Source organism: Pseudomonas sp. W15Feb9B (genome assembly GCF_000828175.1).
Classification (GTDB): Bacteria; Pseudomonadota; Gammaproteobacteria; order Pseudomonadales; family Pseudomonadaceae; genus Aquipseudomonas; species Aquipseudomonas parakoreensis.
In genome coordinates this window covers 1-57671 of sequence record NZ_JTKF01000049.1, presented here as the reverse complement: position 1 = coordinate 57671, position 57671 = coordinate 1, and the positions used below count along the sequence as shown (strand labels likewise).

The following is a 57671-nucleotide window of genomic DNA, read 5'->3' as shown; positions in this document are numbered from 1 at the left end:
GAGTTCACCGTGACTGGGGAAACCCGGCACAACGGCATCATCACCCAGTTTGGCGCGCACAGCGCTCAGATTGAACTGGCGCCCTACCCGGCGCCGTTCGACGACACGCCACCGGTGGTCGAAGTTACCCGCCCACGGGCCGAAGTGATCGAACTGAGCCAGTGGCGCCAAGAACACAATAAGTGGAAGCCGTAAGCTAATCCGCTTGAACTCGACATTGCGTCAGGCCTGACTGCAAAGCATCGATACTTCGCGCATCGGCAAAGATCAGCTCTATACGCGAATCCCGTCGCCACTCACTGGGCTGCCAATCCAGTTCAGCGTTATCCACGGCATTGGCCGAGACCCAGCCCTCGGCGCTATGGATAACCAGTTTCGCCCGCCGCCAGTTCAGGCTCTGCAGCCATTGGCTCAGACGTTGCGTATCGAACGTCTGCCCCGGGTGCCAACGCCAGCCGATGCTCCAACCGCCCTCCTGTGCCTGACTCAGGCAAATCGGCGATGCCGGGTCGCTCCAGAGCGCCGGAATCGGTCCCGCCCCCTGCGGCACAACAAGGTTATCCACACCCGCAATTGCTTGCGCCGTCACACCCGGCAACTCGCGTAAAGACAGTTGCGCCTGCTGCGTCCAGATCAATTTGACCGCCGGCAAACGCTCGGCGATGGTCTGCCGCACAGCCTCATCCAGGCCTTCGGCCTTGTTCAGCAACAGCAGACCGGCGCCGCCCAAAGCGTCCTGCTGAGCGGGCGGCAACGCTTTCCCGGCGGCCAGTGCCTGGGCATCCAGCACTGACACAGAAGGCTGCAGCGCCAGTACACCCAACCACGGCGCCTCACCTAACTGCTTGAGCAATTGCGCCGGATGGCCCAGCCCGGACGGCTCGATGAACAGCCGATCCGGTCTGGCCTTGCGCAGCAAACGGCCGAGACCGATTTGAAACGGCGCGCCGTTGACGCAACACAAACAGCCCCCGGCGACTTCGCCCAGTGCGATACCATCGCCATCGCGGGTCAGCAACGCAGCATCGAGGCCGATCTGACCGAACTCGTTGATCAGCACCGCCCAGCGCTCACCGGCCGGCCGTTGGGCCATGAGCTGGCGAATCAGACTGGTCTTGCCGGCGCCCAAAGGGCCGGCGATGACATGGGTAGGAATGTTCTGCAACATGACTGGGCGTTTTCTGAGGGGATTGGACATGCGTTGGATGGGATGGTCGTTGCTGTTGATGTCGCTGTCGAGCGAAGCCTTGGCTCAAGCCTGCGTTGTGCACAGTCAGGGCGAGCGACTCGACGTCAAGGTTTGCCAGCAAAACCGCAGTATTCCCGAGAAGCTGTTCAGCGACGGGTTCTGCCAACCGACCCTGGCCGGGCAGAAAGTCGAGGTGCAGTACGTCGATCAATGCCCGAGCGGCGCGTTCGGCGTGTGCAGCAACGCGCAAGTCGCCAATATGCCCTATCGCCAGGATATCCACTATTACGGCGTGGCTTCAGACATGGCGTATTTGAAGCCGTATTGCGAAGGCCAGAGCCAGGGTAAATGGCTCAAGCCTTGAGCCATCAACCGAGCCAGTCGAGCGTCAGCAGCAGCCGTCGTTCACCCGCTGGCAGTTGCGGAGAACGATGGATCAGACCGAAGCCTTCGTTGCCGTGCCATTTTTCGCCTTTCAATAGCGCCACGTCGCCACTGTGCAGTTGCTGGATGTTTGCCATGTCGTTTGGCTCAGCGTTCGCCTGACCCAATTGCTCGCGGTCCATTGCGCCCTCCTTGAGCCACTGACTGCCGATTCCGCCATACGTGGTGAGCAGGCGCACCGGCACATGATCGACGTGGAAACGCGGACACATGGCCTTGTCCAGCACCCGCAGGCGCAAGCCGATACGCCGTGCACCCAGCAGGCAGGCGAAGGCACTGACCAGCCATCCCAGATCAGCGACAAAGCCTTCATAGCCTTCCAGGTCACGGAACCCGGCGGCCAGTCCACTGAGATCAGGCTCGCCGTCTTCATCCGGCAATTCGAGGCAGAGCGACTGCGCCAGTGGCTCGTTGAGCGACAGCAACAATGCTGCGAAATCGGCAATGTGCAGCGGCAGTTGGCGCTGCCAGACCGCAAGATTGACGTCGTCTTCGAGGATTCGCGTCAGCGTTTTCGGCGTCGCCCCCTGATGCTGATGACGTACTCGGTTCTGCTGCAGTTTGAGCGCAAGCATCAGGCGGCCTCTTCGTGCCAAGGGCCGAACGGATCCGGCAGCGTGCGCCAACCGTCTACACCAGCAGCCATTTCTTCGTCAGTCAGCAGGCAGGCATCGAGCTCCGACTTGAGCTGTACGAAATCGATGTTCTGGCCAATGAATACCAGCTCCTGACGACAATCTCCGACACTCGGCGTCCAGTTTTCCATGATTGCTGCGGTACTGTCCTGATCCTGCGGCCATTGGTTTTTCGGCACGAAACGCCACCAGCGTCCAGCGAAACCGTGGCGCATCAGGCCGCCTGCCTGCGACCAGCTGCCCGCATCCGTGACCTTGCTGGCGAGCCAGAAAAAACCCTTGGAGCGCAGTAATTTACCGTTCATCCATGGACGATCAATGAAGCTGTAAAAGCGCTGCGGGTGGAACGGGCGGCGTGCGCGATAAGCCGTGGAAGCAATGCCATACTCGGTGGTTTCCGGCACATGCTCACCGCGCAATTCCTGCAGCCAGCCCGGGGCTTGGGCGGCTTTGTCAAAATCGAATCGGCGCGTGTTGAGGATCTTCTCCAGCGGCACCTCGCCCATCACCATCGGGATAATTTCCGCCTGGGCATTGAGGCGCTTGAGAATTGCCGTGAGTTCGTCGCGCGCCTGGCGGCTGATGAGGTCGATCTTGCTGATCAGCAGTACGTCGGCGAACTCGATTTGTTCGATCAACAGGTCGGTGATCGAGCGTTCATCTTCATCGCCCAAGGTCTCGCCGCGGGACGCGAGGCTCTCGGCAGCCTGGTAGTCGAGGAGAAAATTCACGCCGTCGACTACCGTGACCATGGTGTCGAGTCGAGCAACGTCGGCGAGGCTCTGACCCAGCTCATCGCGGAAGGTGAAGGTTTCGGCGACCGGCAGCGGCTCGGAAATACCAGTGGATTCGATGAGCAGATAATCGAAGCGGCCTTCGCGAGCAAGTTTGCTGACCTCTTCCAACAGGTCCTCGCGTAACGTACAGCAGATACAACCGTTGCTCATCTCTACCAGTTTTTCTTCAGCACGGTTCAGGCGGACATCACGCTGGACTTCGCTGCCATCAATGTTGATCTCGCTCATATCGTTAACGATGACTGCAACGCGCAAGCCTTCTCGATTACGTAGTACGTAATTCAAAACTGTACTTTTTCCAGCGCCGAGAAAGCCCGAAAGAACGGTCACGGGGAGCGGAGATGACATTGGATAATCCTCATCAGATGGTGGCCGATGGGCGTGTATGCCGGATTTGGCGTAACGCACCGCGTTCTCAGGCTTCAAAACAACGTGATGGCAGAAGCTGACGCTTTAAATCGGCGGGCTCAGGCTCAATTAAAATTCATGTTATAGTATAACAATACGAATTAGCCAGACCTGCTCTTGCCCAAACCGATAAAGAGCATGAAGCTGCATGCCATCTGCCCGCCGGGAACCGTGATGAAAAATGTCCTGAAATGCTCGCTAATGAGTCTGGCATTGCTGTCGGGTGCCAACGTATGGGGACAAGCGCCAATGCTCGCCAAGTGCACACACAGCGCTAACCTGCTGGCATGCGTCGATGCGCAAGGTAACGCCTACAGTGTGAATACAGTGGGCCGCACGATTTACCTGCGCGGCTTTGAAAAGGACAGCAATCGCTACTGGGCGCAGACCAACAGTCGGTTCGGCCAACTGACGTTCTTCACCGGCATCGCTTCTGACGGCGAAGCCTGGGTCGGCTACACCCGTCGCGTGGGCTGGACGACGATCAATCGCTTCTCCAGCTCAGGCGGCAGCAGCGCGAAGTTCACCTGCAGCCGGATCACCGGCTGCTAAACCTGCACCTTTTGCTGCGCCTGCTGCCAGGCGAGGTAACTGTCCATTGGCGGGTTCTGCTGGAAATAGCGCTGCAATCCTTCAAACAACCCGTTAGCGATAGCCTGTTGATGTCGAGTTGTCACCAGGCGCTGGCTGTCACGCGCGTTGGAAATAAAGCCGGTTTCTACCAGGATCGACGGCACATCCGGCGACTTCAGCACCGCAAATCCCGCCTGTTCCACGCGCTTTTGATGCAATGTGGTGATGCCTTGCAGACTGCCCAGTATGCTGCTGCCGAGTTGCAGACTGGCGGCGATGGTGGCGCTCATCGACATGTCGAGGATCACGCCGGCGAGCATCGGATCCTTGTCCTTGAGATTAAGCAGACTGGTCGCGCCGAGCAGATCCGCGCCGTTTTCGCGCTGTGCCATGAAGCGTGCAGTCGCTGACGTCGCACCACCTTCTGACAGGCAATACACCGAAGCTCCCGACGCCGTCAGTCGCGGCGCTGCATCGGCGTGCACGGAGATAAACATGTCGGCCTTGTGCTGACGGGCAATGTCTACACGCTTGCGAAGGGGCACGAAAAAATCGTCATTGCGCACCAACTTCACGTCGAAGCCCTTCTCCTTTTTAAGACGTTTGGCGAGCAATTGGGCGATGGACAACACCACGTCCTTTTCCCGCTCACCCTTGGCGCCGACGGCGCCAGGGTCTTTACCACCGTGTCCGGGATCAACCACAACAATGATGTCGCGTTTAAGGTGATGGTTATTTGTGGATGTTTCACGTGGAACCACTGCGGTGCTCAGGACTTTATCGGCGTTCACCAGGTCGAGCACCAAACGGTGTCCTTGACCATCCTGCGGTGCCAAAACAAAGCTGTTCAATAGAACGGGAGTGTTCAGATCGAGAACGATCCGGGTATCGCCTTGACCAAAATGCCCGGCGCGGATCGAGCGAATGGCCGTATCTGCTAACGGCAATTGACTGAAATCACCACTCAGACTCGCCCCGGACAGGTCAATGATCAAACGCTCTGGCGCGCTCAACGTGAACGTTTTGTAACGCACCGGGCCGCTTAAATCGAAGACCAGTCGCAGCTTTTCACGCGAACGCCAGAGCCGCGCATTTCGCACCTGGGTTGCCGAGACACTGAAGGGCAGAGCCAAGGCTGCGCTGGCCAAAAACAAACTGAGCAAGTGGCGTCTGTGCATATGAAAACCCGTTCATGAAAAAAGCATCGTGATTTGAATTGTTATAATGTAACATCCAATTCAGTCAACACGATGGTTCCGAACATGAATTCGCTGACACTTCCGGATATCGCCACTCAAGCCTCTCGACAAGCATTACCGCTTGAGTGGGTGGGAATGCGCGGCATTGCCTTGCCGGTTTTATTGGATGGCCAACGTCTGAGCGCGAAGGCAGATGCAGGCGTCAGTCTTGACGATGGTGAGGCGCGTGGCATTCACATGTCGCGGTTGTATGTGGCCTTGGCAACGCTTGAGCAACAGAACCTTTCTCCACGGGTTTTGCATCAGGTACTGGACGATTTTCTGGCGAGCCACGAGGGCTTATCCAGCAATGCTTACCTGAATATCCACAGCGAAGTGCTGCTGAAACGACCCGCGTTGGTCAGCCCACTGGCGGGGTGGAAAAGCTATCCAGTGAGCATTTCTGCCAGCCTCAAAAACAAAGTGTTCCACGTGGAACTCAAGATCGATGTGCCCTACTCCTCGACCTGCCCGTGCTCAGCCGCATTAGCGAGGCAACTGATCCAGCAGCAGTTCATCGATGATTTTGCCAATAAGCCACTGCAGCGCGCTGAAGTTCTGGCTTGGCTTGGATCAAGCCACGGCATCGTTGCCACTCCGCACAGCCAACGCAGCACCGCGCAATTGCACATGCATCTGGACGAGTTTATCGATGAGCTGCCCCTCAGCGTGATCATCAATGACGCTGAAGCCGCACTGGGCACCGCCGTGCAAACCGCCGTGAAACGCGCCGACGAACAAGCCTTCGCGCTGGCCAACGGGCAGAACCTGATGTTCTGCGAGGACGCCGCGCGACGACTCCATCTGGCCCTGCGTCGCTGCCCTGGTGTCAGCGGATTCCACCTGCAAGTGATCCACGCTGAAAGTCTGCACGCCCACGACGCCGTCGCCGAAAGCCACTGGCATCGAGAACACGCATGATCCGCTGCCATTCCTTGAGCTGGGGCGCGCCAGGGCAACCGATGACTTCACCACTGACGGTCACGCTGGAAAGTGGCAGTCTGAGCGCTATCGTCGGCGCCAACGGCTGCGGTAAAAGCAGCCTGCTGAAAGTCATCGCCGGACTGCAGAAACCCTTGACCGGAAAAGTTGCGCTAGGCGTCCCACGCCAAGGAGGATTGTCATTCCTGCCGCAACAGCAACACCTCGACCGACAGTTTCCCATCAGTCTGGAAGAACTGGTGGCTGCCGGGTTCTGGGGCCGTCGATTGTCGACGCAATTGCGCACACAGCGCCTCACTCACGCACTCGACAATTGGCACTTGAGCGGACTCGAGAAGCGCCCGCTGATGGCGCTCTCCGGTGGCGAACTGCAACGCGCATTGCTCGCCCGTTTGAGTCTGGCTGACGCGCCACTACTCCTTCTTGACGAACCCCACGCTGCGCTCGACGAACTGGGTCAGCAATTGCTTTGGCAACACATCCACGCCTGGCACGCCGAAGGTCGAACTTTATTGGTGGTCTGCCACGACCTGGCCGCCGTCCGCCAACACATCCCGCAGACACTGCTGATCAAAAACCACGAATGCGCGTTTGGCGCCAGCGTCGAACTGATCCAGCAAACACCCGGCACGCAGGTGGCTTGATGCTCACCGTCGCCCACCTTTGGCAACCGTTCAGCGAATTCTTGTTCATGCGCCGAGCGCTGCTCGGCGGATTGGTCTTGGCCTGCAGCACAGCACCGCTCGGCGTATTTCTGATCCTGCGGCGCATGAGCCTGATCGGCGACGCCGTCGCTCACGGCATTCTTCCCGGCGCCGCATTGGGCTTCTGGTTCGCCGGCCTGAGTCTGCCCGCGCTAACGCTCGGTGGTCTGGGTGCGGGCCTGAGCATGGCCGGGCTGGCTGCGTGGATTACCCGTCGCACCGGTTTGCGCGAAGATGCCAGCCTCGCCGCGATCTACCCGATCTCACTCGCCAGTGGCGTGCTGATTCTCGGCATCGCTGGCAAACGCCTCGACTTGCTGCACTTGCTGTTCGGCTCGGCGCTCGCCGTCGACGGACCGACCCTCAACGGCATGTTATGGGTCTCGGCCCTCAGCCTGATCGCCATGGCAGTCATCTACAAACCGCTGCTGCTCGACACCCTCGATCCTCTATTCCTGCAAACCGTCAGCCGCCTCGGCCCTCTCGCCCACGGCGTGTTCCTGACCTTGGTGGTGCTCAATCTGGTGATCGGCTTCCAGGCCATCGGTGCATTGATGGTGGTGGGTCTGATGATGCTGCCTGCCGCTGCCTCACGGTTCTGGAGTCGTCGTCTGCCGAGCCTGATTGCCATCTCCGCACTCATTGGCTGCCTGTCGGTGTGGCTCGGATTGTTGCTGTCGTTCGACTACTCGCTGCCCAGCGGGCCGGCCATCGTGCTGGTCGCGGGGTTCGCCTACTTGCTGTCCGTGGTGTTCGGACCGGTTCACGGGCTGCTGCGCCGCCCGCCTTTGCTCACATCCCAATGAGGTGTTTCCCGATGCGCGTTCTACTCGTGTTGTTCAGCTTGCTGCTGTCGATGTCGTTATCGGCGGCGGAAAAATTGCCGGTGGTCACCAGCTTCAGCATCCTCGCCGACATGGTGCATCAGGTCGGCGGCGAGCATATCCAGATCACCAACATGGTCGGCCCGGACGCCGATGCGCATAACTATGAGCCAACACCGGACGACGCCAAAGCGCTGCTCAAAGCCAAGCTGATCATCAAGAACGGCCTCGGTTTCGAACCATGGCTCGATCGACTGGTGACCAGCACCGGCACCCAAGCCCCGCTCATCAGTGCCAGCCACGGTGTGATTCCGCGCTCGCTCGATGAAGACGGTGAAACCATTCCCGACCCACACGCCTGGCACAACCTGGCCAACACTGAGCTGTACATCGCCAATATCACCAAGGCGCTGATCGCTGCCGATCCGGCGAACAAGGCCGATTATCAACGCAACAGCCAGACCTACCTGAAACAGATCTACGCCCTGCTCGCCGAAGCCAAGACCAAGCTCGGCTTGCTGCCACCGGGCAATCGCAAGATCGTCACCAGCCACGACGCCTTCGGTTATCTCGGGCAGGCCTACGGCATCGACTTCATGGCACCGCAAGGTCTTTCCACCGAACGCGAACCATCGGCCGCCGAAGTCGCCGCACTGATCACGCAGATACGTCAGGCCAAGGTCAAAGCGGTGTTCATGGAAAACATCAAGGACGCGCGCCTGCTCAAGCAAATCGCTGATGAAAGCGGCGCGCATATCGGCGGCACGTTGTACTCCGATGCCCTCGCCGCCAGTGGCCCGGCCAGCACCTTTACCGGACTGTTCGAATACAACCTCAACACCCTTTATGACGCACTGAGCCAACCATGATCCGCAAAAATCCCTCAGGCGATTTGCCGCAAATTGCCGAGTCGGCCTACGTCGACAAAACCGCGATCATCTGCGGCAAGGTGGTCATTGGCGAGAATGTGTTCGTCGGCCCCTACGCGGTGATCCGCGCCGACGAAGTAGACGCTTCGGGCACGATGGAGCCGATCACCATCGGCGCCAATTCGAACATCCAGGACGGCGTGGTGATCCATTCCAAATCCGGCGCTGCCGTGACCATCGGCGAATTCACCTCGATCGCTCACCGCTCGATCGTGCATGGCCCGTGCGTAGTCGGCGACCGGGTGTTCATCGGATTCAACAGCGTGCTGTTCAATTGCGTGGTCGGTGACGGCTGTGTGGTACGGCACAACTCGGTGGTCGATGGCCGTGATTTACCGGACGCGTTCTACGTGCCCTCCACCACCCGCATCGGCCCCAACACCGACCTCTCGCAGTTCCCGCCAGTGAGTGTCAGCGCCTCGGAGTTTTCCGAAGACGTGGCGCGCACCAATGTCGATCTGGTACGCGGCTACAAAGCCTTGCAGAACGAGTTCTGAGCCATGAGCAGCGTGCTGATTCGCAACGCCAGACTGGTCAATGAAGGGCGCGAGTTTGACGGTGATCTGTTGGTCAGCCATGGTCGCATCGTTAAGATCGCGGGCCGCATCGACGGTGAAAATGCCCGTGTGGAGATCGACGCCAATGGCCAATGGCTGTTGCCGGGGATGATTGATGATCAGGTGCATTTTCGCGAACCGGGAGCGCCGGCCAAGGGCAGTATTCACTCCGAGTCGCGCGCAGCGGTGGCGGGTGGCATCACCAGTTTCATGGACATGCCCAACACCCAACCGGCCACGCTTACCCTCGAAGCGCTGGCGGATAAAAAGCGTCGGGCGGCGATCAACTCCGTGGCCAACTACGGATTTCACTTCGGTGTCAGTCAGGACAACCTCGACACCGTGGCCGCGCTCAACCCCTGCGAAGTGGCCGGGGTCAAAGTGTTCATGGGCGCGTCCACTGGCAATATGCTGGTGGATGATCCTAAGATTCTCGAACGTTTATTCGCCGAAGTGCCGACGATTCTGCTGGCGCATTGCGAACACACACCAAGCATCGAGGCCAATGCAGCACGTCTGCGCGAACGCCTGCCGGCGAATATCCATGCACTGATCCGCAATGCCGAAGCTTGCTACCGATCCTCTTCGCTGGCGGTGGAACTGGCCAGACGTCACGGCACCCGCCTGCACGTTTTGCACCTGACTACCGCTCGCGAGCTGGAGCTGTTCGAAGACAAACCTCTCACTCAAAAGCACATCAGCGCTGAAGTCTGCCTGCACCACCTGCTGTTCGATGACCGCGACTATCCTGCACTCGGCAACCTGATCAAATGCAACCCGGCGATCAAGACCCAGGCCGACCGAGACGCCTTGCGCGCGGCGCTGCTGAGCAACCGGCTGGATGTGATCGGCAGCGATCATGCACCGCATACCTGGGCGGAAAAACAGCGTCCTTACACCGAAGCACCGTCCGGGTTACCGCTGGTGCAACACGCCTTGCCGGCACTGCTGGAACTGGTGGCCGATGGCGTGCTGCCGATCACCACGTTGGTGGCAAAGACCAGCCATCGCGTGGCGGATCTGTTTGCGATTCCGGATCGGGGTTATTTGCGTGAGGGGTATTGGGCGGATCTGGTGCTGGTTGAGCCAGCGGCTCTTGAAGTGTCGCGGCAACCGATTCTGTCACAGTGCGGCTGGACGCCGTTCGCTGACAAGACTTTTCGCTATCGGGTGAATACCACGTTGGTGTCGGGGCAGATTGCCTGGCGGAAGCAGCGCATCAACGAAAGCTGTCAGGGGCTGCCGCTGCGGTTTATGCGCTGAATGATCAGGTGTCTGACAGAACGTCTTCGCGAGCAGGCTCGCTCCCATCAGGAAACGCGCTGTCCCTGTGGGAGCGAGCTTGCTCGCGAAGCTTTTAAGCTCTTGGCTTCACAGTGCCGCAATCCTGACCCAACCACACCGCACGGGTTTCCAGACTGCCCTTCTGGTTGATCCCGATCGCATTGAACGTGCCGTTGGCCACGGTGGTGAACTCACGATCACTGAGGAACGTCGCGACACCCGTGCCTTGCGCTTTCGGGCAGCTGAAGCGGAATTTCCACTGGTTGCCGGTGCGCTCGGTGATCTGCTGTTTGCAGCCCGACTGCGGATCGGCCAGCGGAATATCGTTGGTCGCGACCTGCTGCGGCGTCAGGCAGGCACGAATGCCCTTGCCGCCGATGTTGATTCCGTTCTTTTCCAGCGCCGCACGCTGTTGCGGGGTCATCTGGCCTTGCAACTGGCCGAGGATCGATTGCACATCCATGGGCTGGTCATCGACCTTGACGTTGCTCGAGGTCATTTCCCACAACCCCGGCTGCAGCATTTGCGCCTGCGCAACCACCGGCATTGCCAAACCCAGGCCCAGCGCCAAACCCAGCAGACGAACGTTCATCGAAAAAACTCCTGATCAGTAGTGGCCGTTAGACGTCGGCCGATTGCTTCGGTTCATGCACCAATTAAATAGCGACATTCGCCTCGGAACATGGTCTGTTACGCATTGAGTCTTCAGGAGCAAGGCTGCCCCATGGATTATTTTGGACCGCACATTTTTGGCTATCTGATCGCCCTCATACATAGCCTCGGCTTGATCGCCGCGATCCACGCGGTGCTGACCGTTCGCACCGCCCAAGGCTCGATCGCCTGGGCATTGTCGCTGATTTTCATTCCTTACCTGACACTCATCCCTTATCTGGTTTTCGGCCGCAGCACATTCGACGGCTATATCAAGGCACGGCGCCAGGCCAACGAACAGATGCGTCAGGCAATTTCCGAGTTGAACTGGCGACCGTGGGTCGAAGAAGCCCTCACCGCCCGCGCCTCAAATGCCTATGCCTCGCTACGGGCCATGCCCAAACTGGGGCGGATGCCATGCCTGGCGAATAACGAAGTGCAACTGCTGGTGAATGGCCACGCGACCTTCGAGGCGATTTTCCAGGCCATCGATCAAGCGCGCGAAGCCGTACTGATCCAGTTCTTCATCATCCATGACGACCGCCTCGGACAGCGCCTGCGCGATCTGTTGCTGAAGAAAGCTGCCGAAGGCGTGGCGATTTATCTGCTCTACGACCGCATCGGCAGCCACGCCCTGCCCCACAGTTATGTACAGGCGTTGCGCGATGGCGGTGTCGAGGTCAAAGCCTTCGCCACACGTAGCGGCTGGCTCAATCGCTTCCAGGTGAATTTCCGCAACCACCGCAAAATCGTCGTGGTCGATGGCGTGCTCGGCTTTGTTGGCGGGCACAACGTTGGCGATGAATACATGGGCGAGAAGCCGCCGTTGGCGCCATGGCGCGATACCCATGTGCAAGTGCGCGGGCCGGTCGTGGCCTGCATGCAGGAGTCATTTGCCGAGGATTGGTTCTGGGCCGCGCGCACATTGCCGCCGCTGATCCTGCCGGACGTTTACCCGGACGACGGCGTGCTCTGTCAGTTGCTGGCCAGCGGCCCGGCCGACGCCTACGAAACCTGTTCGCTGTTCTTCGTCGAAGCGATCCACGCCGCAACCGAGCGGGTGTGGATCACCAGCCCGTACTTCATTCCCGATGAAGCCGTGTTCGCCGCGTTGCGTCTGGCGGTGCTGCGCGGCGTCGACGTGCGCCTGCTGCTGCCATCGCGCCCCGATCACCGCATCGTCTACGCCGCGTCCAGCCTGTATGCATTCGAAGCGGTGCGCGCCGGCGTGCGGGTGTTCCGCTACGAACCGGGGTTCCTGCATCAGAAAGTGGTGTTGATCGACAGCGAGATCAGCGCCGTCGGCAGCGCCAATCTGGACAACCGTTCGTTCCGGCTGAATTTCGAAGTGATGCTACTGACCGTCGACAGCGAATTCGCCGCCCGCGTGGAACGTATGCTCAACGATGATTTCGAGCAGGCTTACGAGGTTGCTAAAGAAGAAAGCCGGGAGATCCACCGCCTGCAACAGCTCGGCATGCGGATCGCCCGGCTTATTTCACCGATTCTCTAGCAGCCCATCACCCTCTCCAAGGGAGAGGGCATGGTTCAGGCATCAAGGATTGTAGATGTCGTCACGGGTCCAGGGCAGTTCATGGCTGCCGTCCGGATGAGCCTTCACTGCCAGAATCTGATGCAGATTGATCCAGCCCCGGGCAAACGCGTAGGCACACCCGGCCAGATACAGGCGCCAGATGCGCAGCGCCTGATCCGGCACCAGTTTCCCGGCGGCCTCGAGGTTATCCTCCAGCCGCTCGCTCCAGTGATCCAGCGTGCGCGCATAATGCAGGCGCAGGCTTTCGACATCGACAATCTCCAGCCCGGCTTCGCTGATCTCGGCCGAGATCATCGCCAGGTGTGGCAACTCGCCGTTGGGGAACACGTACTTCTCGATGAAGTCGCCGGCACCGCGTCCCACCGGGCGGCCGTCGGTGTGCTTGGCGGTGATGCCATGGTTCATCACCAGACCGCCCTCCTTCACCGCGCCAAACAGGACTTTGCAGTATTCGGCGAGGTTGGCGTGGCCGACGTGTTCGAACATACCGACGCTGACCACCTTGTCGAAACGCCCGTCCTGCGGCAGGTCGCGGTAGTCGAGCAATTGCAGTTCAATCTGGTCTTCCAGGCCTTCGGCCTTGACGCGCTCGCGGGCCAGTTCCAGCTGTTCCTTGCTCAGGGTGATGCCGAACACTTTGGCGCCGAATTCACGTGCGGCGTAACGCGCCAGACCACCCCAGCCGCAACCCACATCCAGCAGGTAATCGCCCGGCTGCAAACGCAGCTTGCGACACAGATGACGGAATTTGGCTTGCTGCGCCTGCTCCAGGGTTTCGCTGCCCGTTTCGAAATATGCGCAGGAATACGCCATGTCGCTGTCCAGCCACAGCTGATAGAACGCGTTGGACAGGTCATAGTGATAGGAAATGGCTTTGGCGTCGGTTTCCTTGTCATGCACTGCACGCACTGGCTGAGCGCCTTCATCTTCATCGAGCAAGGCGCTGCTCAATTCGTCGCAGACCCGGATGACCTCGCTGATCGAGCCCTCCAGTTCAAGCTTGCCTTCAACAAACGCCGCCCCCAGCGCGTCGAGGCTTGGATGGGTGAACTGGGTGACCATCGTCGGGTCCTTGACCACGATGGTGACGCTGGGCGTCGGCCCCAGATTGAACTCATGGCCGTCCCAGAGTCGCAGGCGAAGCGGAAGCTGCAGATTCTGTAAGGCCGGTGGAAGTTGCGCGAGCATGGAAAATCCCCCCTTGTTTCAGACGTCAGATCTGAGGGTAGACCATCCTTGAAAAATAGCAGGCTATCGATTTAATTAGCCGAGACTATCGTTTCAGACGCTCCACCAGGCCGGAATGCAACCCGTGTTTTCGACCCGGAAACCGGCAATGACGTGTGCGCCTTCTACATAGATGACTGCCTATTCGGCGCACAGTTCGCTGCCACTCATTTCAATGACCGTCCTTGAGCTTGAGCAATGGCTCCTGAAACCGCAGCAGCCGTCCGGCATTGCCCAACACCAGCAACGTGCTGAGGTTGTGCAGCAGCGCGGCGATCATCGCCCCGGCCGCGCCGAGCCAGCCAAATGCAGCAAAGATGACAATCGCCAAGGTCCAGCCCAGACCGATGATCACGTTAACCTGCAAGGTTCGTCGGCATTGGCGGCTGAGCCGCACACAAGTACCGAGGCGGCGCAGATCACTGCCGATCAAGACGATATCCGCCGAGGCCAGCGCGATGTCAGCGCCGCCCGCGCCCATTGCGACACCGACCACACCAGCCTTCAGCGCCAGCGAATCATTGATGCCGTCGCCCACCACCATCGGCCGAAATCCGTTGTCGATTTCCTTCAGTACGCGGTTGAGTTTGTCCTCGGGCAGCGCCTGCGCTTCCAGCTCGTGCAGACCGACCTCGCGGGCCAGGGTCTGCGCGACACTCAGGCGGTCACCGGTCAACAGCAACTGGCGACCCAGACCGAGCTCGCGCAATTCGCTGAGGGCAAAGCGAGCTTCCGGTTTGACGCTGTCGGCCAGCAACAGCCAGGCGACAAATTCGCCGTTCAGTGCCAATCCGGCAATCGGCCCGTCGTGCTCGGGAACGGTGGTGGTGACGATGCCCAGTTGCGCGAACAACTCGGGCCGGCCCAAAGCCGCCTCGCCTTGGGCGGTCGTGGCGACTACACCGAGACCCTGACGCTCATGAATATCAGTCAGCGGCAGGCTCTGTTCCTGACTGACCAACCCAGCCAACGCGCGGCTGACCGGGTGGCTGCTGGCCGCCCCGAGGCTGGCGGCCAGTGCCATTACCGAGGCCTGATCCAGTCTTGGGCTGCTGATCGATTGCAAACGCAAGGCGCCGTAAGTCAGCGTGCCGGTTTTGTCGACCACCAGTGAAGTGAGATCTGCCAACTCCTCAAGGAACGCCGAACTGCGAATCAGAATGCCGTGGCGCGCCGCCACCGCCACGCCGGCAATCGCCGTGGCCGGTGCCGACAGCACCAAAGCGCAGGGACATGCCGCCACCAGCACCGCGAGCATCGCCTGCGCGTCATGGGTGACAAACCAGGTCACCGCCGCCAGCAGCAACACCAGCACCATGTAGCTACCGGCATAGCGCTCAAGCAGGCGCGTGATGGGCGGCTTCGAGCGCTCGGCGTTCTGCATCAGCGCAATGACTTTGCCCAGCGTCGATTGATCGCCGGTACGGGTCACCTCGATGCGCAGCAAGCCGTCGAGGTTGATCGCGCCGCCAAACACCGTCATGCCTGCCGCCGTTTCCACCGGAACCGACTCACCGGTAATCGACGCTGTGTCGAGGCTGGCCTGGCCGAACAACACTCGACCATCCGCTGGCACCCGATCTCCGGCGCGCACCTCTACCGTGTCGCCAGGTTTAAGCGTGCCGTTATCGACCTCGATGATCGAGCCATCGGTCTGAATCTTGCGCGCGTGGCTGCGGGTCAACTGGCCGAGGGCGTGAATCGCTTCCTGCGAGCCGATCACGCTGCGCTCTTCCAGCACGTGGCCGAAGATCATGATGATCGGCAGCAACGCGGCGGTCAGCAGATCGCCGGTCGCCCACGCACCGAGCATCGCCAGGGCGATCAATTGATCGGTGATGCCGTGCAGGCTTGGGTAGCGCAGGCTGTACCACGCCGAGCGCATCACCGGCACCGCCACCAATAGAGAAGCGAAACCCAGCAGCAACTGACTGACACCGGTTTGCTCCGGTAACAGCCAGCGCCAGAGGAGACCGAGGCCGAGCAAGCCAAGGGCGAGCATCGCCAGGGTCAATTGCCGTGCGGCGCGGCGCTGTTCGGCCGAGGACAACAGGCTCGGTGCGGCAGTGGTCGCAGTCATTTGCTGGCTCCCTGAATGATCAGGCGGGAATCGTCTTTCGGATCGACCGTGGTCACTGAACCGGCCTGGCCGAGAATCTTCGGCATGCGTTCACGGTACAGCCGCAGGAGCATCTGCGGGTCGGTACCCTGTTGTTGCGCCTTGGCCAAGCTCAGTACCGTGGCGGTGTCTGCAGCGGCTTTTGCCAACCGTTCGCCGGCCTGCGCGTGGGCCACTTGCAGGGTGCGGTCGGCTTGTTCGTTGGCGGTCTGGGTGAGTTTTTCTGCTTCGGTGCGTGCGTTGGCGACGGCTTTGTCGGCTTGCTGGCTGGCGGTCAGAACCGCATTAAAAGCGCTGACCGCAGGGTCCGGCAGACTCGACTGCACGTCGACCCGCGCCACTTCAATGCCGATGCCCTGCCCGCTCGCCTTCAACTCAGCCAAGCGCTTGTTGATGCCTTGCACCAGATCACCGCGCAGACGCTCACGTCTTTCGGCTGCCTGATTATCGGCACCGATCAACTCCGGTCGGGCAACCAGAATCGTGTCTAGATCCCGCGCAGCGGTCAAAGCCACAGCGCTACGGGTGACCAGCCGATCCAGTGCCGGCAGCACATGATCACCCTGCAGGACGAAGTCGTAAGGGTCGGTCACTTTGTAAAACACCCGCACATCCAGTTGCACCACGCCGGCGTCCCCCGTCAGCAAGTAACCGGAACCGGCCAGTGCATCGCTCAGCGGTGTAGCGAAAGTCGCTACACGATCAGCCCTGATCGCTTCACTGCTGCGCAGCAGGTTTTCCACTCGACGCTCAATCACCCGATCCGCTGCCGGTAGTAAAACCACCTGCTCGAACGGCTGTGGCCAGGCCAGTAACAGCCCGGCATTCTGGATGCGTTCCAGTGCGCCAAAGTGCAGAACCACGGCGCGATTCTGCGGATCGATCTGCCGCACATTGGAAAACGCCCACGCCAACGCGGCCAACACCGTGACCGCGTACAAGGCAAAAAACGCCAAACGTCCAGCCTGAATCCACGGACTGCTCAGCGAATGTGTTCCACGTGGAACTTCATCACTCATGGCTGCGATCCGGATTTGTTTTCGACATTCGGCGGGCCGTCCACCAGCACGCGGAATGGCGCGGCGTCGGTACGCAGGATCAGCTTGGTGTCCGGCGTGACGATAGTGCCCAGGGTGTCCAGCGAACGCAGCAGGTTGTACAACTGCGGCGATCCAGCGTAGGCACGGCCATAAATTTGCGCCGCTTCGACTCGGGATTGCGCTTCGATTTCTGCGGCTTTAACTGTCGCGTCAGCCTGAACAATTCGCGCATCGCGCTCGGCAGCAGAACGAATTTGTGCAGCTTCCCGCTTGCCGATGGCGGTGCGTTCGGTGGCAATTGTTTCACGCTCGGCGCGCATCCGATCGACCGTGGCGGTGAGCGTGACCGAAGGCAAGGTCAGGCGTTCGATGCCCACCTGCACCACGCGCACACCGTAAGTGGCCAGCAACTGCTGGTCGATCTGCTGACGCAGTTGCGCCTCGAAATCGGCAATACGCACTTTGCCGGCATCAGTATTCACCAGATCCGCCAGGTCGAAACTGCTGGCGGTGGTTTCCAGCGCCGAGCCGACAAAGGTGCGGATCTGCCGCGCCGCTTCGTCCGGCTGGTTCTGCACCGCGCGCATGAAACGCTGCACGTTGTCCGGATCGCCCTGCACCTGCCACGCCACGTAGGCCTGAACGATGATGCGCAAACCGTCGCGAGTGCCGACATCCTGCAAACCGCTGGAGGTGGTGCGCAGGCGCAGATCCACCGGGATAGCCGCTTCGAACGGCGCCGGCCAGCGCCAGCTCAAACCGGGTTCAAGCAGCACCCGTGAAGGATTGCCGAAACGGGTGATGACCGTGGCTTCACCCGAGCGCACTTGCACCAGGCTCGCCGCCGCAATGGCAAACCCCACCAGCAACAGCGCCCAGCCCATCCGCCGCCAAGGGAACGGTCCCGCGTCTTCCGGTGCACCGTGGTGATGGTGATGATGCCCATGATGATGGTGATGCCCGGCGTGGCCGTGATCGTGGCCGCTGTGATCATGGGAATCGTGAGTGTGCGACTGGCTCAAGGGGCAACTCCTGGTTGAGCGGTGGTGCGCGCGGGCGTCGGATCAGCCGGCAGCGTGAACGTACGCAGGTCGATGGTCGGCGCATTGCTGCTGCCGCCTAATCGGTGGTCGAGTACCAACAGTTTGGCTTTGCTCAGACCGTGGCTAAGTTGGCTGAGGTATTGCTCCAGCACGAACGCCTGACCAGCGCTGGCATAAGCTTTCTGTTCAGCGCTGAACTTCAGGTCTGCCGCCTGCGCCGTGGCGTTGATTTCGCGAGCGCTGGCACTGGCCTGATCACGGGCAAGGCTGGCCTGCAACAACGCCTGGTTACTGGCTTCAGCCGCAGCGCCGCGCTCACGGGAGATCAACGCCTGCGCGCCGATCTGTGCCGCTTGCACACCGTGATAAGCATTGGCGGCGCCGGCTGGCGGGTGAATCGCTTCGACCACGGTGGCGAGAATTTCCACGCCGCTGTTGAGCTTCTGCAGATCGCCTTGCACCGCGCGACCGATTTCTTCGCCCAGCCCTACCCGGTCAGCACCGAGCAGACCGTCGAGGGTACGCGAGGCAAAATCGTGCACCAGAATCCGGCTCGCGGTGCTGCGAATCAGCGTCGGCACATCGGCATTGTTGTAAGTCGCGGCCAAAGCATCCTGATCACTCAGACCAATGCGATAAACGAAGCGCACGTCCATGTTGACGATCTGAAAGCTCTGCTGATCGCCACGGCTGCTGGCGATCACTTGGGATTTGTCGTTAACGTGACTGGCATCCCACAAGCGGTTGGCGGTCATCGGCGCCGGGCCTTCGGCAGGCTCAGCCTGGGTTGGCGCCGGAGCATCGCCGACGCTGGTTGCCAATTCGTGCACCACGCCGTTCTCGACGCTCAATACACGGCCCAGTGGCCACGGCAAACCGGCGTGCAAGCCAGGGCCAAAGACTTGTACCGGTTTGCCGAAGCGCTCGTAGATACCGCGCCCTTGCAGCGGGATTTCGTGGATCCCGGTCAGCAGCCAACCGACGGCGGCGACCAGCGCCAGCACCGGCAGAAAAGCGCGGCGCATATAGCTGAACGCCCAGATCTGGCGCAAATCGATGCCGAAACGGTTGTGCAATTCGTGCTGCAAAGCGAGTAACGGCTGTGGTGGCCAACGCAGCATATCGGCAACAAAACTGCGCGCCAGCAGGGTCGGTTCCAGCTGCTCGCGTCGAGGGCTGAATACCGACAGAACTGCGCGCAATAGCAACTCGATCGCGATCAATCCCGGCAAGATCCCGATCAATACCGCAAGGCGCACGGGCCACACCGAAGCCTCGCTGGCGAACAGCAGGCACAACGCCCCCAGTACCAGACTGATGATCGCCACCCGCGCAAGTTGCGCGAGAGACCCGGCTTCCGGCCATTGCGCCGGGTTTTCCTGAGCCAGTTGCCGCTCCAGCACCAGCAAGCCGAAACCCAACAGCAACATCAGCGCGGCGCCCACCGTGGCCGATAACCCGACTGCAGCGGCAGGCAACGTCAGATTCCACACCTGCCCGATGGCCAGCACAATCAGCACTGACCAGCCGCCCAGCCACAACGTGGCCGCGCCAATCTGACCGAGCAGGTGCAGACCGCGCTGACTCAATCGCTCCAGCACCCGTTCGTACCAGCCGTCAGGAGCGGTTTGCTCGACCTCGTTCAGCGGTTGCTGCGCCACGGGGTGCATGACCCGTGCGCGCCATTGCGTCATCCACCACGCCGACTGCAGTCCGGCGACCAGCACCAGCAACGCCGCGCCCAGATTCACCAGCAAGGCCGGCCAGATCGATTGCGCGGCAAACAGCTCGACAAATAACGCCAGCACCCACCCTGCCCCGGCCAATCCGCCGAGGCCGAAGGCCAGGCGGCGCAATCGTCGCCCCTGCGCAGCCGCTTGTTGAAAGCGCGGCAACCCGGTCACTTGCGTGCCATCGACATCCAGATCGACTTGCATATCACCCCAAAGCCATTGATTCATCGGTCCAATCGTTACGATATAACGAAAAGCGTGAAATATTCGTACACAAATTCGCTTATCTAAAGATGCGCAACCTGTCGCTTGCCTGAAGCCTTGACCGAAATGTCCGGAAACGCACATATTACGTTCGTAATTTTAATCGCCTACTACTTTTAGCGATCCGCATCCCCAACGAGGAGCAAGAGCATGAGTCACTACGACGTGGTCATTCTGGGCGGCGGCCCCGGTGGTTATAACGCGGCGATCCGCGCCGGCCAATTGGGCCTGAAAGCCGCGTGTGTGGAAGGCCGCGCCACCCTCGGCGGCACATGCCTGAACGTCGGTTGCATGCCGTCCAAGGCCTTGCTGCATGCTTCGGAGCTGTACGACGCGGCCATGGGTGCGGAGTTCGCCAACCTCGGCATCGAGGTCAAACCCACGCTCAACCTCGCGCAAATGATGAAACAGAAAGACGACAGCGTGAGCGGCCTGACCAAAGGCATCGAGTTTCTGTTTCGCAAGAACAAGGTCGACTGGATCAAAGGCTGGGGCCACATCGAGGGTCCGGGCAAAGTCACGGTGACCGACGATCAGGGCAACACGACCGAGCTGAGCGCCAAGGACATCATCATCGCCACCGGTTCCGAACCCACGCCCCTGCCCGGCGTCGAGATCGACAATCAGCGCATCCTCGACTCCACCGGCGCGCTGTCGCTGAGTGAAGTACCGAAGCATCTGGTGGTCATCGGTGCCGGGGTAATCGGCCTGGAGCTGGGCTCGGTCTGGCGGCGTCTCGGCGCCCAGGTGACCGTGGTCGAATACCTCGACCGCATCTGTCCGGGCGTCGATGCCGAGGCCGGCAAGACCCTGCAGCGTTCGCTGAGCAAGCAAGGCATCAGCTTCAAATTGAGCTCAAAGGTCACCAGTGCCACGACCTCGGCCAACGGTGTGCAGCTCAGCGTCGAACCTGCAGCGGGCGGCAGCGCCGAGCTACTGGAAGCCGACTACGTACTGGTCGCGATCGGCCGGCGCCCGTACACCAAAGGCCTGGGCCTGGAGAACGTCGGCCTGAGCACCGACAAGCGTGGCATGCTCGCTAACCGCCAGCACCGCACCGAAGCCAATGGCGTCTGGGTAATCGGCGACGTAACGTCCGGGCCGATGCTCGCGCACAAGGCCGAAGACGAAGCGATGGCCTGCGTGGAACAAATCGTCGGCAAGGCCGGCGAGGTCAATTACGACTTGATTCCCAACGTCATCTACACCCGGCCGGAACTGGCCAGCGTCGGCAAGACCGAAGAGCAACTGAAGGCCGAAGGACGTGCCTACAAAGTCGGCAAATTCCCGTTCACCGCCAACAGTCGGGCGAAGATCAATCACGAAACCGAAGGCTTTGCCAAAGTCCTCGCCGACGAACGCACGGACGAAATCCTCGGTGTGCACCTGGTCGGCCCGAGCGTCAGCGAAATGATTGGTGAATATTGCGTGGCCATGGAGTTCAGCGCCTCGGCCGAAGACATCGCGCTGACCTGCCATCCGCACCCGACTCGCTCCGAGGCGCTGCGTCAGGCGGCGATGAATGTCGAGGGGATGGCGACGCAGATGTAGGTGGTCACCCAAACCCTGTGGGAGCTGGCTTGCCAGCGATGGCGTCAGTCCTGTAACCGTTGCGGTCGCTGACACACCGCTATCGCTGGCAAGCCAGCTCCCACAGTTGACCGTGTTCCTGCTGAAGGACTGCGGTCGAATGTGGGAGCAACCCGCTCTACCGCGGAAGATGCCCCAACGGCAACGCCCCCGGCGTCTTCACCGTGTGAATCGCAAAGTTGCTGCGAATGTCACTCACCCCCGGCAGCTTCAGCAGACAGCCGCTGAGAAAGCGGTCATACGCGCGCAGGTCCGGCACCACCACTTGCAACAGAAAGTCCGATTCCCCGGACACCAGAAACGCTGAAATCACCTCCGGCAGTGCCGTGACCGCCGCGTAAAAGGCTTCGGCCTGCTCATCGTTGTGGCGCTCGACCTTGACCCCGACAAACACCGTCAGCCCCAGTCCCACTTCATCGCGATCGAGGTTGGCCTGGTAGCCACGAATCACCCCGGCCTCCTCGAGCATCCGCACCCGACGCAGGCACGGTGACGCCGACAGGCCGATCTCATCCGCCAGTTCGACGTTACTTAAGCGTCCGTTGCGCTGCAGCGCCGCGAGAATCTTGCGATCAAAAGCGTCGAGTTTCATGGTTGGCAGATCCTGCTGGTCAAGGGGCAAAAAGAAAGCAGGTTATGCCAATCCTGTGGCTTTTTGAAGCTGACTTCGCAAGCACCTGCCCCGCCCTTGCGCCATAGACTTTGCTCACCGAATCGATAACGAAAGGGCTGCGACATGACGAGTTTCTGGCTGTTTTTTCTGGCATTGGCGGTGGTCTTCCTGTTGCCCGGCCCGGACATGATTCTGTTGCTGCAAACCGGTGCCCGCCAGGGTCGCGGTGCGGCGCTGGCAACCGCCGTTGGCCTGGCGATCGCCCGGGGCTGTCACGTGGCATTGGCGGCGCTGGGGCTGGCCGCGCTGTTCAAGGCGGCGCCATGGACGTTTGATCTGGTGCGCCTGGCTGGTGCGGCGTACTTGCTGTGGATCGGCATTCAATGCTTGCGCAGCAGCTTGCTGCCGAACCTGAATACGGCTGCCGTGACTGACACCCAAGGACAATGGCGCGAGGCGATTCGCCGTGGCCTGCTGACCAATCTGCTCAATCCCAAGGCCTTGCTGTTCTGCTCGGTGCTGTTGCCACAATTCATCGTCAATGACGGCGCAGCAGTGCTGACCCAATTTGCCACCCTCGGCGGGTTGCTGGTGGGCATCGGGCTGCTGTTCGACAGTGCCTATGCCCTGACCGGCGCGGCGCTGGGCCGTTGGCTGCAACACAGTCCAACCGCCCAACGCGTTCAGCAATGGCTGTTCGGCAGCCTGTTGATCGGCTTTGCCGTGCGCCTGACGTTTATTCAGCAGGCTTAGGGTTTGCGGGTCTTGCGTTGGCGCCGGCTGATCAGCGCCAATGCAACGCCGACCGCCAGCACGATCGCGCCAATCTGTACCGGCCATTTGTAAGGCCGCAGAACCGTGCGCGCGGCATCGGTCACCTGGGTCACGTAACGCTTGTCGGCGTTTTCGAAATCCGGATAGGGGCACTGATTACCGAAGTCCACCGCCCACGGCACGTACGCGCCTTCATTGACATAACGCCGATACAGCGCGCTCTGCTCCTCCAGGCTGCTGTTGAAACCCGCAGCGTTACACAACACCGCCGCAAACGCCTGACTGGTGTGCGGCAAATTATCGGCGGCCCGGCTGGCCAGCGCGGTGGCGACAAAACGGTAGTGATAACGCTCATCCGGCTGCGCTTCACTGGCCTTCTGGCGCTGGACTTCAGCCTCGGCCACCAGCGGCCCGACTTTCAGCTCGGTGTTTTCCAGGCTGTAGTTGCCGCCAAACGTAGCGTAGTCCGGCGCCATCTCGTAACCGAGAATGTCCATGCCCCATTCGCGCGCGGTCCACGCCGCGTTGTACAAGGCGCTGGCGCGTTTGGACGGCCACCACGCAGCGTCAGCCTTCATCCGTTGCTCGCCGTACAGACGGGCCTTGTGCTGCAGATCGGGATTGTCGAAATAGCCGACCGCTTCCTCGTAATGCCCTTCACGCAGCAAGCGTCGCCCCAGCAGATTGCGCAGGCTGGCGGCGACCGGCAGCGGCACATAGTTGTCGCGCTGCTGCTGGGTCAGCGCCGGCGGCGCCGGGACGTTGTCATCGACATAGCGCTTGAGCTCATCGACCGTCAGCACGCGCTCGGCCACCGTCGCCGCGTCGAACCAGTAGATGCTGTTGCTGCGATACAACTGCACGAACGCTTGCAGGTATTCGCCACGTTGCAGCGCGAGAATCGCGCTCTCGCCTTCGACCCGGCATTTCGGCTGGACGGTTTCAAAGTCCCAGTCCGGGGTGCGCCGGTAGCCCCAATCCTCGCTCTGCGGGAAAGCCTGCGCAGCTTTGGCATAGGCGGCAGCCGCGGCATTTTTATCACCGTCACGCACCGCCAGCTTGGCCCGCAACCACCACGCCAGTCCGCCGTCACCGGCATTTTCAAGGAAGGCTTTGGCGCTGGCGTAATCACCCTGTTGATAATTCATCGCCGCCAGTCGATCGGCGTTTTCCAGGCTGCCACGGGTGCTGTTCTGCAGCAGCTTGATCAGTTTCTTCTCGTTCGGCGGTTGTTCGTCGAATGACCAACCCATGCGGCTGATCAACGAAGCGGTAACCAGTTGCTGCACGGCTTTGCGCTCCAGCAACTTGGCCAGTTGCGGCTCGGGCAGTTCGGCCAGCTCATTCATCAGTTGTTTCAGCGAGGTATAACCCACGGCCGAGCCGTGCAGGTTCTGCGCTTCATACAGTTCAATGGCGCCGTTCCAGTCACCGGCGTTGCGCAGCACTCGCGCCTCCTCACCGAGACTGGCGACACCGAGTTCCAGCGGATCGCTGAAGCCATCGATGCTCAATTGTCGGGCCTGACGGAAGGCTGCGCGTGCGTCCTCCAGCACTTCAATGACATCGCCCGCCTCGGCACTCATGGCAAACCAGGCGCGGCCCAGGGAGTAAGCCGCCCAAGTACTGCGCAGCGGACGCTGATCGGCCGGCAGCGCCAGCACTTTGTTGAAGTATTCGATCGCCAGCGGATGATCGCCAGTGGCAAACGCCACCGCGCCGGCCACGTACAAGCGGATTTCCGCCGGCAGACTGGCGCCCTGCGCCTCGACCTGACGCGCGTCGGTCAGGCCGCGCAGTTGCTTGACCAGTGCTTGTTGCTCGGCGCTCAGACCCACCTGTTCGGCTTTTTCGCGAAGCGCCGCAGGCTCGCTTTCGTCACCGTACATGTCGTCGGGATTGTGCGTCGCGGCAGTGACGTTCTTCAGCCCGGCAATGGTTTTGCCGAGGCGGCTGATCTCGAAGTTGAAGTTGCCCTCCGGCAGTTCGGCCAGGCTTTGCTCACGATTGTCGAGCAGGCGCATCGGAAAGTCCGGGCCGCAGGCCAGCGCCGAACCCAGCGGCAGGCTGAGGCTCAGGCAGAGTAGATGGCGGGGCCAGTTACGGGTCAACATGCGAACCTCCTTGATCAATAAATGCACAGCGCGCCCAACCGATGGCGCGTTGTCCGCCCGCCGGCAGACGACCGTCGCGCAGGCGGGTGAAGGTAAGCAGATCCGCGCTTTGTTGCAACGCGTAACCGGCGAGCGCATCGGCGCCCTCGCAAGCGCTGGCCTTGACGGTGATGCGCGTGGGCCAGGCACTGTCGAGGTTACCGACATTGCGCAGGGCGATGTCCTGCAGGCCATCGTGGTCGCTGAACGTCAGACCGAGCCGGCTGCTCAACGTATCGCCACGGGCCACAGCGCGCAGCGTACTGAGGCTCCAGGCGCGGCGATCATTGGGTAGCGGCAGACGAAACCAGATCAAACCGGCCAGATGTTCCGGGCGATCCTCGCGCATGTCAGTGGCCAGTCGGCTCAGTTGTTGCGGATCGGCGAGCAATTCGCGCCGCTGGCCGCCGCGCTCGAGTGGCACTTCACTTTCCACCACCGGAACGCCATCGGCATCCGGCAACAGCGCCACGCCGTAGGCCGGCAGCGCCAGATAAAACGGTTTGTCGCTCACTCGCCCCCAGGCCTTGGCCCAGCGCCGCGCCTGCTCGGGGTCGAACAGACCACGACGCGGATCGCTGACCGCGTGCACCTGCAGCACACTGCTGTCGACGCTGGCCAGCAGTGCCGGCAGTTGCGAACTGTCGAGCCACGCCGGCAACGCAGTGATGCTCAGCGGCAAGTTGGCCGGCAATGCGCCACGCAGATGCACGAGAAATTCGCTGTACGCCAGCAAACGCGCATTACCGGCGTCGTGATCGATCTCGACCCCGCTTACCGTCAGGCCCTGCGCTTGCCAGTCAGCCAGCATCTGAAGGATCTGTGCGCTCACCTGTTGCTGATCGAGCGCCTTGAGCTGACCGTCGAGACGAACCACCGCAATCAGCGGTCGGCCATCGCGCTTGAGCAACGGCGCATCGATTTGCGCCCGATGCCAGCCGTCATTGGGGAATGCCTGCAAGGCCAGCACGCGCAGTGTCGAGAAGCTCTCGCGGCTTTCGCGCAGGGCGGCGTCATGGGCCGGCGTCCATTGACGTTGCCAGATATAAAGTTGTTGATCGAGGGCGGGGGCATCCTGCCGCTCGCAAGCCGCGAGCAGCAGCGTTGCCGCGATCAAAATCGAAAAGCCGAACCGCATGAAATGTTTATTCCCTGCCGATACAAAAATGCAGGGTACACAAATCCCTGGAGGAGCGACTCAAGGCTTGCGGGCAATGATCACCTGACTCTTCGCCACGACCGCGTCCAGCGCCTGCTTGATCTGCGCACCACGGGGCGAATCGAGCACCGCTTGCCAGGTGTTGGCCCAATGCTCGAGCAACGGGTGATCAGGGTTGCTGAAATCGACCTTGGCTTCCCAGAACAACAGCATCCACATCGACCAGTAAAAACCGTACTGGCTGTGGCTGATGATCTCCAGCCCGGCGTCGCTGACCAGTGTCTTGAACTGATCTTCACTGATGATGCGAATGTGGTTGGGCTTCTGGAAATACTCCGGCGCCGCAATGTCCTTCTGCAAATCTTCCGAGCTTGGGTGCGGCACGCTCAGCAGGTACAGCGCACCGGACTGGCCGACCCGCACCAGCTCGGCGAGAAACTGCGCCGGGTCGTCGACATGCTCGATGACTTCGGTGGAGACCACTCGGGTAGCGGTGCCGTCGGCGATCGGCAACGGATTACAGTCGGTGACGTGGCACTCGACGCTGCGCGCCGGGGTATCGCTCAGGCGTTGGCGGGTGGCCTCGACCTTGGCGCCGTCGATGTCGGCGATGATGATCTTCGCCCCGCGCATGCCGCAAAAATGCACGTTGCCGCCGTCACCACAGCCGACATCGAGCAAGGTGTCATCGGCGGTCACCGGGAAGCCCTTGAACAGCTCGCCGGTCTCCTGGTTGAACCAGCCGCTGAGCTTGGCATCGTAGAGGCCGAGCATGTACGGATCGACCTTATCCGCCACCGGGGCGACAGGTTGCGCGGGGACCGGTGCAGGCGTCGCCGCCGTGAGTTTTTTCAATAGGCTCAGCATGAGGTGGCTCCGGGGGTTGAAACGGCAGTTCGGGACGTGTCGAGGCGCCGTACCAGGGCGGCACCGCGATTGCGCATCGGCATTTCGATGAAGCGGTAGTTCAGCTCGCTGAGCAGCACGATCAGGCCTAAGGCGATCAGCACAGTCAGCATCGGGTGCCCGGCCGGGCTCGGCAAACCGGCAGCCTGCAGCCGGAAAATCAGCTCCCGCACCAGCAGATAGGCCGGGATATGAATCAGGTAAATGCCGTAGGAACGACTGCCGATCCACCCCATCAGCCGCTGCAAATGGCCCGCCGGCAGCAGGTAATCGCGGTTGTACGAAGCGATCCACACCAGCAGCGCGCCGAGCACGGCAATCGAGCCGATGCGGTAAGGCGCGAAGGTGAAACGGTCGGTGGCCATGAAACTCATCAGCAGTGCCACGCCGATCAGCACTGATACCCCGACCCACGGCCGCCGCAGAAACGTCGGCTGCCAGCGCTGCCAGGAAGGTTGCGCGCTCCACAGCGCCAGCAGCACGCCGAGCGCCAGGGCATCAGTGCGCACCACCATCAGCAACGGCGTGCGCAGGGTGAACAGTTGCACCGCCACCAGCGCCAGCAAGGCCCAGACCAGATGCTTGCGGCACAGCACAATCAGCAGCGGGAACAGCAGGTAGAACTGCTCCTCCAGCGCCAGGCTCCAGTAGACAAAACTGCTGCCGTATTCGTAATGAAAAAAGCTGTCGGCAAATCGGAAATTGGCGTACTGCAACACCCCCGCCAGCGTCGCCTGCAGGTTGGCGTGCAAGCTGCCAAAGGCCCCGGAGCGGTTGAGAAACACACATGCCAGCAGGATCAGCGCCAGCCACAACCAGGCCGACGGCAACAGGCGAAACACCCGGCGCAGCCAGAAATTGCGCGTCTGCTGCCAGCACTCCTGACGCGTGGTGCAGCCTTGCAGCGCGGGGATCAGGCTGCGCGCGATGACGAAGCCTGAGATCGCGAAAAACAGATCGACGCCCCACCACGGTTGCGCCCAGGCGTGGATTTTTTCCAGCAGCGGCACGGTGTCGGTGAACAGGCTGCCCTGCAAGTGATGGAACAGCACGCCGAGCACCGCAATCGCACGCAGCACCTCGATGTCCATGATCCGCCTGGTGCTCATGGCTGGCCCCCGGTGCAGGTTTCGCCAGCCAGCGGTTTGCGGGCAATGATCACCTGGCTCTTGGGCATGAAGCGGTCGAGCATCTGCTTGATCGCCAAACCGTCGGGCTGCGCCAGCAGGTCTTGCCAGGTCCGTGCCCAGCTTTCCATCAGCGGCGGATACGGCGCCTGAATCCGGTCGCGTACCGCGCCACCGAGGTCCCGGCCGGCAGCGCGTTCACTGGCCCAGAAGAAGATCATGCCCATCACCCAGAAGAAGCCGCTGGCCTGCCGATGCTCGATCACCAGCCCGGCGTTCTCCACCAGTTCGGCAAAGCGCTGCTCGGTGAAAATCTGCACATGATTGGGCGTCTGGTAATAACTGGCCGGGGCGATGCCTTGTTGCAGGTGCTCGCCCACCGGTGCCGGCACACTCAGCAGATACTGCGCACCGGGACGGCCCATGCGCACCAGTTCGGCCATGAACGGTTCCGGCTGATCGATATGCTCCAGCACTTCCATGCATACCACTTTGCTCGCGCAACCGGCGGCCAGCGGCAATGGCAGGCTATTGCTGACCAGCCCCAGATTCGGCTTTGTGCTCTGCGCCTCCACCTGCCGGGCCAGATCGCGAACCTTGTCATGTTCGCTGTCGGTGAAGATCACCGAGGCGCCCTGCCGCACAGCGAACAGCGTCGCCACGCCCTCGCCGCAACCGACGTCGAGCAAGGTGTCGTCAGCCGTGATCGCGAAGCCCTTGAGCAACTCGCCGCTGCCCGGCAAAAACCAGCCGTCGAGAATCGCGTCATGCAACCCCACATCCCGTGGCGAGACCTGCGCGCTTGGCTCAGGTGCAGCAGGCGACGGAGCCGGGAGCAAGCGTGCGAGCAGACGCCGGATCATGCGCCCGAGGCTTCCACGGACAACGGCTTGAGGGCCTGCGCGCGCTGCGCAAAAAACCTCCGCAGGCGTTCTTCTGCACTCGCCTGACTGCAGAACTTCTGCAGGTTGTGAACGGCATGCCCGGACATTCGCGCATAGCGTTCAACGTCGTTTTTTGCCACCTCATAACTGTCGCGGTACGCAGCGCACAACGAGTCCCAATCGGTCATGTAGCGCAAGGTACGGTAAGCCGCGCGTGGGTCGTGGGGCCATGCCGTAAGCTCGTCGGTGGAATCAACGATGAACGCGTTGTCGCTGTCGACGTAGTCGGCCATCGCCGTGTTCAGCGGGGCGATCGCCGGTTTGCCGCAGGACATGAACTCCATCAGCGGCAGACACTGCCCTTCGCCATAGGAGCTGTTGACCACATAGCTGGTGGCCTGCACCAGCGCTTCGTAGTCGGCGTCCGCCAGATAACCGTGGATCAGCACGATCCGGCACTGGTAGGACTGGTTCTTGTACAGGTGATGCAGCATGTCATTCAGGGCATTGGCGATGTCATGGTGCGTGAGCTTCAGCACCAGGGTGGCATCGGCGACGTCACGGAACGTGGTGCAGAAGGCACTGATCATGTCCTGCCAGTTCTTGCGCCCGTCGTACGGGTTGAACACCGAGGTGTAGACCACGCCGTCCAGTTGCAGCTGGCAGTCCTGCGGCGGCCCGGCAAACGATATTGGCGTGCCTTCGCACAACCCCGGCGGACCGTACGCGCGCAGATCCACCGTGCGGCTGTCGAGCAACAGGCCACGCAACTTCAACTGCACCGCTTCGACCACAGGCTGCTTGCGCAACTGCGCACCGCGTGCGGCAAAACGGTCCCAGACTGGCGCGGGTATCGCGCAGATCGGATAGTCCGCACCCATCACGTCGCAGACCGCGTTCACCGTGAAACTCGAATGGGTAATCGCCATGCCGCAGGCGTTCAATACCACGCGCCAGTCGTGACGTGGCTCGCCGTGCCAGCTCTCGGTGGGGATAGTGCTGAATTCCCAGGCAAATACCGGGATGGTCGGGCAGGCGTAATGAATCGGTGTGCGATGCGGCGGCGAGAACGACAGAAACACGCACGCTTCGCCACGGCTCAGACAATCGAAGTACAGGCGATCAACCAGTTCGTCCGGGTTGCTCACTTCAATCACTTGCCCAAGGCGTTCCAGCACCGGGCGGAATTCCTTGAGCACGAAGTAATAGCTGTACTCGGGCCGGCCGAGGTTCTGCTGGATGTTGCTCTTGTTGGTTTCCGAATGAATGATGATCAGCATGATGCAGTCCCCGCCTCGGCGATCAACTGCGGGCTTGCACTCGGCGTCAGTTGAAAAAACTGCGCCAGACGCTGCTGCACCGGGGCAAAGCTGCAGTACTCGCGCATGCGCTCATTGGCCGCCAGGGCCATGGCCTGATAAGCCACCGGATCGTTTTTGGCCATGGTGTAACTGTTTTCGTAGGCGGTTTTCAACGAGCCCCAATCCGGACGATGGCGCAGGGTGCGGTAGAGGATCCGCACGTCATCCGGCCAGATCGTCGGCTCACGGCTGGACTTGACGATGAAGCCGACGCGCTCGTCGATGTAGTCGTGCATTGCCGTGTGGTCCGGCGCGATCACCGGACGAGCGCAGGACATGAATTCCATCAGTGGCAGGCACAAACCTTCGCAGCGGGACGCGTTGACGTAGAAACTGGCAGCACCGTAGAGCCTGGCGAATTCTTCGTCCTCCAGATAGCCGTGCATGACCACCACCCGGCAGGCGAAGGGCGACAGCTGCGATAACAAGGTGATCAGGTGTACGTAGTAAGTCGCCAGCTCGTTCTGCGTCATCTTCAGCACCAGCGTGGCATCTTCGACATCGCGCATGGCCCAGCAGAACGCCGTGATCAGGTGATGCCAGTTCTTGCGTCCATCTTCAGGGTTGAACACGCTCACATAGACCACACCGCTGACCTCGGTCTGTACCGTGGCACTGGTGTCCGGCAGGCTGGCCTGCGGATGCTCGACCACCGGCGGTGTTTCGACGATGACGGCCGGCGGCAACGGCTCGGGGGCCGGGCTACGCAACCGGAAGAGCTGGCGGCGCAGGGCGAGCGGCAGCAAGTCGCGAACGGCTTCGCGATACCACAGCAACAGATTGTGCTTGAGCAAAAACAGCGGCCCGTGGTCAGTCGGGGTCGCGGCGGCGCGATAACTTTCGCGCAGGTAGTGTTTGGTGATGAACGCACGTCGGCGCAAGGTCAGTGGCGGTAATGGCGCTGCTTCGGGCGTAACCACCGCGTCGGGCTGCGGCTCCTGCACATCGACGGCGGGTGCGATCAGCCCATCGGCGGACAAACCGAGCGTGCGGCTGTCGATGATGCAGCCCTTGATCTGCAACACCGCGCCCGGGTTCACCGCAGCAGGCGGGAACTGCCGGCGCACCCCGGCGAAGCCTTCCCACAAAGGTGTCGGCAATACCAAGACCGGGAAATCTTCGCCCATGGTCCGGCGAATGGCTTGTGCGGTGTGACTGGACAGTGTGATCGCCCGACCATGGCTGGCCAGCAGCCGGCTCCAGTCGTGCCGCGTATCGTCATCGCGAGGGGCATCCGGGATCGAGTCGTACTCCCACGCGATCACGCAGACCACGGGGCATTGCAGATCGGTCGGGGTTTTATGCGGCGGCGCAAACGAAAGAAAAAGGCATTCCTGACCGGCCAGTTGCAACTGCCGATACAACGGGTCGACTTCAGCCGCCGACGACACGACGTGCACCTGTCCAAGGCTTTCCAGCACAGGACGGTAGGCCTTGAGCACGAAGTAATAGCTGTATTCCGGACGCCCCAGACTCTGGCTGATGGAGCGGTCATTGACGTCCGAGTAAAGAATGAAATTCATGGCATCCCACGGTGACACCACCATCCCGGCAGTTTCACGCTATGACGGCCAGGCGCTGAATCGAGTCGGGATCACCGCTGCTCGTCCTTCGTCCTGAGCTCGTCTTCGTTCTTGTTTTAGTGGCTGGTTTCACCCTGTTGCGCAACATCCCCGGCGAATCCGGGGAGATGGCGACGAGGGCCATTCTAAACACATCCTTTGCGAATCCGGGAACCGCCCGACAAGAATAAATAGGGCTACGCTGACGAGAACTGACCGGTCACGGTTTGCGGTGTTGAAATTGCCGAGCATTTGGCACAGATTGGTAACAAATAACTACAACAATGACTTCGCCGATTGTCCCGTCAGACTTTTTTATCCGGCCTGACGACTCCTCCCCCAAAGCCTATGGGAAAGTGGCGAATGTTAAAGACCAAGGGGTCAGTGTTTGAAAAAACGTCTGTTCATCACGGGCCTCAGTGGGTTCGTGGGACAACATCTCCAGTCGCATCTGGAACAGCCTGGCTCGACGTGGGAACTGCTGTCTGCGGCGGCGCCCTACGATCTCACGGCTGCGACCAGCCTCACCGATCTGTGGCCACAATTGCCCGACGCAGTGATTCACCTGGCCGGTCAGACCTTCGTTCCCGAAGCTTTCCGTGACCCGGGCCGAACGCTCGAAATCAATCTGCTCGGTACCCTCAATCTGTTGCAGGCCCTCAAGGCCCGTGGCTTTCGCGGGACGTTCCTGTATGTCAGTTCCGGCGACGTCTATGGACAAGTCGACGAGAGCGCCCTGCCCATTACCGAACTGCAACCGCCCTGCCCGCGCAATCCGTACGCGGTGAGCAAACTGTCGGCAGAGTTTCTCAGCCTGCAGTGGGGCCTGAGCGAAGGCTGGCCGGTGCTGGTGGCGCGGCCGTTCAATCACATCGGCAGCGGGCAGAAAGACAACTTTGTCATCGCCAGTGCAGCACGCCAGATCAACCGCATCAAACAAGGCCTGCAAGCCGCGCAACTGGAGGTCGGCGACATCGACGTCACGCGCGATTTCCTCGATGTCGGCGATGTGATCGCGGCGTATTTCGCCTTGCTGGAAAAAGGCACGCCGGGGCAGGTCTACAACATCTGCTCGGGCCGCGAGCAAAGCATCCGCAGTTTGATCGAGCAAATGGCCGACCTTGCCGAGGTCGACCTGCAACTGGTCCAGGATCCGGCGCGCATGCGCCGCGCGGATCAGCGTCGCGTTTGCGGCAGTCATGCAAGGCTTGCCCAAGTCACGGGATGGGCGCCGAAAATTACAACACAACAATCCCTGCGGGCGATCCTGTCCGACTGGGAGCAGCGAGTACGACAAGAATGAAAAGTGCACTGATCACAGGGATCACCGGCCAGGACGGCGCTTATCTGGCCAGACTGCTGCTCGACAAGGGCTACAAGGTTCACGGTCTGGTCGCACGGCGCAGCAGCGATTCACGCTGGCGCCTGCGCGAGATGGGCGTCGAAAGCGACATCGTCTACCTTGACGGTGACATGGCCGATGCCTGCTCGGTGCAGCGCGCGGTGATCAAGTCGGCGCCGGACGAGGTCTACAACCTGGCCGCGCAAAGCTTTGTCGCCGCGTCCTGGAATCAACCGGTGACCACCGGCATCGTCGATGGCCTGGGCGTGACCCACCTGCTCGAGGCGATCCGCCAGTTCAGCCCGCACACACGTTTCTATCAGGCCTCGACCAGCGAAATGTTCGGTCTGATCCAGGCTGAGCAGCAGGACGAGAACACGCCGTTCTACCCGCGCAGCCCCTATGGTGTAGCCAAACTCTACGGCCACTGGATCACCGTCAACTACCGTGAAAGTTTCGACCTGCACGCCAGCAGCGGCATCCTGTTCAACCATGAATCGCCGCTGCGCGGCATTGAATTCGTCACCCGCAAGGTGACCGACGCCGCTGCCCGCATCAAACAGGGCAAGCAGCAGGAACTGGCCCTGGGCAACATCGACGCCAAACGCGACTGGGGCTTTGCCGGTGACTACGTCGAAGCCATGTGGCTGATGCTGCAGCAGGACAAACCTGACGATTTCGTGGTCGCCACCGGCATCACCACCACCGTGCGCGAGATGTGCCGCATCGCTTTCGATCACGTCGGTTTGAACTACCGCGATTACGTGAAGATCGACCCGGCGTTCTTCCGCCCCGCCGAAGTCGAAGTGCTGCTTGGCAACCCGGCCAAGGCGCAGCGCGTGCTGGGCTGGAAACCGAAAACCGACCTCGACACCCTGATCCGCATGATGATGGATGCGGACATGAAACGCGTCGCCAAGGAGTAGGCCATGCTGATCCCCGTGATTCTGTCCGGCGGCGCCGGCACTCGTCTGTGGCCGGTGTCCCGCGAGGGCCATCCCAAGCCGTTCATGACCCTGCCCGACGGCCAGTCGCTGCTGGGCAAGACCTATCAGCGTGCCGCCGCATTGCTGGACGGCTGGGGCGACATCGTTACGGTGACCAACCGCGAATACTACTTCCAGAGCAAGGATCACTATTGCGCCGCCCACGTGTCGCGCCATCGCGGACACTTCCTGCTGGAGCCGACCGGGCGCAACACCGCCCCGGCGATTGCTGCGGCGGCCTTGTCACTGCAAGCGTTGCACGGTGACGACGCGATCATGGTGGTGATGCCCGCCGACCATTTGATCGTTAATCAGCAAGCCCTCAAGAGCGCCGTCGAACACGCGGTCAACCTGGCGAAGGACGGTTATCTGGTGACCTTCGGCGTGCTGCCGACCGCCCCGGAAACCGGCTTCGGCTACATCGAAACCGGCGCGCCACTGGATGCCAAAGGCGCGGCAAAAGTGCAGCGTTTCGTGGAAAAGCCCGACCTGCAAACCGCCGCGCATTACCTGGAAAGCGGCAACTTCCTGTGGAACTCGGGCATGTTCTGCTTCACCACCGCGACCCTGATCAACGAGCTGCAATTGTACGCGCCGGAGTTGCTGGAACAGACCCGCGTCTGCATGGAGGCCAGCGCCCCGGTGGAAACCGTCGGCTGTCTGCAACAGGAACTGTCAGCAGCGCTGTTCGCTGAAATCACCGACATCTCCATCGATTACGCGTTGATGGAACGCTCGGACAAAGTCGTGGTGGTGCCCGCCGGTTTCGACTGGAGCGACATTGGTTCATGGGGCGCCGTGGCCGCACTGGTACCGGCCGATGCCGACAACAATCGCGCCAGCGGCGAAGCGGTGTTCATCGACAGTCACAACAACTTCGTGCAGAGCGAAGGCCGGCTAGTGGCTGCCGTGGGTGTGGATAACCTGATCATCGTCGACACCGCCGACGCCGTGCTGGTGGCCCACGCCGATCGCGCCCAGGATGTGCGGCGCGTCGCCAAGCAGCTCAAGGACAAGTCCCACGAAGCCTACCGCCTGCATCGCACGGTCAGCCGTCCGTGGGGCACCTACACCGTGCTCGAGGAAGGCCCGCGCTTCAAGATCAAGCGCATCGTGGTCAAGCCCGGCGGCAAGCTGTCGCTGCAAATGCACCATCACCGCAACGAACACTGGGTGGTGGTCGAAGGCATGGCCAAGGTCACCAACAACGGCAGCGGCACGCATCTGGTGGCGAAGAACGAATCAACGTTCATTGCCGCCGGGCACCGCCATCGCCTGGAAAACCCCGGCGTGATCGACCTGGTGATCATCGAGGTGCAAAGCGGCGAATACCTGGGTGAAGACGATATCGTGCGCTTCGAAGACCAATACGGCAGGACGGTTTGATGCTGCTTTCCCTGTATCGCTCGCTGCGCAGCTATCGCGGATTCATCCTCGGCAGCGTCAAGCGGGAGTTTCAGGCGCGTTATCGCAATTCGCTGTTCGGCGCGCTGTGGACCGTGCTCAACCCGTTGTCGATGATCGTCGTGTACACGGTGATCTTTTCCCAGATCATGCGCGCGCGCCTGCCGGGTGTGGATGACGGCCTGGCCTACAGTGTGTACCTGTGCGCGGGCCTGCTGACCTGGGGACTGTTCGCGGAAATCACCTCGCGCAGCCAGAGCATGTTTCTGGAAAACGCCAACCTGCTGAAGAAAATCAGCTTCCCGCGGATCTGCCTGCCGGTGATTGCGCTGCTCAACGCCGGGATCAACTTCGCGATCATTCTCGCGCTGTTCTTCGGTTTTCTGCTGATCAGCGGGCGCCTGCCCGGCATGGCCTTGCTGGCGCTGATTCCACTGTTGCTGGTGCAGGTGATCTTCGCCGCCGGGCTGGGGATGATCCTCGGCATCCTCAACGTATTCTTCCGCGATGTCGGACAGATGTTCGGCATCTGCCTGCAATTCTGGTTCTGGCTGACCCCCATCGTTTACCCGCTATCGATCCTGCCACCGGGCATCCAGCACCTGATCAGCCTCAACCCGATGACGGCGTTGATGACCAGTTACCAGAACGTGTTCCTCTACAACCAGTGGCCAAACTGGTCATCGCTGCTGCCGTTGCTGATCCTCGGCCTGCTGTTCTGCGCCATGGCGCTGCGCCTGTTCCGGCAACGTGTCGGCGAAATGGTGGATGAACTCTGATGGGACATATACGCGTCAGCGGCCTGGGCAAGGCCTACAAGCAATACCCCAATCGCTGGAGCCGGTTGTTCGAGTGGCTGGTGCCGTTTTCCGGCACGCGGCACCACTTGCACTGGATCCTGCAGGACATCGATTTCGAGATTCAGCCCGGCGAAGCCGTCGGCATCGTCGGGGTCAATGGCGCGGGCAAAAGTACGCTGCTGAAGATGATCACCGGTACCACGCAACCCAGTTGCGGGCAGATTCAACTGCAAGGTCGCGTCGCCGCGCTGCTGGAGCTGGGCATGGGTTTCCACCCGGATTTTACCGGGCGTCAAAACGCGTTCATGGCCGGCCAGTTACTGGGCATGCAGGTCGAAGAGATCGAAGCGTTGATGCCGCAGATCGAAAGCTTTGCCGAAATCGGCGAAGCCATCGATCACCCGGTGCGCACTTATTCCAGCGGCATGCAGATGCGCCTGGCCTTCAGTGTCGCCACCGCGCGCCGTCCGGACATCCTGATCGTCGATGAAGCGCTGTCGGTGGGCGATGCCTACTTCCAGCACAAAAGCTTCGAGCGCATCCGCAACTTTCGCAAGGCTGGCACCACGCTGTTGATCGTGTCCCACGACCGTTCGGCGATTCAGTCGATCTGCGACACCGCGATCCTGCTGGAGAACGGCCGCCTGGCCATGCGCGGCAAACCCGAAGAGGTCATGGATTACTACAACGCCATGCTCGCCCAGCGCGAAGGGCAGATCGTGCGCCAGGAAATGCTCGCCAACGGCCAGGTGCAGACCATTTCCGGGACCGGTGAAGCGGGAATCGTCAGCGTGCGCCTGCTCGACGCTCAAGGGCGCAGCCTGGAAGTGGCGGAAGTCGGCCAGCCAGTGGTGCTGGAAGTGCAGACCGAAGTGCGCGAGGACATCGAACGACTGGTGTTGGGCTTTCTGATCAAGGATCGCCTCGGCCAGGCGATCTACGGCATCAATACCCATCGCCAGGACCAGGCGATCAGCGACCTGAGCGCCGGTGAACAGGTGACGTTCCGCTTCGCCTTCGATATGCGCCTGGGCAAGGGCAGCTATTCGGTGGCGCTGAGCCTGTCGCGTCTGGATTCGCATCTGGATCGCAATTTCGAATGGCGCGATTACGGTCTGGTCTTCCACGTCATCAACAACCGTCAGGAAGACTTTGTCGGTTGCTCATGGCTGCAAGCCCGGACCGAGATCAGCCGCTCCAGCGAACACCCAACGCCGCAGCCAGACAGGGAGATCTCGCGATGACACGACTGTTGATGGAGTGCACCTACGTTTTCGAACACCCGTCCGCCAATTCGGGCATTCAACGCGTGGTGCGCAACGTTATTCAACAGTTGCCAGAAGCCAATGCCGAGCGCGAATGCATCCCGGTGGTGATGCTCGACGGTGCCCTGTATGAGGTGAAAAGCCTGGCGCCGATCAAAACCCCGAGAATCAATCTGACCAGCCTGCGGGTGAAGCTGGAACAGTGGGCCAACAGCTTCTGGTTGCGCCATCGCGCTCTGGAACGACGCCGGCCTTTCAGCCAGTCGCATTTCGCCCGGCGAGTGTTGTATGTGCTCTGCCGGCTCACGGCGTTTGCCTGTTTCAGCCTGCCGATGCGCGTACTCGGGCGCCTGCTCAAGGGCAAACCGATTCCGGAACGTTGCGTGCCGCTGCAACATCGGGCCGGCGATCAACTGGTGTTGCTCGATTCCTCCTGGCACGCCAACTTTTTCCCCTTGGCCGAACAACTCAAACGCGATGGCGTGGGTATCGTTTCGGTGATCTACGACCTGATCCCGCTGACCCATCCGCAGTTTTGCGACGCGGGTCTGGTCAAGGTGTTCAATGACTGGTTCGACTGGATTGCACGCACGGCCGATGGCTATGTCGCGATCTCGACCACCATTCGTGATCAGGTGCGCCAGGAGATGTTGCGCCGGATCGGCACGCAACAGGTCCAGCAGCGCTGGTTCGATTACTTCCACCTGGGTTCCGAACTGGATCTGACCGACGCCGCAGCGGAGGTCGATCGCAACCTGCTGAACCTGTTCAAGACCCCGGAGCCGGTGTTCCTGATGGTCAGCACCATCGAGCCGCGCAAGAACCACGCCTACCTGCTCGATGCGTTCGAACGTGCCTGGGCGGCTGGCTCCACAGCGCGCTTGTGCATCGCCGGGAAAATCGGCTGGAAGTGCGAAGCCCTGATCGAACGGATCCGCCAGCACCCACAACTGAACCGTCGCCTGTTCATGTTCAACTCGCTCTCGGACAAAAGCCTTGAGCACGCCTACTCCCACGCCACCGCACTGGTATTCCCGTCACATGTCGAAGGGTTCGGCCTGCCTCTGGTGGAAGCCATGCAACGCGGGCTGCCGGCGATGGCCAGCGACATCCCGGTGTTCCGCGAAATCGGCGGCGATTACATGGCGTATTTCGACCTGCACAACCCGATAAGTCTTACCGACCTGGTGCTCAGGATGGAGCGCTCGGGTGAGTTTCCGGCACCTCTGAGCCTCGACCAATGGCGCTGGCTGAGCTGGCGCGAAGCAAGCGCACAACTGGTGCAGCGCATCGAGCGCAACCTGAACCATCCACTGCCCGCATCCGAAGGCCAGCATGCGCATTGCTCTTAACGCGCGGATTCTTCAGGCGCCACGCACTGGCATCGGCCATTACGTCGCCGAACTGGTCTGCGCCCTGCGCGCCAGCACTGAAGTCGAGGTGGCGTTGTTTCATGGCTGGGGCTGGAGCTCGGCCCTGCCGGAAGCGGCCATGCCCGGCTACTCGCGCTTGACGCCACTGCTGCGGCAGATCCCCGGGGCCTATCAGGCGCGGCGCTGGCTGGAGCAGAAACGTTTCGATCAGGGCCGCACGCAAGGCATCGACCTGTATCACGAGCCGAGCCTGTGGCCGCTGGCCTTCGATGGCCCGACCGTGATCACCCTGCACGACCTGACCCATCTGCACTTCCCTGAGACCCAGCCCTTGGCGCGCCTCAAGGAAATCGAACGGCGCCTCGCTGCGGGCGTGCAACAGGCGCAACGGATCATCACTGACTCGCAGGCAATTGCCGACGAGGCCCAAGCCTGGTTCGGTCTGCCGGCCGAGCGTTTCGTGGTGGCGCCACTGGGTGTGGCCGAGCGCTTCCACCCACGGCAACCCGACGCTATCGAAGCGGTGCTCAAGGCACATGCCGTTGCCCCGCGCGAATATTTCCTGTGTGTCGGTACTCTGGAGCCGCGCAAGAACCTCAGCCTGGCATTGCGCGCTCATGCCCTGCTGCCGGAGGCCGTGCGCCAGCGTTTTCCGCTGCTGATCGTCGGCATGGCCGGTTGGCAACAGGCCCAGTTCAGCGATGAACTGCGTCAGGCCCTCGCGTCGGGGCATGTGTGCCTGCTCGGCTATCTGCCGGATGAACAGGTCGCACAACTGCTGGCCGGCGCCCGGGCGCTGGTGTTTCCGTCGCGGTATGAAGGCTTCGGATTGCCGGTGCTGGAAGCCATGGCCAGTGGCACTCCGGTGATTCTCACCCGTTCTTCAGCCATGCCGGAAGTCGCCGGCGCGGCGGGCAACTACATTGAACCTGATGATGCACAGGGCTTGCGTGATGCGCTGATCCGCCTGATCGACGATCAAGCGCATTGGCAGGCCTGCCGAGAAGCCGGATTGCACCGGACGCGGCTATTTTCCTGGGAACGTTGCGCACAGGCCACCGCCGGTGCCTACCGCCAGGCCATGGGAGGCTGAATGCGAGTTCTTCATTTTTTCAAGACGTACCTGCCAGATTCGGTCGGCGGCATCGAACAAGTGATCTTCCAGCTCTGCGAAAGTGGCGCGTATCACGGCATCGACGGTCAGGTGCTGACCCTCAGCGCCGACCCGACCCCTCCCGTGATGCAACTCGGCTCACACGAAGTGCATCGCGCCAGACTCGACATCCAGTTCGCCTCCACCGGGTTTTCCTGGAGCGTGTTCAAACAGTTTCGCGAGCTGGCCGCCGAAGCCGATGTGGTCAACTATCACTTTCCGTGGCCGTTCATGGACCTGGTGCACTTTGCCAGCGGCCTGAACAAACCGAGCGTGGTGACCTATCACTCGGACATCATTCGCCAGAAGCATCTGCTCAAACTCTACCGCCCGCTGATGAACCGCTTCCTGGCCAGCGCCGACCGGATTGTCGCGGCCTCGCCGAACTACCTGCACACCAGCGACGTGTTGCAGCAGTTCCAGGACAAGACCCGGGTGATTCCATACGGTTTGAACAAGGCGGGTTATCCACAGGCCGACAGCGACCGCATGAATCGCTGGCGCCAACAGCTTGGGGACAAGTTTTTCCTGTTCGTCGGGGTCATGCGTTATTACAAGGGTCTGCACATCCTGCTCGATGCTTTGAAGGACGTGGATTATCCGGTGGTCATCGTCGGTGCCGGGCCGCTGGAACTGGAACTGCATGCCCAGGCCGCCGCGCTGGGCCTGCGTAATATCCATTTCCTCGGGCGTCTGGGCGATGAGGACAAGGTCGCCCTGCTGCAACTGAGCTACGCCATCGTGTTCCCATCGCATCTGCGCTCCGAAGCGTTTGGCATTTCGCTGCTCGAAGGCGCGATGTACGGCAAGCCGATGATCTCCAGCGAGATCGGCACCGGCACCAGCTACATCAATATCCACAACGAAACCGGGTTGGTGGTGCCACCGAGTCATCCACAGGCGTTTCGCGAGGCGATGCGTACCCTCTGGGAAAACCCCGAACGCGCGGCGGCCATGGGCATCAAGGCCGAGGCGCGTTACCGGCAGTTGTTCACCGCCGACGAGATGGGCCGCAAGTGGACCGCGTTGTATCAGGAGCTGCTCGAAGAGAAAGACCTGTCTTACGCCTGACCTGCCATAACACATCAATCCTCTGTAGGAGCTGCCGCAGGCTGCGATCTTTTGATTGTAAAAACCCAGAATCAAAAGATCGCAGCCTGCGGCAGCTCCTACAGGGGGAGTTGCGTTACAGATCCAGCACCAGCAACTGCTCGCTCTGCGCCGGCACTGCGCAGCAAATCAGCACCTGCCCCGCTTCCGGCATGTCCGCCGGGGGCTGTGGATAATTCACCGCGCCACTGACCAGGCGCGTCTTGCAGGTGCCGCACGAACCGCCACGGCAACTGAACTCGGGGCGCAGGCCACGGCTTTCTGCGAGCTCCAGCAGACTGCCGCCGTCCGGCTGCCAGCGCGCCTCCTTGGCAGAACGCTCGAACATCACCGGCACTGACGTGATGGCGGCCGGTGGTTGCTCGATGACCGCCGCATCCGGGTCCGGCTGGCGCTTGAGCGTCGACGGGCCGAAGGTCTCGGCATGGATCCGCGCGTCGCGAATGTCCAGCTCGCGCAGACTGTCGTAGACACTTTGGGTAAAAGCGCCGGGGCCACAGACAGCAAAATCGATCTGGTCGTAATCCTCGACCTCCAGCAGATCGCGCAACAGTGCCCCATCAATGCGCCCATGGCGGTCGAAATCCTCGCCCTCGTGCGCATCGGCTTCCGGCTGACTGAGCAGGCGAATCACCCGAACTGCGTCGCCAGCACTGTCCAGCAAGCGATCGAGTTCCTGGCGAAATGGCTGATCGGCCAGGCTGCGCGAACTCTGCAGCAACCACGTCGGCCGGATCCTGCGGGTGCGCAGGCCTTGATACACCACCTCACGCAGCATCGACAGCAACGGCGTAATGCCAACCCCCGCCGCCAGCAGCACCAGCGGCCGTTGTTCCAGCGGCGCCACCGTGAAGTGCCCCTGTGGCGCCCGTGCCTCGAGGACATCGCCGACCCGGATCTGCTGGTGCAAATGGCCTGAAACCAGGCCCTCGCGTTTTACACTGATGCGCAGGAAATCATCCGATGGCGCACTCGACAGGCTGTAGGTGCGGATATGCGTTTCCCCGTTCAGAGTGAAGCGCAGCGGCAGATGCTGGCCAGCCTGAAACACTGGCATCCCTGCGCCATCGTCCGGTTGCAGATAGATCGAGCGGATGTGCTGGCTCTCCCTTTCGATACGGGTTACCCGCAGCGGCCGCCAGCGGTCACCGAGAGCCTTGGCCTGCAGACGTGCGTCCGCCTGGGCCCAGGTGCCGGTCAACAGGCTGGTGGGCGACATACCGTCGAAGCGCCAGCGCAGGGCCAGTGCCGCCGGACGCCGCACGAGTTTCTCGACTTCGAATGTCCACAGACGCTCGGCGCCCTGGAACGCTTCAATCTGCGGCCCTTCAAGGATGATTTCGGTCCGCCCGCTCAGTTGCAGCACATCGCCTGTGGAAAAGTCGATGAACAGCAGACCAGCCTTGGGATTGAGCAGCAGATTACCGAGCGTGTTGAAGTGCAGATTGCCGGCAAAATCCGGGATGGTCAGGCGATGACCTTCAACCCGGACAAACCCGGCCTGCCCGCCACGATGGGAAACATCCACCGCACGTTGTCCGTCGGCATCGACGTAACTGGCGACAAAGAAGGTGTCGGCGCCTTCGATCATCGACCGGGCCGCGTCATCAAGACCGTCGCCGTGCTGCGCTGGCCGCGTCTGCGGATCGGTCAGCGGTACGCGCTGGAACTGGCGTAGCTGGATGTATTGCGGACAGTTGCCGAAAGCCTGATCCACGCTCACCTCGAAACCCTGCTCGGTGAGATTGGCGACATGACCGTTGAGGCGATTGCGGCGGCGGGTATGCAATTCAATGCCGAGCAACCCGATCGGTTCGCCATTGCGCAATTGCGCTGGATCATCAGCAGCGGGTTGGCTGGCGAAATGCAGATGCCCGGGATCAGGCGAATGAGCAAACCCTGGCGCGCCCTCGAGCACACTGGCCCATGGACGCCCGTCACCATCGACCGCGCCGTACAGCATGAACGGCAATTGCTCATAAAAGGCGCGGTGTTGATCCGGCATCCAGTCGCGAATCACTTTTCGGCCAAAGGCCTCCATGCGCTCGGCAACGCCGACATGGGCCTGCAGTTGTTGCTCGCCAGCGTGCCACGGTGAACGTTCCATCACGCCTCTCCCCGCGCCGCCGGCGCATTGTGGATAACTCGATCAGATCAGGGCTGAACCTCAGGCAGTCTTTTGCAGACCAGCGACCGTGCGTGGCATGCCGACAAAACCGGGCAAGGCTTCAACCCGCGCCAGCCAGGCACGCACGTTGGTGTAGTCGTCCAGCGACACGTTGCCTTCCGGCGCATGGGCGATGTAGCTGTAGGCGGACACGTCGGCGATGGTCGGCTCGCTGCCGGCCAGGTACGGGGTCTTGCCCAGTTCCACGTCCATCACTTTGAGCAGGTTGTGCGCACGGGTAATCGCTTCTTCAGCATTCAACTGTGCGCCAAACACCGTCACCAATCGGGCAGCAGCAGGTCCGAAAGCAATCGGCCCTGCTGCGGCCGACAGCCAGCGCTGAACCCTTGCAGCGCCCAGCGGATCGGTCGGCAGCCAGCGACCATTGCCATACTTGAGCGCCAGGTACACCAGAATCGCGTTGGAGTCGGCCAGCACTACACCGCCATCATCGATCGCCGGCACCTGGCCGAAGCTGTTGATCGCCAGATACGGCGCCTGCTTGTGCTCACCCTTGGCCAGATCGACCAGGATCAGTTCGGTCGGCAGTTGCAGCAGGGACAACATCAGCTCCACCCGATGGGCGTGGCCGGAACGCGGGAAGTTGTAGAGTTTGATCGCTTGCATGGTCGACTCCGCTGGAGGTGGCGCCGTTCGGGATGGCAGCGCCGATGGAGGCCATCTTCCCCCCATCCTCAAAGCAACAGAATCACCAGCAATCGCAATCGATTATTTCACCGAATGAAATAACGCTGCGTTCTGCAGCGCCGGATGCTCTCGCAAGGCTTTCACTGCATGGTCGACAAAACTGCGTACCCGCGCCGGTGCCTTGCGCCCGCCTTGATACACCACATGGATCGGCAGCGGCGGCAGTTCGAAGTCGGCGAGGACAATTTCCAGCTCACCGCAGGCCACCTTGCCGGCGACCTGATAAGACAACACCCGGGTCAGCCCCAAGCCCAGGCAAGCCGCAGTAATCGCCGCCTGGTTGGCGGTGACCACCAGCCTCGGTTCTGGCCGCACGCTGATCGCTTCGCCCTGATCCACAAACGGCCAACTGCGCAACTGGCCGATGGCCGAGGTCGCCACCACCGGCGCGCCGGCCAGCGCCTGTGGATGCTCGGGGCGGCCGTACCGGGCCAGATAGGCCGGCGACGCACAGATCACCCGCCGCACTTCGCCAACCCGGATCGCGTGCTGATTGCTGTCCGGCAACTCACCGATGCGCACCGCGACATCGATGCCCTCCTCGACCATGCTCACCACCCGATCAACCAACAGCGCATTGATCGAAACGTCCGGGTATTGCGTCAGATAACTGGTCATCAGCTGCGTGACAAACAACTCACCGAACAAAACCGGCGCAGTCACCGTCAATTGCCCACGGGGCTGGGCGTGACTGCCGGCCGCCGAATCCTCGGCTTCCTGCACCTCGGCGAGAATTCTCCGACAGTCTTCCAGATAACGCTGACCCGCTTCGCTCAGATGCACACTGCGTGTGGTACGGATCAGCAACTGTGTGCCAATACGCTGCTCCAGCGCTGCAACCGCGCGAGTGACACTGGCGGCGGACAAGCCAAGGCGTCGCGCCGCTGCCGAGAAGCCCTGCTCCTGAGCCACCGTGGCGAAGATCTGCATTTCCTGGAAGCGGTCCATGGATGCCCTCGAGTCGGATACAAAAATCGCAGCCGAGGCTGCGATTTTTGCGGGTGTGAACAAGAAATAAAGATTGTCACAGGGCCTCACGGATTTCGCGGCCTCCAAGGGTGTTCGAAGAAGCGCATCGAAAAATAAAGGCTGTCACAAAAATCGATATCCACAAAAAATGGAGCCTACTGCAATAAATAAAGGTTGTCGCAGGATTTAACCAGGATCCGAAAGTCTCAAAGGGGCCCTAAATTTGAAGGCCTGCCGGTTATGATGCTTTAGCTGTAAGCATTGCTAAGAGAGCAAACGAATGCTCATGACCGCGACTGAAAGCGAGCAGATATGACGGAATCAGATAACCGTGGCTCTATCTTCATCTCATACGCGTGGGGCGAAAGCTTCGAGAACAAAGAATGGGTACGTCGACACATAGTTTCCTATTTGGAATGGAACCATGACGTCTTCTGGGATCGAGACAACATCGATTACGGCGAGCTACCAGACGTTGTCATTTCCAAACAGTTGGCTAAGCGACCGCTGACGGTTTTGTGCCTTTGTGATCAGGACTATTTGCAATCGGCGAAAAAAGAAGGCTCCGGACTGTCTCGTGAGCTACAGATGCTGGCCGAAATTATCGGTCAACCTGGTGTCAGGGTTATACCGCTAATCCTTGAGTCTGGATGCACTGGTCACCTACCGGATCCCTTGATCAATCGCATTTACCTAAATCTTCAGCCCTTAATACAGCGGAAGATAGATATCGGGATGACGCTAGCGGATCTGGCGGAAGGTTGCAGCCAGGCAGTGGTGCAATCCGGTATCAATAAGACGCTGGCCGCATTCAAGCTACGAGAGCGTGCCAATACTTATCCCAGGAAGACCCCAATAACGTTATGGGGCAACCCTCAAAATCATGAAGTCACTGTCTATTCTGAGGAAGCTGCACCCTACCTGCTAAAGCCTCCTAAGTGGATGTGGGAAAGCGATCGTTGGAATTACATGCTCAATGATGACGGCCCGACATTTTGCCCCACCAAAGGAATCTGGCATTGGGAATGTTGCGCTATCTCTCTGGATATACGCCCATTGAGTACAGCGGCGGTATCTACATTTTTTCCGCAACTAACCAGTGTGGATGAACAGGAGTTACTGAATACGGCAGGCATACTGCTGGCATCAAAACTGTTCAAAACCTTCAAAATTAATGAGATCTTCACGTTCAGTGCTGAGGATCTGACGACCTACCTGATCAACAGCGAAGATGGATTTCGTATCCTTGAGCGACTGCTGGACGCAGCCGAAGCCATTGCCCATGCCTGACCTCGCTACGCCGTAGCGTTGGCAATCAATACGTGGAAAGGGCTTCACGGCCTCGCTGAACTCTTCAGACGAGCTCCTGAATGAGATAGTGATTTACCTCCTTCACAACGCTGCGAGCGGTGCGTGTCACCCCGATCAACGTCGCGGAAGCCAAGCCAGTCCAGTCGCCATAGCCAACTATCCAAAGCCGAGGTTCGATTGAAGAGCGGTTGTCGTGAACGTCGACTCGCCCCTGACCACCACATCCAGAAGTGTGTTTTGAGTGTCCATTGACTACTCCCTCCGGCTAAGGCAGGGCTCTCAAAATCGCTCGATGTAAGAGACGTGCGAAGGTTTTTGGATGGCTCGCGGTCGCAGTTGCTGTACCAACTCAACAGCTCGGGTACCGAAGCCGCTCTGCATGTCGCACCAAACGCTGCCCAAGAGCCATGACAACGACATCATCCATGTTTGCCAGATATAGTTAACTAGCCCTCCCCTCCATACGGCAAAGAGAGAAATCAATGAGTTTTTCCGTTCGTACCATCACTGTCAGCGGCATTAAAAATGCGTGAGCCTGATGGAGAGACCAAATTGGTCTGCGCGTCGTGCGTGACGGAGGGCTATCTCCAATCGTTGATCGAAGCCAAACCAAGTGGCAGCTGTAGCTACTGCGAGAAAGCTGCTGCACCGTGCTTCGAAATCGACGACTTGGCGGACCTCGTTGAAGAGGCATTCGAGTCTCATTTCCGTAGAACACCATCGGAGCCCAGTGATTACGAGTACGCGCTGATTCGGGATCGCGAGATCAGTTATGACTGGAGCCGAGGCGGTACGCCGGTTCTCGACGTCATTGTCGATATCGCAAGCTGCGAACAGGAGGTCGGTGAGGACCTACTGGAGATCCTGCAGGATCGACATGGGTCCTACGACCCCAGCGACCCCACGGGTGATGAGGATGAATTTTCCCCCGAGTCGTACTACGAGAGGAGGAACGTCAACAGCGTTTTCTGGCAGGTGCAGTGGCATCAGCTCGAAATGGCGTTGAAGTACGAGAGCAGGCTATTCAACCAAGAAGTGTTGAATCTGTTCCAGAACGTCTTCGCGGGGCTGGAGGAGGCCCGGACGCACCATGGTGGGCTAACCATCGTCGAGGCTGGGCCTGGGACTGAGCTGCTCGGACTGTACCGGGCACGGGAGTTCCAGAGTCAGGACGAACTCAAAAAGGCACTTGAGGAGCCTGTCAAAAAACTCGGCCCACCTGCAGGTCCTATTGCGCGTGCAAACCGTATGAACTCCTCCGGGATCTCGGTGTTTTATGGAGCGAAGGACGCGAAGTCAGCTCTCGCAGAGGTTCGACCAGCCGTGGGCAGCCAGGTGGTGGTTGCTCAGTTTATGTTCACCCGGCCTTTGCGGTTGCTGGACCTGCGATCCCTAGAGTCGATCACGTGCAAGGGCAGCTTATTCGATCCTGTCTTCGTTCAAGAAGTAGAGCGCATCGCTTTCTTGCGGACGCTGGCTAGGCGGCTGACCCTACCGGTTATGCCTGGTGACCAAGACCATGAGTACTTGATAACCCAAGCGGTAGCCGACTATCTGGCGTCACTTAAAAAGCCTTTGCTGGATGGGATCATTTTCCCCTCGGTCCAAGACGGAGTTGGCGAGAATGTCGTCCTTTTTCACAAGGCGTCCCTGATCGAGCACCTGCCATATCCACACGGGACTCGTCTATCCTCAAGCCTGCTCGATTACGAACCTGAAACCGACGAGGGCTATCCGTCGTTTTCGATTCATATAACTCAGCCAAAAATTTCTAAGGAGGATAAGAGACGGCTCCGCCTGATTCCACTCGAACCTGATTGGGAATTCAAAACTGAGCGGGAACCTGCGCTGAGGCTGCTAATCGACTCGATTGTGGTGCATACCGTCAAAGCCGTAGAGGTGCACACGTCCCAAGATCGAGTGTTCATCAGCCACGGTACCGCTTTCGAACGCGCGGACGATGATGGGGCTTTCAGCGAGTTTTAGCTCTGAACTACAACTGCGCAGCTATCAGGGCAGCTTCTGCCCTGAAGGATATCGTCTGATCACGAGCACGACCGGGTAAAGCGGCAACGACATGGCGATTGATGCTGGATCACATTCGACTTGCGACGCACCTCCGGAATCAACTAATGACTGCTCCCTTAGGACCGCTTGCAATCAAGCTAGCACCACACGCGGTTTTCATACCGTGCAGTGCAATTGGGGTGCCGCAGACTGAATAGGTACTACTGCCTTCTGCGATAGGAAAAATACCTTTGCAAAGTGGACAACTGACCTTGTGGCCTACACCCGAAATCGGTTTCCCATTGAGATCGGTCTGGGGAAATGCTTCGAGCACCACTCCACCATGGCTGGTGGAGTCGCCCAAGCGAATGACGTCTTTCACCTTGCGTATCCTTGATCAGAAGTGATCGCCATAAAATGAAACGCTCGCAGGAGATTATTTCAATTATTTACTGTGCTTGTACCCAAGCCGCGCTACTCGAAGTGAAATAGTGTGTGCCCGGTTTATCGCGCACTTATGCTCCTTCGGCCTCAGCTCCAAAGACTCCAGCTAATGGGACACAACTCTCGTATGGCCTTTAGGCAAATCTCAAGGACCAAACCATATTTAAATAAACCCTGAAAAATATGATCTTTTCCGGGGAGAGTTAAGAGAGTTCACTCATTCGGCTGGATCCAGCTCAGCCATCCAGACATCCTCGTAACCCTCTCTGTCGATAATGAATTTCGCACCTTCAGGTAGGAAAAGATATTTCACTACCTCCGGAAGCTCCTCCATTAAATGCCCGGTGTGAAGCGCTTGGTAAAAACCACTAACAGGCGAATGTTCTCCACAGTGAATAAACCAACTGATCGTACCCCCCTCAGGTAGTTTGACCCTAGTCCCGTAAATTGGAGACTTATGCAGGGTATCCAAGGCAATAGCGACCATTTCCTCGGGGGCGTGTAAGGGTAATCCATACTTAGCACACACCTGTCTTTGAGATTCATCAGGAGTGATCAGTTTGGCCTGCTTCATAGCTAAATTCCTAGTTTACTTTTCATACATTTTGAAAATGCCGAAGCGTGTCCCCCCTGCTGACGAGAGCAGGTAGGGCAATGGGGCTGCACTGCTTCCAATGATGTTTGAGCCCCAACATCATTAGTACCCGTTCGATAATATTCTACTACAAGCGCATCTTTATGATCCGCGACCATTTTAGGAGCTTTCTTTCCGCACCTGACGCAGCTAAGGCCCTGCATCTCCGCTGTTTGCCCTCTAGTGGGCCCACAATCCGGAGCTCGCTTATACGCTGTGGTTATATCGGGTTTTGGATCAAAAAGCTTCCCATCAGGAACTCCTAGATCACTAAGAGGTACTTTCTTCCCGGTTCCATCGATTGTACTTGTGAGTCCGAGGGGGTCAACCCAGCCAGTTGGGTTAGGAGCATAGGTATATCCGTTCAGGCCACCTGCATAACCGATAGGATCTATACTGATATAGCGGCCAACAGCTGGATCATAATAGCGATGACGGTTGTAATGCAGCCCTGTCTCATGATCGTGATATTGCCCTTGGAACCTGATCGGGTTCATCACACCATGCTGCCTCGCCCATTCCGAGCGATGTTCCGTCACCTGCCCCCACGCCTTGTATTGCGCGGTCCAGGCCAGGTTGCCTTGGGAATCTGTCAGTTCCTGCGGCGTACCGAGGTGATCACATTGGTACCAGGACAACGCATCAAACGGTAACGCCATTGCCTTGTGATTCCACACCGGGTCTTCATCGAAGCTGTATTCACCGCTGTAATCCGGCAGCCCGATCAGATTGATCGGTGCATGTCGTACAGCCTGCGCAACAGGAACAAAAGTCCCCGGCTCGAAGACGTAGTGCACCGTGCGACCCGGTTCGCCATCGCTCTGCGCTGGACTGCTTTCCCAGGCTAGATTGTCGCCATCCCAACCGTACAAGGTGAAACCGCAGCCGAGTTCTCGCTGTTTGCGAGCGTGTTCGTTTCTGTTCCAGAGAGAGCCTGCTTCCGGGCGCTGTTTGTAGTGCGCGCGGGAGTTTTTGTGCAGGCGGCGTCCCAGTGCGTCGTAGGCGAAATCCACGCTCAGGCGCGTGTCCTCGAAATGCACCAGTCGATCAAACAGGTCCCAACACAAATCACTGCGTTGGCCGTTGTGCCATCGCTGAATCTGGTTGCCGCGTTCGTCGTAGTCGTAATGCGTGCCGATGTACTCGCGCAGCAGGTTGTCGATCAATTTGCTGCGCGGTGGGGTCAGATCCAGTGGTCGGCGAATCTCTGTCGCTTTTTCGTCGAGCAGGTTGCCGGCTGGGTCGAAGGCAAAAGTTTCCACGCCTTGACGCGTTACGGCGCTAAGCAGACGACCGACAGGATCGTAGCGATAGGCGATTGGCCCGCGGCGGCTGTCGTTGATGTCAGTCAGTTGGCCTACAGCGTCGTAGGTGTATTCGCGTTTGAGCAGCGTGGATTTGTCGTCGCTGCGTCCCAGCAACTGCTCCTGCAAGCGACCGACCGGATCCCAGCTTTGGGTTTGCAGCAGGTGGTTGCCTTGATGGCGGGCGACTTCGCGGTGCAGGTCGTCACGCTCATAGCCGATCAGTTCATGTTCATCCATGCGTAGGCCGAGCAGGTGACCGCTGCCGTACGTCAGCCAACTGACGCGGTGGCCATCGGGGCGAACGGTAGCGACTCGTTGGTTGAGCGCGTCGTACTCGTGCTGCCAGATCGCGACGGTGGGCTTTTCCAGTCCGAGATAATGTTGGTGTTCGCGCAGCAGATTGCCGGCCGGGTCGTGGAACCATTGCAGGCGGCTGTCGGCATTGTTGGCAAGCACCAAGTTGCCGTTGCCATCGTAGGCAAAGGTTTCGCTTTGCGACTGGTCGCCCAAGGTGGCGCGACGTTCAGTCAAACGTCCCATCGGGTCGAAACTCAGCGAGATGACGCGTTGGCCATTGATCGATTGGGCGAGGCGACCGGTGAGCGGGTCGTACTGATAGCGTGTGCTGCGCCCATCGAAACCGCGCTCTTCGAGCAGACGACCGACCGAGTCGTAGTGGAAGTGGGCGCGTTGTTCGTTTTCGTTTTCCAGGGCGGTTAACCGTCCGAGGCGGTCCCAGCGATAGCGCAGGGTTTGCTCGGCGGCATCGACACGTTCGGCAATCAAACCGGCCGCGCTATAGCTCCAGGTGGTGCAGCGATCGAGACCGTCGACATGCGTCAACAGCCGGCCTTCAGCGTCGCGTTCAAAGCGCTCTTCAGTCTTGTCCGGGTGCTTGATTAGCACCAGTTGGCCAGCCTTGTATTGGTATTCGGTGGCGTTACCGGCGGCGTCGGTGAAGCAGATCATCTGCCCCAGTTCGTTGTATTCCCAGGTGCTGGTCTTGCCTGAGCAGTCGACGTACTCGACCAGTTGCCCGGCGTCGTTGTAGTCCAACGTCTTTTCGTTGCCGTTGGCGTCCTTGATCGCGGTGGGCTGACCGGATTTGTTGTAGGCGTATTCGGTTTTGTTGCCCAGCGGATCGAGCGCTTCGACCAGGTTGCCTTGGTCGTCATAGGCGCGTTGCCACTGACCACCCTCGGCGTCGCTGATCTTGATCAGCAGGTCCTGATCATCGTAGGCGTAATGCATCACCGTGTGATCGGCACGGATGTGTTCGAGCAGGTTACTGCGTTCATCGTAGCTGTAGCGATCGGTGCTGCCGTCGGCATTCACGCGGCGCACGATGTTCTTGGCCTCGTCGCGGAAGAACCATTCCGAACGCTCGTCCGCGTAGCGAATGCGGTAGGTGTAGCCAAGGATGTCGTAGTAGTGCCAGGTCTCGTTGCCAAGGGCGTCGGTGACGTAGGTCAGACGAATGTTTTCGTCCCACTCCAGGCGTGAGTCGAAGCTGCCGTCGTCCGCCCATTCGCGGATGGCTTTGGCCTTGGCGCTTGAACCGTCCCACTGCAGGTTCATGCCGCGCCCGGTGCGGTCGGTGTAGCGGGTGATCAGGTGATGCTGGAACTGATACGACCAGACTGCGCCGTTCTCGTCCTGCGCCTGAATCAGATCGCCATAGGCGTCGTATTGGTAGGCGCAGAGCTGTCGCTGCGGTTCGCCGTCAACGATTTGCCAGAGACCGATAAACCGGCCGTGATCGTCGATCATCGTGCCGAGGTGCAGGTGGACTTTGGTGATGTCGTTTTCCTGATAGGTGATCAGGTCGGAGAGCAGCGAGTGTTCGCCGTGACGATGCTCGTAATGCAGCATGACCCCGGCGCCGTTGCGCAGGGAGATGTTGGTCAGTACATAACGCTGGCCACGGCGGACGTAGGTTTCCTTGCGTTCAAAACCGTGGCACAGCAATAGCTGATCTTCGCTGGCACGAACGAGGGTGATGTTTTCGATGGCGTCGTAATGAAACAGACCGACTTTGGGCAGCGGATAGCTGTGGTCACGGCCGTCGGCGCCGTAGAAGGTCAGGCCATCGTCCACGCAGTCGAAGCGCGTGGTGAACTCGCTGATCCAACGGGCACCGAGTTCGCTCTGATCGTAGGCGTCGAGCCGTGAGTTGTAAGTTCGGGTCCACTCGATCGAGAAGGGGCCGGGCAGGCTGAAATCGGTATGGCTGAAGCTTTCCGAACCCAAGGCGAAATTGATGCTGAAGTTCGTGGCACATTCACAGGGGCCTTTCTTTGGATTGGGCGCGCCTTTCGCCGGTGCCTGTTGGCCGTGGGCGGCCAACTGCCCCTCAGATGCCGTACGCTTCGCCTGTCCGGTCTTCTCCGGATGGACGGCGGCGTTCTGGCCATGGGCATTGCGCTTGCGCCACAACGTCACGGCGCTGGAAAGAATCAGCAGCAACCAACCGATGGAGTTCTGAACGGACTCATCATCCAGCTTGCTCAACTGGGTGCGCAGCTCCGGGCCCATCGCCCGCAGTTTCGCGGTTTCCGTGGCAACCCGCTTCTTCACCTCATCGGGCAGCAGGTGATCGGCCGCACTGTTGGCCAAGCCTTTGCCTGCGGCCTTATAAGCGCTGCACGCGGCGCCGAAGATGTTGCCGAACGATGCAAGGGGATCATTCTTGAATTGATCGACCGCCGCACTCGCTTGTGCGCCGGCCGCGTTTAGGTCGCCCTTGGCATCAAGCTTGCCATTGGCCACCGTCTCGAGGCCTTTGGCAATCTCGTTGATGACGTCTTCGCCCAGCTTGCCAGCGTCCGCCAGAATGCCCGGCAGTTTGCCTTTGGCCTGTTCAACAAAATCATCCAGCGTGCCGATAATCGAGGCGTTCAGGTGACCGACCAGCACCTCAATCACGGAGGTGCTGAGCAACAACTTGCTGCTGGCCCTCATCTCCTGACGCACCAGAAACAGCGTCGGACGCAGGGTCATCCGGGCTGCCGCCATCGCCGGTGGCAGCGGCAAAACACCGATCAGGTTGATGCCCAGACTGGCCCACGCGAGCAGGTCGCGTTTCTGCGCGTTCGACAGCGTGACGATGTCACCCAGCGCATCGACCAGAGCCATGATGTTGCCTACCACGGGTAAGGCGCCGGCGACGTTCTTGATTCGGTCGAGAGTGACCACACCGCCACTGGCCGATTGCAGCCAGGCATCGAAGGTCGCCGCGCTACTCGCAACGTCCTGAATGTCGATGGCATTCAGGGGAACAATGGCAACCTGAGGTTCACGTTTTACAACAGCATTTTCAGTGGTCATGACAGCATCTCACCCGCCAGCAGGCCCGGGGTTTTCAAGGAAGGTTTTGGAAGTGTCGGCGCCGGCAGACTCGGCAACTTGCCCGCCTTGCTCGCTGCCCCGAGGATCCCCGACGCACTCGGCATCGCCGCACTCGCCAGTTTCGGCAGCCCGGCCACCCCGCCCAGCACAACGCCCTTCACCTGCTGCGCCGTTTTCATCGCACCTTGCGCGGTCTGCATTGCACCCATCCCTGTCTGTGCCAATTCCTTGCCCTTCTCCAACATGTCCCAGTTCTTGCTCGGCAGCGCCTGCGCGACCATCGCCTGCACCTGACTCGGCACGTCCTCAGTACCCAGCGGATTCAACGGCCATTCCGGTTTGCCGATGTAGCTGCCGTCGCTCCAGGTGTCAGCCGGATCCTTGCCGAACAGCACCCGCGCCGGGCCCGGTGCGGCGCCGGCAACGCTGGCGAACCCCTTCGCGTCGAGCTTGCCCTTGATGCTTTTGCCGAGGGCATCGATGACTTCGTAATCGCCGTCCTTGATGCCCTGTCGCCCGGCGTACTGGTTGAACAGCTCCAGATTGCCCTTGCCCGGTTTCGGCGGTTCCGGGAACACGCCGGCCAGGGATTTCGCCCCGGTGTAGGCAAAGTTCGCCGCGTGGGCGGTGTACGGGCCGCTGGTGGCGTGGGTAATGCCGCCGGCGTTGTAGGTCGTAGCGCTGCCGCCGCCCTGGATCACCAGTTCGGTCTTCGCGGTGATGGTGATGCGGTCGGCATTGGCGGTGATGTTGAGTTTGGCCAGCAGGTTGATGCTGTCCTTGAGCGCCTTGACGTCGATGTCGCCGGAGGCCGCCACCAGCCTCCAGCCCATGCTCTGCACGAACAGGCGCATGCCGCGACTGGCGCTGGCCAGCAGGCGTTTGCCGATGGAAAAACTGGTGTGACCGGTGCTGCTCAACGCCAGGTGTTCGCCGGTGGCGATATGGCTGGAGCGCGGCGTGGTCAGGGCGATACCGGCGGGACTGGCGAGCACCAGATGCGGCTCGGTGAACTCAGGGAATTCGTTGGCGGTGAGGTTCGCAGGTCCCGAGCCGAGCACGCCCTGGTGCTGCGCGTGCAAGGCCTTGGCCACGTCGTCCTGATCGCCCGCTTCCTGGGCCTGAAGCTCTTTGGCTTGCGTGGCGAAACCGCCCTGTTGATCGCTGGCCGTAGCCAGACGTTCGGCGGTTTCCGGCAGGTCCTTGTGGTGCTTGGATTCGTTCGGACGCGGTTCGGTGGTGATCAGCAATCCCGCGCCCGCACGCACGGCGCCGTGGCGGTCGGTTCTTAATTCAAAACCTTCACCCCGAGGCTGACCGCCGCTTGGACGTGGATGGGTCAGGTAACCGAGGTTGATCGCGCTCGCACCGTGATCACTGCGCAGCGCGATGCTGATTTCGCTGGTGGTGTCGTCGATGCGCAGTTCGTTGGCGCGGCTGCCCTTGTATTCCTTGCTCTTGACCGTGGCCAGGGTCTTGAAGTCCGGCAATTTGTACGGCGGCAGGTTGGCGCCGTGGTACAGGCAACCGGTGATCAGCGGCTGGTCGGGATCGCCTTCGAGGAAGGTGATCAGCACTTCCATGCCGACCCGCGGAATGTTAATCGAACCAAATGTTTCGGCGGCCCAGCTGGAGGCCACGCGCATCCAGCAGGTGGTCTTGTCGTCGTGCTGACCTTCGCGGTCCCAGAAGAACTGCACCTTCACCCGGCCGTACTGGTCGCAGAAGATTTCTTCGCCTTCGGGGCCGGTGACCACGGCGCTTTGCGAACCGAGGACTTTGGGTTTCGGGTGATCCAGCGGCGGGCGGTACGGCACATCCCACGGGATCGCGTTGAAGCGGTTGCGATAGCCCTGATGGAAGTCGTCCTTGTCGTCGGTGGTGTCGCTGGTCACCGACTCTTCCAGCACTTGCGGCTGTTTGCCTTCGTGGAAGATTTCAGTGAGCAGCCACAGGTCGTTCCACGTCGGGTTGGCGTGGTCGGTCAGGGCCAGAAAATGCCCGGTGACGAGGATCGGCTGGTCGCTGTTGCCCTCGGCCAGGCGATAATCGCTGCGGTGGCGTTCGAGGTTGCGGTGGGCCAGGTGCTTGCCACGCTCGCGATCCACGAAACGACCCGGGTAATCGTAATCTTCCAGGTCTGGCTGGGCGCTGCTTTTGGCGTCGCTTTCCAGCTCGATCTTCGGTCTGACGAAGTCGTAATCGCGTCGCGTGGTGCGGCTGGTGCGGGTGGCCAGACGCAGGCCGAAACGCTTGACCACCGGTTTGTCCGCCACCAGCCCGGAGTCCTGCTGATAAGCCACCGGCGCGAGTTTCGGGAACACCGTCTGGTCATCGCCGAAGGTCAGTTTGTGGCCGCTGGACGTGTGCTGGAAGTGGTAATGAATCCCCTCCTCCTCGCACAGGCGCTGGACAAAATGCAGGTCACTTTCATCGTACTGCGTGCAGTAGATGCGCTCGGGATAGATCGCGCTCAGCTGGAAGTGGTAATCGCTGGCGAGGATGCCGTGTTCTTCCAGCACCTGACTGATGATCTGCTGCACGGTCATCTGCTGGAAAATGCGCTGGTTGAAGCGGTGCGCGAGGTACGAAAGCTGTGGTCGCAGGGAGATCTTGTAGCGGGTTAGGCGTTTGCCAGCCTCGCCCTGGGCGATGCTGTAGATCAGCCCGTGAATGCCGCTTCCGCTCGGCGACAGCTGAAGAAACGCCAATTTGTGCAGCAGGCTTTCGAGATTGATCGAGGTCTTTTCGCTGACCAGTTCCAGCTCGAATTCAAAGGGCGTGTTGAGGGCTTCTCGACCGGTGAACGACAGCACCTGGAAATCGCTGTCCGCGCCATCGATGGTCAGGTTGAAATGAGGCTGGTTGGCCGGTGAGAACATTCCCTTGTCCCTTGCGCAGTGCTGCGATACGCGCCAGATCGCTAAGAATCTGGCGGCAAAAAATTCTTTTGAAATTCATGATCTCGGCCAGCAGCGCTGGCCGAGACAGTACAACCATCAGCCGCGATTAAACGACTGGAGCACGCCAGTCATCTGAACCCGAAGTACCGGATACT

47 protein-coding genes and 1 pseudogene (1 of these 48 running past the window's edge) are annotated in these 57671 nt (G+C 60.4%); 22 read left to right on the top strand and 26 right to left on the bottom strand.

What is annotated here, in order from left to right; genetic code table 11:
* A protein-coding gene (locus OC71_RS23330) for a DUF3301 domain-containing protein (protein WP_041073850.1) crosses the window boundary here: on the top strand, window positions 1–195 show its 3' portion. Its footprint begins 219 nt before the window's first position; 195 of the gene's 414 nt are visible here — the last part of the coding sequence; the start codon falls outside the window, past its left edge; the stop codon is at window positions 193–195.
* 1 nt (window position 196) lies between these two features.
* Here the strand turns inward: OC71_RS23330 and OC71_RS23325 are convergent, their stop codons facing one another.
* Window positions 197–1168: a GTP-binding protein gene (locus OC71_RS23325; protein ID WP_041073849.1), complete on the bottom strand. Its 972-nt coding sequence runs from the start codon at window positions 1166–1168 to the stop codon at window positions 197–199.
* A 28-nt stretch (window positions 1169–1196) separates the two neighbouring features.
* Between OC71_RS23325 and OC71_RS23320 the strand changes: the two genes are divergently transcribed.
* The gene (locus OC71_RS23320; RefSeq protein ID WP_041073847.1) at window positions 1197–1553 is read left to right on the top strand and encodes a hypothetical protein; all 357 of its coding nucleotides are present in this window, start codon (window positions 1197–1199) and stop codon (window positions 1551–1553) included.
* A gap of 4 nt (window positions 1554–1557) precedes the next feature.
* Here OC71_RS23320 and OC71_RS23315 read toward each other — a convergent pair whose 3' ends face one another.
* Together OC71_RS23315 and zigA are read right to left on the bottom strand one after the other, a co-directional pair.
* Window positions 1558–2208 (bottom strand): DUF1826 domain-containing protein, encoded by a 651-nt coding sequence (locus OC71_RS23315; RefSeq protein WP_041073845.1) that lies wholly within the window; start codon window positions 2206–2208, stop codon window positions 1558–1560.
* On the bottom strand, window positions 2208–3413 hold the full coding sequence (zigA, locus tag OC71_RS23310) for a zinc metallochaperone GTPase ZigA (protein WP_041073843.1): 1206 nt from the start codon (window positions 3411–3413) through the stop codon (window positions 2208–2210). Before zigA ends, OC71_RS23315 begins: the two co-directional genes overlap by 1 nt.
* A 234-nt stretch (window positions 3414–3647) precedes the next feature.
* Here zigA and OC71_RS23305 point away from each other — a divergent pair, with 234 nt between their 5' ends.
* A complete protein-coding gene (locus OC71_RS23305; protein WP_041073881.1) occupies window positions 3648–4025 on the top strand; it encodes a hypothetical protein in 378 nt (125 codons plus the stop codon).
* Here OC71_RS23305 and OC71_RS23300 read toward each other — a convergent pair.
* Window positions 4022–5224 carry an N-acetylmuramoyl-L-alanine amidase gene (locus OC71_RS23300; RefSeq protein WP_041073841.1) on the bottom strand — a complete coding sequence of 401 codons (1203 nt, stop codon included), beginning with the start codon at window positions 5222–5224 and terminating at the stop codon, window positions 4022–4024. The genes OC71_RS23305 and OC71_RS23300 overlap by 4 nt on opposite strands.
* Window positions 5225–5308: 84 nt before the next feature.
* Between OC71_RS23300 and folE2 the strand changes: the two genes are divergently transcribed.
* Genes folE2 through OC71_RS23270 form a run of 6 tightly spaced genes read left to right on the top strand, consistent with a single transcriptional unit; the run spans window position 5309 to window position 10503 of the window.
* The gene (folE2, locus tag OC71_RS23295) at window positions 5309–6205 is read left to right on the top strand and encodes a GTP cyclohydrolase FolE2 (RefSeq protein ID WP_041073839.1); all 897 of its coding nucleotides are present in this window, start codon (window positions 5309–5311) and stop codon (window positions 6203–6205) included.
* Entirely contained in the window at window positions 6202–6870 is a 669-nt protein-coding gene (locus tag OC71_RS23290; RefSeq protein ID WP_041073837.1) for a metal ABC transporter ATP-binding protein, read from the top strand. Before folE2 ends, OC71_RS23290 begins: the two co-directional genes overlap by 4 nt.
* A complete protein-coding gene (locus OC71_RS23285; RefSeq protein ID WP_041073836.1) occupies window positions 6870–7736 on the top strand; it encodes a metal ABC transporter permease in 867 nt (288 codons plus the stop codon). The genes OC71_RS23290 and OC71_RS23285 overlap by 1 nt, the downstream gene beginning before the upstream one ends.
* A gap of 11 nt (window positions 7737–7747) precedes the next feature.
* The gene (locus OC71_RS23280; protein WP_041073834.1) at window positions 7748–8623 is read left to right on the top strand and encodes a metal ABC transporter substrate-binding protein; all 876 of its coding nucleotides are present in this window, start codon (window positions 7748–7750) and stop codon (window positions 8621–8623) included.
* A complete protein-coding gene (locus OC71_RS23275) occupies window positions 8620–9180 on the top strand; it encodes a DapH/DapD/GlmU-related protein (protein ID WP_041073832.1) in 561 nt (186 codons plus the stop codon). Before OC71_RS23280 ends, OC71_RS23275 begins: the two co-directional genes overlap by 4 nt.
* Window positions 9181–9183: 3 nt before the next feature.
* Window positions 9184–10503 (top strand): dihydroorotase, encoded by a 1320-nt coding sequence (locus OC71_RS23270; protein WP_041073830.1) that lies wholly within the window; start codon window positions 9184–9186, stop codon window positions 10501–10503.
* A 94-nt stretch (window positions 10504–10597) separates the two neighbouring features.
* On the opposite strand, the gene OC71_RS23265 is transcribed toward OC71_RS23270, so the two are convergent.
* A complete protein-coding gene (locus OC71_RS23265; protein WP_027610324.1) occupies window positions 10598–11116 on the bottom strand; it encodes a DUF3617 domain-containing protein in 519 nt (172 codons plus the stop codon).
* A 132-nt stretch (window positions 11117–11248) separates the two neighbouring features.
* Here OC71_RS23265 and cls point away from each other — a divergent pair, with 132 nt between their 5' ends.
* Window positions 11249–12688, top strand: coding sequence for a cardiolipin synthase (cls, locus tag OC71_RS23260; RefSeq protein WP_041073828.1), 1440 nt, complete (start codon window positions 11249–11251; stop codon window positions 12686–12688).
* A gap of 42 nt (window positions 12689–12730) precedes the next feature.
* Here cls and cfaB read toward each other — a convergent pair whose 3' ends face one another.
* The 5 genes from cfaB to hflK (OC71_RS23235) all read right to left on the bottom strand — a co-directional run bounded on the left by cfaB (window position 12731) and on the right by hflK (OC71_RS23235) (window position 20096).
* Window positions 12731–13918, bottom strand: coding sequence for a C17 cyclopropane fatty acid synthase CfaB (gene cfaB / locus OC71_RS23255; RefSeq protein WP_041073826.1), 1188 nt, complete (start codon window positions 13916–13918; stop codon window positions 12731–12733).
* A 211-nt stretch (window positions 13919–14129) separates the two neighbouring features.
* On the bottom strand, window positions 14130–16037 hold the full coding sequence (locus OC71_RS23250) for a heavy metal translocating P-type ATPase (protein ID WP_041073824.1): 1908 nt from the start codon (window positions 16035–16037) through the stop codon (window positions 14130–14132).
* Entirely contained in the window at window positions 16034–17095 is a 1062-nt protein-coding gene (hflK, locus tag OC71_RS23245; RefSeq protein WP_041073822.1) for a protease modulator HflK, read from the bottom strand. The genes OC71_RS23250 and hflK (OC71_RS23245) overlap by 4 nt, the downstream gene beginning before the upstream one ends.
* Complete coding sequence (hflC, locus tag OC71_RS23240) at window positions 17092–18138, bottom strand: protease modulator HflC (protein ID WP_041073820.1); 1047 nt, start codon at window positions 18136–18138, stop codon at window positions 17092–17094. Before hflC ends, hflK (OC71_RS23245) begins: the two co-directional genes overlap by 4 nt.
* Window positions 18135–20096, bottom strand: coding sequence for a protease modulator HflK (gene hflK, locus OC71_RS23235; protein ID WP_041073879.1), 1962 nt, complete (start codon window positions 20094–20096; stop codon window positions 18135–18137). Before hflK (OC71_RS23235) ends, hflC begins: the two co-directional genes overlap by 4 nt.
* A 210-nt stretch (window positions 20097–20306) precedes the next feature.
* Here hflK (OC71_RS23235) and lpdA point away from each other — a divergent pair, with 210 nt between their 5' ends.
* The gene (gene lpdA, locus OC71_RS23230) at window positions 20307–21707 is read left to right on the top strand and encodes a dihydrolipoyl dehydrogenase (protein WP_041073819.1); all 1401 of its coding nucleotides are present in this window, start codon (window positions 20307–20309) and stop codon (window positions 21705–21707) included.
* 157 nt (window positions 21708–21864) lie between these two features.
* Here lpdA and OC71_RS23225 read toward each other — a convergent pair whose 3' ends face one another.
* Window positions 21865–22338, bottom strand: a complete 474-nt coding sequence (locus OC71_RS23225) for an Lrp/AsnC family transcriptional regulator (RefSeq protein ID WP_041073817.1) — start codon at window positions 22336–22338, stop codon at window positions 21865–21867.
* Between the two features lie 144 nt (window positions 22339–22482).
* On the opposite strand from OC71_RS23225, the gene OC71_RS23220 reads away from it, so the two are divergent.
* Complete coding sequence (locus OC71_RS23220) at window positions 22483–23112, top strand: LysE family translocator (RefSeq protein ID WP_041073815.1); 630 nt, start codon at window positions 22483–22485, stop codon at window positions 23110–23112.
* Here the strand turns inward: OC71_RS23220 and OC71_RS23215 are convergent.
* Genes OC71_RS23215 through OC71_RS23185 form a run of 7 tightly spaced genes read right to left on the bottom strand, consistent with a single transcriptional unit; the run spans window position 23109 to window position 32246 of the window.
* On the bottom strand, window positions 23109–25247 hold the full coding sequence (locus OC71_RS23215; protein ID WP_041073814.1) for a hypothetical protein: 2139 nt from the start codon (window positions 25245–25247) through the stop codon (window positions 23109–23111). The two genes, OC71_RS23220 and OC71_RS23215, sit on opposite strands and share 4 nt — an antisense overlap.
* Entirely contained in the window at window positions 25234–26424 is a 1191-nt protein-coding gene (locus tag OC71_RS23210; RefSeq protein WP_041073812.1) for a DUF3142 domain-containing protein, read from the bottom strand. The genes OC71_RS23215 and OC71_RS23210 overlap by 14 nt, the downstream gene beginning before the upstream one ends.
* A 60-nt stretch (window positions 26425–26484) precedes the next feature.
* A complete protein-coding gene (locus tag OC71_RS23205) occupies window positions 26485–27312 on the bottom strand; it encodes a class I SAM-dependent methyltransferase (RefSeq protein ID WP_041073810.1) in 828 nt (275 codons plus the stop codon).
* Window positions 27306–28460 carry an acyltransferase gene (locus tag OC71_RS23200; RefSeq protein ID WP_041073808.1) on the bottom strand — a complete coding sequence of 385 codons (1155 nt, stop codon included), beginning with the start codon at window positions 28458–28460 and terminating at the stop codon, window positions 27306–27308. Before OC71_RS23200 ends, OC71_RS23205 begins: the two co-directional genes overlap by 7 nt.
* The gene (locus OC71_RS23195; RefSeq protein ID WP_041073806.1) at window positions 28457–29341 is read right to left on the bottom strand and encodes a bifunctional 2-polyprenyl-6-hydroxyphenol methylase/3-demethylubiquinol 3-O-methyltransferase UbiG; all 885 of its coding nucleotides are present in this window, start codon (window positions 29339–29341) and stop codon (window positions 28457–28459) included. The genes OC71_RS23200 and OC71_RS23195 overlap by 4 nt, the downstream gene beginning before the upstream one ends.
* Window positions 29338–30642, bottom strand: coding sequence for a glycosyltransferase (locus OC71_RS23190; RefSeq protein WP_041073804.1), 1305 nt, complete (start codon window positions 30640–30642; stop codon window positions 29338–29340). The genes OC71_RS23195 and OC71_RS23190 overlap by 4 nt, the downstream gene beginning before the upstream one ends.
* A complete protein-coding gene (locus OC71_RS23185; RefSeq protein WP_041073876.1) occupies window positions 30636–32246 on the bottom strand; it encodes a glycosyltransferase in 1611 nt (536 codons plus the stop codon). Before OC71_RS23185 ends, OC71_RS23190 begins: the two co-directional genes overlap by 7 nt.
* A gap of 427 nt (window positions 32247–32673) precedes the next feature.
* Between OC71_RS23185 and OC71_RS23180 the strand changes: the two genes are divergently transcribed.
* The 8 genes from OC71_RS23180 to OC71_RS23145 are packed head-to-tail and all read left to right on the top strand — an operon-like array spanning window position 32674 to window position 41679.
* Complete coding sequence (locus OC71_RS23180; RefSeq protein ID WP_041073802.1) at window positions 32674–33588, top strand: GDP-mannose 4,6-dehydratase; 915 nt, start codon at window positions 32674–32676, stop codon at window positions 33586–33588.
* Complete coding sequence (gmd, locus tag OC71_RS23175; RefSeq protein WP_041073800.1) at window positions 33585–34553, top strand: GDP-mannose 4,6-dehydratase; 969 nt, start codon at window positions 33585–33587, stop codon at window positions 34551–34553. Before OC71_RS23180 ends, gmd begins: the two co-directional genes overlap by 4 nt.
* A 3-nt stretch (window positions 34554–34556) precedes the next feature.
* Window positions 34557–35999, top strand: coding sequence for a mannose-1-phosphate guanylyltransferase/mannose-6-phosphate isomerase (locus OC71_RS23170; RefSeq protein WP_041073798.1), 1443 nt, complete (start codon window positions 34557–34559; stop codon window positions 35997–35999).
* Window positions 35999–36796: an ABC transporter permease gene (locus OC71_RS23165; protein ID WP_041073796.1), complete on the top strand. Its 798-nt coding sequence runs from the start codon at window positions 35999–36001 to the stop codon at window positions 36794–36796. Before OC71_RS23170 ends, OC71_RS23165 begins: the two co-directional genes overlap by 1 nt.
* A complete protein-coding gene (locus OC71_RS23160; RefSeq protein WP_041073794.1) occupies window positions 36796–38061 on the top strand; it encodes an ABC transporter ATP-binding protein in 1266 nt (421 codons plus the stop codon). The genes OC71_RS23165 and OC71_RS23160 overlap by 1 nt, the downstream gene beginning before the upstream one ends.
* Entirely contained in the window at window positions 38058–39434 is a 1377-nt protein-coding gene (locus tag OC71_RS23155) for a glycosyltransferase family 1 protein (RefSeq protein WP_041073792.1), read from the top strand. Before OC71_RS23160 ends, OC71_RS23155 begins: the two co-directional genes overlap by 4 nt.
* Window positions 39418–40548, top strand: coding sequence for a glycosyltransferase family 1 protein (locus OC71_RS23150; protein WP_041073790.1), 1131 nt, complete (start codon window positions 39418–39420; stop codon window positions 40546–40548). Before OC71_RS23155 ends, OC71_RS23150 begins: the two co-directional genes overlap by 17 nt.
* Window positions 40549–41679, top strand: coding sequence for a glycosyltransferase family 4 protein (locus tag OC71_RS23145; RefSeq protein WP_041073788.1), 1131 nt, complete (start codon window positions 40549–40551; stop codon window positions 41677–41679).
* 115 nt (window positions 41680–41794) lie between these two features.
* Here the strand turns inward: OC71_RS23145 and OC71_RS23140 are convergent, their stop codons facing one another.
* The 3 genes from OC71_RS23140 to OC71_RS23130 form a co-directional block, all read right to left on the bottom strand.
* Window positions 41795–43825 carry a pyridoxamine 5'-phosphate oxidase family protein gene (locus OC71_RS23140; RefSeq protein WP_041073787.1) on the bottom strand — a complete coding sequence of 677 codons (2031 nt, stop codon included), beginning with the start codon at window positions 43823–43825 and terminating at the stop codon, window positions 41795–41797.
* 60 nt (window positions 43826–43885) lie between these two features.
* Complete coding sequence (locus OC71_RS23135; protein ID WP_041073785.1) at window positions 43886–44512, bottom strand: glutathione S-transferase family protein; 627 nt, start codon at window positions 44510–44512, stop codon at window positions 43886–43888.
* Between the two features lie 102 nt (window positions 44513–44614).
* Window positions 44615–45541, bottom strand: coding sequence for a LysR family transcriptional regulator (locus OC71_RS23130; RefSeq protein ID WP_041073783.1), 927 nt, complete (start codon window positions 45539–45541; stop codon window positions 44615–44617).
* Between the two features lie 333 nt (window positions 45542–45874).
* Here OC71_RS23130 and OC71_RS23125 point away from each other — a divergent pair, with 333 nt between their 5' ends.
* Window positions 45875–46852, top strand: coding sequence for a toll/interleukin-1 receptor domain-containing protein (locus OC71_RS23125; RefSeq protein ID WP_041073781.1), 978 nt, complete (start codon window positions 45875–45877; stop codon window positions 46850–46852).
* Window positions 46853–46916: 64 nt separating this feature from the next.
* On the opposite strand, the pseudogene OC71_RS28580 reads toward OC71_RS23125, so the two are convergent.
* Window positions 46917–47093 (bottom strand): annotated as a pseudogene (locus OC71_RS28580) (pyridine nucleotide-disulfide oxidoreductase); the annotation flags it as partial.
* Window positions 47094–47398: 305 nt separating this feature from the next.
* On the opposite strand from OC71_RS28580, the gene OC71_RS23120 reads away from it, so the two are divergent.
* A complete protein-coding gene (locus OC71_RS23120; protein ID WP_084234281.1) occupies window positions 47399–48859 on the top strand; it encodes an RES domain-containing protein in 1461 nt (486 codons plus the stop codon).
* Window positions 48860–48998: 139 nt separating this feature from the next.
* Here OC71_RS23120 and OC71_RS27245 read toward each other — a convergent pair whose 3' ends face one another.
* The 4 genes from OC71_RS27245 to OC71_RS23105 form a co-directional block, all read right to left on the bottom strand.
* The gene (locus tag OC71_RS27245; protein WP_084234279.1) at window positions 48999–49262 is read right to left on the bottom strand and encodes a PAAR domain-containing protein; all 264 of its coding nucleotides are present in this window, start codon (window positions 49260–49262) and stop codon (window positions 48999–49001) included.
* 279 nt (window positions 49263–49541) lie between these two features.
* Window positions 49542–49898 carry a hypothetical protein gene (locus tag OC71_RS23115; RefSeq protein ID WP_041073779.1) on the bottom strand — a complete coding sequence of 119 codons (357 nt, stop codon included), beginning with the start codon at window positions 49896–49898 and terminating at the stop codon, window positions 49542–49544.
* A gap of 2 nt (window positions 49899–49900) precedes the next feature.
* A complete protein-coding gene (locus OC71_RS23110; RefSeq protein WP_084234277.1) occupies window positions 49901–54592 on the bottom strand; it encodes an RHS repeat-associated core domain-containing protein in 4692 nt (1563 codons plus the stop codon).
* Window positions 54589–57495 (bottom strand): type VI secretion system tip protein VgrG, encoded by a 2907-nt coding sequence (locus tag OC71_RS23105; protein ID WP_041073777.1) that lies wholly within the window; start codon window positions 57493–57495, stop codon window positions 54589–54591. Before OC71_RS23105 ends, OC71_RS23110 begins: the two co-directional genes overlap by 4 nt.
* Window positions 57496–57671 lie beyond the last annotated feature (176 nt).

What these genes read in the sequence shown, in the direction of transcription:
- cfaB (WP_041073826.1), bottom strand. Translation starts at nt 13,918, where the DNA reads ATGCTCGCGCAACTTCCACCGGCCTTACAGAATCTGCAGCTTCCGCTT.
- OC71_RS23250 (WP_041073824.1), bottom strand. Translation starts at nt 16,037, where the DNA reads ATGACTGCGACCACTGCCGCACCGAGCCTGTTGTCCTCGGCCGAACAG.
- OC71_RS23225 (WP_041073817.1), bottom strand. Translation starts at nt 22,338, where the DNA reads ATGAAACTCGACGCTTTTGATCGCAAGATTCTCGCGGCGCTGCAGCGC.
- zigA (WP_041073843.1), bottom strand. Translation starts at nt 3,413, where the DNA reads ATGTCATCTCCGCTCCCCGTGACCGTTCTTTCGGGCTTTCTCGGCGCT.
- OC71_RS23135 (WP_041073785.1), bottom strand. Translation starts at nt 44,512, where the DNA reads ATGCAAGCGATCAAACTCTACAACTTCCCGCGTTCCGGCCACGCCCAT.
- cls (WP_041073828.1), top strand. Translation starts at nt 11,249, where the DNA reads ATGGATTATTTTGGACCGCACATTTTTGGCTATCTGATCGCCCTCATA.
- lpdA (WP_041073819.1), top strand. Translation starts at nt 20,307, where the DNA reads ATGAGTCACTACGACGTGGTCATTCTGGGCGGCGGCCCCGGTGGTTAT.
- OC71_RS23215 (WP_041073814.1), bottom strand. Translation starts at nt 25,247, where the DNA reads ATGTTGACCCGTAACTGGCCCCGCCATCTACTCTGCCTGAGCCTCAGC.
- OC71_RS23305 (WP_041073881.1), top strand. Translation starts at nt 3,648, where the DNA reads ATGAAAAATGTCCTGAAATGCTCGCTAATGAGTCTGGCATTGCTGTCG.
- OC71_RS23190 (WP_041073804.1), bottom strand. Translation starts at nt 30,642, where the DNA reads ATGCTGATCATCATTCATTCGGAAACCAACAAGAGCAACATCCAGCAG.
- OC71_RS23220 (WP_041073815.1), top strand. Translation starts at nt 22,483, where the DNA reads ATGACGAGTTTCTGGCTGTTTTTTCTGGCATTGGCGGTGGTCTTCCTG.
- OC71_RS23325 (WP_041073849.1), bottom strand. Translation starts at nt 1,168, where the DNA reads ATGTTGCAGAACATTCCTACCCATGTCATCGCCGGCCCTTTGGGCGCC.
- OC71_RS23130 (WP_041073783.1), bottom strand. Translation starts at nt 45,541, where the DNA reads ATGGACCGCTTCCAGGAAATGCAGATCTTCGCCACGGTGGCTCAGGAG.
- OC71_RS23200 (WP_041073808.1), bottom strand. Translation starts at nt 28,460, where the DNA reads ATGAGCACCAGGCGGATCATGGACATCGAGGTGCTGCGTGCGATTGCG.
- OC71_RS23265 (WP_027610324.1), bottom strand. Translation starts at nt 11,116, where the DNA reads ATGAACGTTCGTCTGCTGGGTTTGGCGCTGGGCCTGGGTTTGGCAATG.
- hflK (WP_041073822.1), bottom strand. Translation starts at nt 17,095, where the DNA reads ATGAGTGATGAAGTTCCACGTGGAACACATTCGCTGAGCAGTCCGTGG.
- OC71_RS23150 (WP_041073790.1), top strand. Translation starts at nt 39,418, where the DNA reads ATGCGCATTGCTCTTAACGCGCGGATTCTTCAGGCGCCACGCACTGGC.
- OC71_RS23125 (WP_041073781.1), top strand. Translation starts at nt 45,875, where the DNA reads ATGACGGAATCAGATAACCGTGGCTCTATCTTCATCTCATACGCGTGG.
- OC71_RS23145 (WP_041073788.1), top strand. Translation starts at nt 40,549, where the DNA reads ATGCGAGTTCTTCATTTTTTCAAGACGTACCTGCCAGATTCGGTCGGC.
- OC71_RS23195 (WP_041073806.1), bottom strand. Translation starts at nt 29,341, where the DNA reads ATGATCCGGCGTCTGCTCGCACGCTTGCTCCCGGCTCCGTCGCCTGCT.
- OC71_RS23210 (WP_041073812.1), bottom strand. Translation starts at nt 26,424, where the DNA reads ATGCGGTTCGGCTTTTCGATTTTGATCGCGGCAACGCTGCTGCTCGCG.
- OC71_RS23170 (WP_041073798.1), top strand. Translation starts at nt 34,557, where the DNA reads ATGCTGATCCCCGTGATTCTGTCCGGCGGCGCCGGCACTCGTCTGTGG.
- OC71_RS23185 (WP_041073876.1), bottom strand. Translation starts at nt 32,246, where the DNA reads ATGAATTTCATTCTTTACTCGGACGTCAATGACCGCTCCATCAGCCAG.
- OC71_RS23105 (WP_041073777.1), bottom strand. Translation starts at nt 57,495, where the DNA reads ATGTTCTCACCGGCCAACCAGCCTCATTTCAACCTGACCATCGATGGC.
- OC71_RS23280 (WP_041073834.1), top strand. Translation starts at nt 7,748, where the DNA reads ATGCGCGTTCTACTCGTGTTGTTCAGCTTGCTGCTGTCGATGTCGTTA.
- OC71_RS23160 (WP_041073794.1), top strand. Translation starts at nt 36,796, where the DNA reads ATGGGACATATACGCGTCAGCGGCCTGGGCAAGGCCTACAAGCAATAC.
- OC71_RS23285 (WP_041073836.1), top strand. Translation starts at nt 6,870, where the DNA reads ATGCTCACCGTCGCCCACCTTTGGCAACCGTTCAGCGAATTCTTGTTC.
- OC71_RS23120 (WP_084234281.1), top strand. Translation starts at nt 47,399, where the DNA reads ATGCGTGAGCCTGATGGAGAGACCAAATTGGTCTGCGCGTCGTGCGTG.
- OC71_RS23315 (WP_041073845.1), bottom strand. Translation starts at nt 2,208, where the DNA reads ATGCTTGCGCTCAAACTGCAGCAGAACCGAGTACGTCATCAGCATCAG.
- OC71_RS23155 (WP_041073792.1), top strand. Translation starts at nt 38,058, where the DNA reads ATGACACGACTGTTGATGGAGTGCACCTACGTTTTCGAACACCCGTCC.
- OC71_RS23165 (WP_041073796.1), top strand. Translation starts at nt 35,999, where the DNA reads ATGCTGCTTTCCCTGTATCGCTCGCTGCGCAGCTATCGCGGATTCATC.
- OC71_RS23140 (WP_041073787.1), bottom strand. Translation starts at nt 43,825, where the DNA reads ATGGAACGTTCACCGTGGCACGCTGGCGAGCAACAACTGCAGGCCCAT.
- OC71_RS23115 (WP_041073779.1), bottom strand. Translation starts at nt 49,898, where the DNA reads ATGAAGCAGGCCAAACTGATCACTCCTGATGAATCTCAAAGACAGGTG.
- OC71_RS23110 (WP_084234277.1), bottom strand. Translation starts at nt 54,592, where the DNA reads ATGACCACTGAAAATGCTGTTGTAAAACGTGAACCTCAGGTTGCCATT.
- OC71_RS23300 (WP_041073841.1), bottom strand. Translation starts at nt 5,224, where the DNA reads ATGCACAGACGCCACTTGCTCAGTTTGTTTTTGGCCAGCGCAGCCTTG.
- OC71_RS23205 (WP_041073810.1), bottom strand. Translation starts at nt 27,312, where the DNA reads ATGCTGAGCCTATTGAAAAAACTCACGGCGGCGACGCCTGCACCGGTC.
- folE2 (WP_041073839.1), top strand. Translation starts at nt 5,309, where the DNA reads ATGAATTCGCTGACACTTCCGGATATCGCCACTCAAGCCTCTCGACAA.
- hflK (WP_041073879.1), bottom strand. Translation starts at nt 20,096, where the DNA reads ATGCAAGTCGATCTGGATGTCGATGGCACGCAAGTGACCGGGTTGCCG.
- OC71_RS23275 (WP_041073832.1), top strand. Translation starts at nt 8,620, where the DNA reads ATGATCCGCAAAAATCCCTCAGGCGATTTGCCGCAAATTGCCGAGTCG.
- gmd (WP_041073800.1), top strand. Translation starts at nt 33,585, where the DNA reads ATGAAAAGTGCACTGATCACAGGGATCACCGGCCAGGACGGCGCTTAT.
- OC71_RS23270 (WP_041073830.1), top strand. Translation starts at nt 9,184, where the DNA reads ATGAGCAGCGTGCTGATTCGCAACGCCAGACTGGTCAATGAAGGGCGC.
- OC71_RS23320 (WP_041073847.1), top strand. Translation starts at nt 1,197, where the DNA reads ATGCGTTGGATGGGATGGTCGTTGCTGTTGATGTCGCTGTCGAGCGAA.
- OC71_RS23290 (WP_041073837.1), top strand. Translation starts at nt 6,202, where the DNA reads ATGATCCGCTGCCATTCCTTGAGCTGGGGCGCGCCAGGGCAACCGATG.